The following is a 56,721-nucleotide window of genomic DNA, read 5'->3' on the forward strand; positions in this document are numbered from 1 at the left end:
CCCCAAATCCAAGGTCTTGGAGGGGAATCGACTGGCCTGATTCTTAGCGCTCTTTTGGCAGGAAACCGGCCGCTAACTTGGCAGGATTCCAACGCTGAAACGGCCTACAAAGAGTTGATCACACACATGTAGCCGCGGGCATCCCCCAGGGGACGTGCGTTCCCGTACTGGGGCTTGCCTGCCCGCACTCGATCCGGGATGCTGGGCCCGGGGGATGTGCACGGCGCGCTTCTTTGTGAACCGAGGAGGAGCATCCGCATGTCGCAGGAGTTCGAACAGAGCGGGCAGACTCGGGAGCGGGTGGGCGTCTACTTCGACTTCGACAACATCGTGATCTCACGGTACAACCAGCTGCATGGCGAGGGCGCGTTCGCCAGGGACAAGGTTCGCAATTGGGTGACCTACAACCCCACGGCCGAACTGACTGCGCGCATCCATCACGCCATGGTCGACGTGGACGCCATTCTCGACTACGCGGCGACGCTCGGGCCGATCGTGGTCAGTCGCGCCTACGCCGATTGGTCGACGGCGGTCAACGCGCGCCACCAGCGGCAGCTCGTGGATCGCGCCGTCGACCTCGTTCAGCTCTTCCCGGTGGTGGCGGCGCTGAAGAACGGTGCGGACATCCGGCTCGCGATCGACGTGATGGAGGACCTCTTCAGACTCGACGATCTCACCCACATCGTCATTGTGGCCGGCGACTCCGACTACATTCCGCTGGCGCAACGCTGCCGGCGGCTCGGCCGACTCGTGGTCGGGATCGGCGTATCGGGATCGACCAGCAGTGCGCTCGCCTCGGCCTGCGACGTGTTCGCCGACTACGACTCGATTCCCGGGACAGTGCGGGGCACGCCGATCGCTCCCACGGCGGCGGGGTCGATCTCCGCCGTTGCGGGGGCCACTAAGGTCGCTGCGAAGACGGCCACGAAGACCGTTCCGAAGGCGGCTGCCGTCAAGACGGGCGCCGTGGCGAAGACGGTGATGAAAGCTCCCCCTGCGAGGGCCGTGACGAAAGCAGGGACGAAGGCGCCAGCTGCGAAGGCCGTGACGAAAGCAGGGACGAAGGCGCCAGCTGCGAAGACCACCTCCACGAAGCCCGCGGCCACGCCCGTGCCCGCGGGGGTCAAGGCTGCGGCGGTCAAGGCTGCGGGCACGATCGCGCCCACGGCCGCGCCCCCGGCGGCCAAGCCTGCGGGCACGACCAAGGCAAAAACGGCCGCGACCGCGCTGGTCCAGCCGACCATGAAAGGTTCCGGTCCGGTCACGACCGAGAAACCCGCTGCGAGCCCGAAGGCGCGGAAGGCCGCGACCGCGCTCCTCCTCCGCGCGATGGAGCACCTCGCACCGAACAACCTGGAATGGCAGCACGCATCCACTCTGAAGAGCACCATGCGGCAGCTGGACCCGACCTTCCAGGAAAACTCGCTCGGATTCAGCCAGTTCGGCGAATTTCTCAAGTCCCGACACCAGACGGTCGAGATCCAGGAGCGAACGGGCGCCGACCCCATTCTGCTCAAACTGCGTTCGTAGACCACCGCCCCCGCACCCGCACCTCACCCGCACCCGCACCCGCACCCGCACCTCACCCGCACCCGCACCCGCACCCGCACCCGCATATATGCAGGATGCCGCGGGGGCGCGAGGCGCCGGAGCGCCCCTACCTGCCGCTCATCCTGCATTCGGGCCTAGCGGCAGCGCGGATGCCCGGCTCGGGGGCGTCACCGAGCCGGCGCACGGCATCCGTCGTCACCGGGGCGGAACGGCTCAGTGTGGTGGCTAACTCCTGCAATTTGCCCGGAATCGGGCCAAAACAGGCCGAAAACGGGCATTCTGCGAGAAATTGCAGGAGTTAGCCACGGGGCGAGTGCGGAAACTGGCCGCTGGCCGAGACCGGATGCGGTGGGGAAGACCATAGATCAGCAAAGCAGCAGGACAGAGAAGCACTAGACCGCGGGACTGAGGCGGACGAGCGGGCGACCCGTCATGCCTCGCACCAGACGCCGGCCTGAAGGGTCGCGGTCACCTGGAGCCCGGCGTCGAGCACGATCAGGTCGGCGCGGTGGCCACGCGCGAGACGGCCGCGGTCGGCGAGGCCGATCATGTCGGCGGGATTCTGGGTGGCGGCACGCACCGCGACCTCGACCGGGATGCCCGCCGTGTGCACGGCGTAGCGCACGGCCTGGCTCAGGGTGAGCACGCTGCCGGCGATGGTGCCGTCGGCCAGGCGCGCCTGCCCGTCGGAGACGCTCACATCGAGGGCGCCGAGCTTGTACTCGCCCTCGTCCGCGCCGGCGGCGGCCATGGCATCCGTCACGAAGACGGGCCTGGAGGGGCTGCCGATGATGAGGCGCACCATGGCCGGGTGCAGGTGCACCCCGTCGGCGATCAGCTCGGCGAAGATCGAGGGGTCCTCGAGCAGGGCGAGCGCGGGGCCCGGCTCGCGGTGGTGGATCTGCCGCATCGCGTTGAACACGTGCGTTCCGGCCGTCGCCCCCGCCGCGATCGCCTGCCGGGTGGTCTCGTAGTCCGCGTCGGAATGCCCGACCGCGGCCACGGCCCGGTAGCCCACGATCTGCCGCACGGCGGCGAGGCCGCCCTCCAGCTCGGGCGCGATGGTGACCATTCGCACGGCGCCGCGGCCGGCGCGCATGAGCCGGTCGACGGTCTCGGTGTCCGGGTCGCGCAGGAGTGTCACGTCGTGCGCGCCGCGGTGCGCCGGGCTCAGCCAGGGCCCCTCGAGGTGGATGCCGGCCAGCGCTCCCTGCTCGACCAGCCCGGCCAGGGCCGACACCGTGCGCTCGAACTCGTCGAGCGGAACCGTGACCAGGCTGGCCATCATCGTGGTCGTGCCGTGCGCCAGGTGGGTCGCGGTGATCCGCGCCACGGCCGCGTCGGTGTCGGCGTCGTTGAAGCTGCTGCCGCCCCCGCCATGGGTGTGAATGTCGACGTAGCCCGCGGCCAGGGTGCTCTGCGGAAAGCTGTAGTCCGCTTTTCGGGGCGGCTCCCCCGCACCGCAGCCGACGATCCGTCCGTCACGGATGTCCACCCAACCCGGCGAATACACGGCGTCGGGCGCGATCACGGTGCCGCCGGAGATCAGCATCGGCAGGTTCAGCGCCGGAGCGCCCGGCCTCGGCGCGGCCGAGTCCTCGCCGAGCGCGATCGGCGCGGTGGCATGCTCGGCCGGGACCAGATCGGCCGGAGGGGAGGTGAGCGGGGTCATGACGGTTGCTCCAAGGATTCAGGTGCGGAATTCAGACAGATAGGGTGAGGCCCTCGACCCGGACGCGGATCCCGATCACGGGTTCCAGACACGGGGCTGGGGCGAGCGGAACTCCGGTGCGGCCTAGATTCCCGGCCAGGGCTTGTTCGCCCAGGCGTACCGGTAGTAGTCGAGGTTCTCGAGCTTCGAGGCGGCGGCCTCGTCGACGATCACGGTCACGTGCGGGTGCAGCTGGATGACCGAACCCGGCTTGCTCGAGGTGACCGGTCCCTCGACGGCGGCGGCGATGGCATCCGCCTTCTCGGCCCCGAAGGCCAGCAGGATGAGGTGCCGCGCCCGGAGGATGGTGCCGAGCCCCTGGGTCATGCAGTGGATGGGCACGTCGTCGATCGAGGGGAAGAAACGGGCGTTGTCGATGCGGGTCTTCTCGGTGAGGGTCTTGATGCGCGTGACGGAGGCGAAGGATGAGCCGGGTTCGTTGAACCCGACGTGCCCGGTGCGGCCGATGCCGAGGATCTGCACGTCGACACCGCCCGCGGCGAGGATGGCGGCCTCGTAGTCGAGCCCGGCGGTGCGAACGGTGGCCGGGTCGCCGCCCGGCACCCGGATGTTTGCGGGGTTGAGCCCGAGCGGCACGACGGCGTCGCGGGTGATCACCGAGCGGTAGCTCTCGGGATGGTCGGCCGGCAGGCCCACGTACTCGTCGAGGGCGAAACCGCGCACCCGGGAGACGTCGATCGGGTCGGCTTTCAGCGACGCGGCCAGGGCCGCGTAGACCGAGAGCGGCGTGGATCCGGTCGCGAGGCCGAGCACGGCATCCGGCTTGCGCAGGATCAGTGCACGAATGGATGCCGCCGCGAGCGTTCCCGCTGCGGCCTCACTGTCGACAAAAACTACTTCGGCCATCGTGTACTCCAGATTCGAATTTCGGGTGTTTCGGGCGGTGCGGGCGGTGCGGGTGGTGCCGGGCGGTGCGGGTAGTACCGGTGGTGCCGGGGGTCGCGAGTGGTTGCCCGCGACCCCGGCACCCGGTACCTGGTGGTGCCGAGCCGGACCGGTGCCGGTCCGGCCCGGTGCGCTAGACGGTCGTTCCCGTGGAATCCGCGCGCGCGGGGTCCTCGATCTCGTCGTCGCCGCGGCCGGGCGTCTTCAGGTTCCACTTGCGGATGACGAAGCGGAAGAGGAAGTAGTAGATCGCCCCGTAGGCCAGCCCGATCGGGATCAGCAGGAGCGGTTTCTCGGCGAGGCCGAAGTTCAGCACGTAGTCGAAGGCTCCGGCGCTGAAGCTGAAGCCGTCTCGGATACCGAGGGCGTTGACCAGGGCGAGCGAGGATCCGGTGAGCAGTGCGTGGATGATGAACAGCGGGAACGCGACGAACATGAAGGAGAATTCGAGCGGCTCGGTGACGCCGGTGAGCATGGCGGTGAGGGCGCCGGAGAGCATGATGCCACCGACGATCTTCTTCTGCGACGGCTTGGCCTCGTGCCAGATGGCCAGCGCGCCGGCCGGGAGAGCGAACATCATGATCGGGAAGAACCCGGTCATGAAGGAGCCCGCGGTGGGGTCGCCGGCGAAGAAGCGGCCGATGTCACCGGTCGCCCCGTTATAGTCGCCGATGACGAACCAGACCATGGAGTTGAGGATGTGGTGCAGGCCGACGGGGATGAGCAGTCGGTTGGTCGTGCCGTAGAGGAAGCCACCCCAGATGTTGTTGGAGGTGACCACCTCACCGAAACCGGTCAGCCCGTTCGCGAATGCGGGATAAACGAAGCTGAGCAGAACGCCCAGAACCAGCGCCACGATGGCGGTGACGATGGGAACGAACCGTCGCCCACCGAAGAAGGCGAGATAGCTGGGCAACGAGATGCGGTGGTACTTCTGCCAGAGCAGCGCGGAGACGATACCCATCAGGATGCCGCCGAGCACGCTGTAATTGACGAGATCCTGCGTTCCGCCCTTGGCCGGTAGCCCCAGGACCAGCGGCGACATTGCCTCGCCGACCTTGGAGAAGACGAGGTAGCCGACCACTGCGGCCAGGGCCGTCGAACCGTCGGCCTTCTTGGCGAAGCCGATCGCGACGCCGACCGCGAAGAGCAACGGGAGCGCCCCGAAGAGCGCGCCGCCGGCCGATGCGATGACGGCGCCGCCGGTCTCGAAGCCGGGGATCCCGCCGAGCAGGTCGGGCTGGCCGAGGCGCAGGAGCAGGCCTGCGGCGGGGAGTGCGGCGATCGGGAGCATAAGGCTGCGGCCGACTCGTTGAGCCTGGCCGAGGCCGGGAAACTTTCGTTTCGTGCCCGCGTCTGCGGTGATGCTGGACATTGATTTCCTCCTGGTGATGGGTTGGGGTTTGTGGGGGCCGGTTAGGGCTGGTGTTGCAGATTGAGGGTCATGTGCACCTGGTAGCGGTCGCCGCGGTACCACGAGGTGACGTACTCGACGGATGCCGAACCCGCCGACGAGGTGCGGCGGAACACCATCAAGGGCGCGCCCTCGGCGATGCCCAGGACCTCGGCGGCGCCGGCATCCGCGGTCTCGGCCCAGACGGTCTGTTCCGCATTGTCGATCCGCAGCCCGTATTCGGTGGCGAAGGTCGCGTAGAGCGAACGGGTCAGGTCCTTGCTCTCGAGGTCGGGAAGCAGCTCGGCCTTGTAGTAGCCGCGCTCGAACGCCATCGGGATGCCGCCGGCGAGCCGGAGGCGGTCGACCTCGTAGACCTGGGCATTCGCACCCAGGCCGAGTGCGGCCCGCACCTCGAGCAGGGCATCGACCAGGGTGAAGGAGCTCACGATCGTCGCCGGGATGAGTCCGCGCCGACGCATGTCCTCGGTGAAGGAGGCCAGGTGCAGGTCGCTCTGCACGCGCTCGCCGGCCACGAAAGTGCCCTTGCCCTGCACGCCGTAGAGGCGTCCCTCTTCGACCAGCTGGCGGATGGCCTCGCGCACGGTGGACCGGCTGACGCCGTACTGGGTCATCAGCTTCCGCTCGGCGGGGATCGCCGCGTGCGGAGCCAGGGTGTTCTCGATGCGCTCCAACAGGATCGCCCGCAGCTGCGCATGCTTGGACACCGGGCCAGCTTCGAGGGCCGGGCCCTCGTCTAGAAATTTCGTCATCTCGTCGCCTTCGCTCGTCGGTCGTTCTCCAGCATAGGACCACTTTCGGTTTGTGGTCCGTACTGGTACGATCCAATAGTTCGATGATGAAGCCGCGGCACCCTGCTTGTCAAGACCCCCAGCCGCCCGGGTTCTCGTTGGACACTAGAATCCGGACCAGCAGCACCCACCACAGGAGGAAAAGAAGATGAGCAACAAAGCGGAACAGATCCTGGCCGGCCTCGGCGGATCAGGCAACATTGTCGAGATCGAGGCCTGCATCACCCGGCTGCGCACCGAGGTCACCGACCCGGAGCTCGTGAACGAAGCGGCGCTCAAGGCGGCGGGCGCACATGGGGTGTTCCGTTCGGGCACGATCATCCAGGTCATCGTCGGCCCCGAGGCGGACAACCTCGCTGAAGACATCGAGGACATTCTGTGAGCTCGCCCTCGCCCGTGGTCGTCCTCGCCCCCGTTCCCGGTCGGGCCGTCGCCATCGAGCAGGTGCCGGACCCGACCTTCGCCCAGTCGATCGTCGGGCCGGGCGCGGCGATTGACCCGCCGCGCGGCGTCGTCGACGCAATCGCGCCGATCGGCGGCAAGCTACTCAAAGTATTCCCGCACGCGTATGTAATTCTCTCCCCCGACGGGCTCGGCGTGCTGGTGCATCTCGGCATCGATACCGTGCAGCTCAAGGGCGAAGGGTTCACGCTCCGCGCCACCCAGGGAGACACCGTCTCGGCGGGCGACGTGATCGTCAGCTACGACGTGGTCGCGGTCGAGGCGACCGGGCGCAACCCGATCGTGCCGGTGATCATCCTGGAGAAGACGGCCGAAAACATCACGCTGGCGGACGCCGTCGTCGCCGGGGCGCAGCTCGCGGCCGGCGACGACTTCCTCACCGTCAACGCCTGACCCGCCCGCGGAACAGGTCCGCTTGCACTGTGGCCCGCCAGCCGCCATCGTTGACCTACCGGCCGCTTCACCGCCACCCGACGATGATCGAACCACTCGAAACTATTCCATCGCACCCATCGACGGGAATGACTCTCGCCGAGCACGAACCAGGAGGAACCATGTCCGAACGCACTGCCACCATCGCGAGCCGAGTCGGCCTGCATGCCCGCCCCGCCTCGATCTTTGCGGCGGCCGTCGGCGCGCTGTCGGTCGAGGTCACGATCGGCCTCGAGAGCGACCCGGTCGAGGACGCGATGGATGCCTCGAGCATCCTGAGCCTGATGAGTCTGGGTGCCGCGAATGGCGACGTCGTCGTTCTCCGCGCCGAGGGAGAAGGGGCCGAGGAGGCCCTCGAATCCCTCGTCGTGATCCTCGAGACGGACCACGACGCCGAGTAGCCAGCTACCCCCGGGCTCTCGGGGCCGCGTCAGCCGCCGGTCGTCAGCCCGATCAAGACGTCCGTGAGCGATGGTGCGGCCAGGAGCAGGCCTCCGGCCAGGACCGCGATGCCCGCCAGTTTCCAGGCGGTGCGCCGCACCAGCGCTGCCCGCACCTCCGCGTCCAGGGCAGCGAAGAGCCGTGGCGCGTTCTCGGTCGGTGGGAAGAGCGGCGCCGGCCAGGTCGCCGGGTCGTCGATGATCTGTTGCAGCCGGGCGAGCTCGGCCGGACCGAGCCGGACCGGCCGGGTCAGGATCCAGCGTCGCAGGCCGGTCGCGGCCAGGACCGCCACGAGATCCGGCTTCTTCTTGATCGTGAGCGACTTCGGGTTGACCACCGCGACCACGGGGTGTGCGGCCGCGAGGTGCGGCATCCGTTGCCTGAGCAGTTTGGTCACCCGGTCGGCCTCGTACTCGGCGCTGCGGATATGCGACACCCTGTGCCCGGAGACCATCACGGTCTGCCCGGCAACCCAGACACCCTTCCCGGCGTGGTTCTTCGTATTGATCGTGAACACGCCGCCGGGGCCGATGAGGAGGTGGTCGATGTCGGCGCCCTTCTTGCCGATCGGCAGCGCGTGGAAGACCGTCCAGCCGGCGGGCAGCGTGGCGAGGACGCGCGCGACGGCGATCTCGCCCTTAGCCCCGAGGTACCAGCTCACGCTCTCGGCGCCGAGCGGGGAATAGCCGAAGACCCGGCCGAACCGGGTCCTTGCCGGGGTTTCGTCCTGGTGCCGCAGCAGCACCTCGATCACGGCCTGGCCGGCGGGCCGCGCGCTCATCGGTGTCTGCGGGGCTGGTTCCTGCTGGGCCGCTGCCTGCTGACCTGCTTCTTGCTGAATCATCATTGACTCCTGTCCCCAGTCGAAATCTGCGGATGCGGCGCGCGGCATCCGGTGCGGATGCCGCGACTCACCCGACGTCGACGGTCACCACCTGGTCGCGGCCGCGGCTCTTCGCGTCGTAGAGGGCGGTGTCGGCGCGTTCCAGCCAGTGAGCCACCCGCTCAGCGGGTTCGAGGGCGGCCAGGCCGGCACTCACCGTGCAGGTCAGACCGGCGGCCACGTCGCCCCAGGCGTAGTCGCGCACCGAGGTCAGCAACCGCTCGCAGGCCAGCGTGGCCTGATCGAGTTCGGTATTCCCGAAGACGAGGAGGAACTCTTCCCCGCCGACCCGCACGGCGAGGTCGGTCTCCCGCGTGACGGCACGGAGCATCTGGGCCATCGTGGTGAGAACCAGGTCGCCGGTGGCGTGCCCATACTCGTCGTTGACGAGCTTGAAATTGTCGAAGTCGATCATGGCGGCGCACAGCGGCTGGGACAGGTCGCGGGCACGGTCCATCAGCCGGGGCAGCTCCCGGTCGAGCGCTCGCCGGTTCGGCAGGAGAGTGAGCGGGTCGGTGTGTGCCTGATCGTCCAGTTCCTCCGCCCGAATCCGCTGAACCTCGGCCTCAAGCTGGGAGCGTTCGATCTCGTGGCGGGCCTGCTCGACCTCGAGGGTATTGATCAGCAGCTGGGACTGGAGTCCTGCCGTCTGTACCGTTCGCTGCAAGGTCAGCTTGTTCAGTTTTTCGCAATGGCCGAGGGCCTGCTCGAACCGACGCCGCTGCTTGTGCATCTCGTACAGAGCCTGGTGCAGCCTGATCTGCAGGGCCAGGTCCTCGTCGATGGACGGGCAGGCGAGCTGGGCATCCATCATCGCGGTGGCCTCCTCCAGGTTGCCTTCTGCGCGCACCACCTCGGCCAGTTGAGCGTCGACGTTCACCTCGAGATTACGAAAACCGTTCGCGTGCGCGAGGTCCTTGCAACGGTGGGCTTTCTCCCTGGCCTCATCGTGCTCGTTCAGCTCGATCAGAATGCTGACCAGGTTGGTCAGCGCGATCGTCTCGATGAAGTTGTTGCCCTGGGCGTTGGCCAATGCGACGGCCTCACGGAACAGCACCAGGCCCTCCTGCAGCGCCAGCGACGCGTCGAGTTCCGCCGCTCGCTGGGCGAGCGCGGTCTCGAGGCAGCTGTCGCCCAGGTTGTTGACGGCGACGAGCCGGGAGTCAGTGTCGTCCAGCGTCTCGGACAGGGCGAGCGCCTGTCGTCCGAGGTCGACCCCCCGCTCGGTGTCGCCCATTGCGCCGTGAACGGTCGACGCCCGGGTGAGGGCCCAGAACTCGGCCAGCCGGCTGCCGCACGCCCGCGCCGTCTCGAGTGCGGGAACCGCGTGACTGAGCGCCTGCTCGGTCAGGGACGTGTCGGTGTAGGCCAGGGCCAGGGTGCAATGCACCCTCGACTGCCGCAGGAGGTCACCGGTGGCCGTGTGAAATTCCAAGGCCTGCAGGCCATTCCGCACGGCGGCCTGGTAATCACCGAGTCGGAGACGGTGCAGCGCGAGCATCTCACGGGCGCGTGCCTGTTGGGAGGGAGTGACTCCGGGCGTCGCCAGAACTTGCTCGCCCGAGGCCGCACCCTCGAGGTGACGCCCGGCCGCGGAGAATCGTTCGCTCTCCTGGAGCAGGCCCTCGATCGTGGACGCGGTGAGAGCATCCTGCGGCGGGCCTCGCCGTTCGGAAACCGTGTGATTCGAGTTCATGGCTCAGTCCCCCCGACTGCTCTTGCCTCATTTTGAACCTACCAGCGTTGTCGCAGGTCCGGGGTCAAATTCAGGGCTGAAAACTCCCCCATTTGTGGAGTCAAGTCGGCGTTTTCGCGGGCACCCATCCGGGGCGCGAGCGGGGGCGGCGGCTCGGACAGGGGCACGGGGCTAACGTGAAGGCATGGATAACTCTCCGAACCCGATCACGTTCATTCCCGATGTGCGCGCCGACGCCGTCGTGGCCCCGGGCGGGCTCGGTCATTCCACCGTGTTCAACTCCCCGGGGGCGCGGGTGGTCGTGCTCACCTTTGCCGCGGGACACGTGCTCAAGGAACACCGCGCACCGAAGACCCTGCTCATGCAGGCCCTCGACGGATGCCTGCGGGTCACCGCCGGCGGACAGGTCACCGAACTCGTCCCCGGCGCGCTGCTCTGCCTCGACGTTTCACTCGTGCACGAGGTCGAGGCGCTCGAGGAGTCCCGGCTCATGCTGACCCTGATCGGCTAGCGCGGGCATCCGTCGCGCGGCGGGTTCGGTGGCGCACCGTCGCGGCCCGCGTTTCGGAAGCGGGCGCGCGCTAGAACGCGGGCCCGCTTCCCTAGCGCGGGCCGGGAGGCCGCGCGACCCAGGCGAGCGCCCCACCCGGGCGACAACACGCGGCACCCAGACAACGGCCAGCCAGGCACACCTAGGCTGGCCGGATGACCGACGTCGCCACTCCCGCAGCCCCTGAATCACGCATCACGATGTTCGGCGCGCAGTGGTGCGGCGACTGCCGCCGCTCGAAGAAGCTGCTCGATGTGCTGAACATCGACTACGACTACGTCGACCTCGAGAGCGTTGACGATGGCGCCGACCGCGCCCACGCGATCAGCGGCCGCACGCAGATCCCCGTCATCGCCTTCCCCGACGGCACGCACGTCGTCGAGCCCAGCGATTCGACCCTGCACGCGAAGCTCACCGCGCTCGGCCGGATCGGCTAGGGCAGGTACGCTCCCAGCACCTGCACGGTCGTGATCGACAGGGTGCGCTGGGTTCGCTCGTAGACCGGCATCAGCTCGGTCGACCCGCGAACGGTGTGGATCACGCCCGCCGCGTCGAAGATCGCGACCGGGTCCAGGTCGCGCAGCAGCACCCAGAACGGCTGGAAGAAGAACACGCTGCGAATGCCGGCGTCGAACTCCTCGAGGGTCATCTCCACGTAGCGCGCGCGAGCGTCGATGGTCGACGGGAAGCCGCGAAAGTAGTCACAGCCCGGTCGCGCCGGGTCTTCCCGGTGCAGCATCGGCGCCGGCACGGCATACCAGCCCTGCCGGTCGTTGGTGGCCGTTGCCAGCGCGCTGGCGATCACACGGTAGGTCAGGGCACGCTTCGTCGTGACCGGCATGGTCCTGGGGATTCCGAGACCGGTCGCCACCTCGATCCGCCGCACGCTGTCGTGCGGGCTCAAGGCGGCCATCATCTCGATCCAACTGATCTTGTTCACGATCCCGTTGACCAGGAACTTGCAGCCGTCCACCAGATCCCACTGGATGCTCATCGCGTTCTGTTCGTCGTGGACGATCAGCAGGCGGGTTCCCTCGTCGACCTCCACCCCGGAGATGCGCAGGTGCGGATGCCGGCGCACCAGCTCGCTGGCGATCCACCACATCTGCGCGGTCAGGAAACGGTCGGCCGGCGGATTGTAGACCTCGTAGCCCTCGGCACGCCCGGCAGCCGCGTCGCCGTGCTGTCCGGAGCTCTCGCCGGAGTCGTTCGACGCTGCATCAGTCATCTCACCAACCTCCTGCCTGATCAGCGACGGATTCCCATCCTGCTCCGATTCGGTCGGGAGCGAAATGCCCAATTCGGGTGAGAGCCGGCCGGGGCCGGCCGCAGATCCGTGGGAATGAATTGGCAGACTCATGCGTTTGCATGGAAGTCAACGTCACCACCAGAAAGGGACCCATGCACACCTCAGGACTGCACCACGTCACCGCCATCGCCGGTGCGCCGCAGCGCAATATCGATTTCTACGTACAGGGTCTCGGCCTTCGCCTGGTCAAGAAGACCGTCAACTTCGACGACCCGGGCACGTACCACCTGTACTACGGCGACGACGCCGGCCGGCCCGGTTCACTGCTCACCTTCTTCCCGTGGACCGGAATCTCCAGCGGGCGACCCGGTTCTGGCCAGTCCACCTCGACCGCATTCTCGGTTCCGGCCGGCAGCCTCGGCTGGTGGGCCGATCACTTCCGGGCCCTCGGCGTTGATTCGACGCTGGTCGCAAGATCCTCGGACGAGGAGCGTCTGTCGCTGCGCGACCCCGACGGCCTGCAGCTCGACCTCGTGGCGTCGTCGACGTTGGATCCGCGCAACCCGTGGGATTCGGCATCCGTGCCCGCCGAGTACGCGGTGCGCGGCCAGCACTCCTCCGTGCTCACCGTGGCCGACCCGACCGGCACGGTCGAGGTGCTCACCCGTGACCTCGGGATGCGCGTGCTCTCCGAAACCGGGGACCGCATCCGGGTGGGTGCCGGCGACGGCGCCGCGGGAAACATCGTGGACATCATCGCCGACCCGAAGGGCCAGGTGGGGCTGACCGCCGGCGGATCCGTGCACCACATCGCGTTCCGGGTGCCGGACAAGACCACCCAGGAGAAGTGGCGGGCGGAGCTCGTCGATCGCGGCTACGGCGTCACGGCCATCCTCGATCGGCAGTACTTCACGTCGATCTACTTCCGCGAACCGGGCGGGGTGCTCTTCGAGATCGCCACGGACACCCCCGGTTTCGACATCGACGAGCCGCTGCTCGAACTCGGTCGCTCGCTGAAGCTCCCGCCGTGGCTCGAGCCCAGCCGTGAGCAGATCGAGCACGCCGTCGCGCCGATCACCCTGCCCGCCGAGAACAACCCGGCACTCGTGACGAGCACCCGCCCGGCCGAGTAAGGGCGACGCAGACCGCCGGATGCCGCGGCCCCGCAGCAGACCGCGGCCCCGACAACGACAACGACATAGCAATGCGACGAACGCGCACCATGCAGGGAGAAACGATGAACACCAACACCACCCATGGTCGGAACGCTCCGGCCGAGCAGGCGGACCACTCCGGGCCACCGGTCCACGCCGACCGCCCCGGCCCCGACTGGCCGCACGTCTACCGCGCCGGCGTCCCGGTCTCGGTCGACGCCCCCGTGCTGCTGCTTCTACACGGCACCGGCGGCAACGAGGAGGAGATCCTCACCCTCGCCGACGCCCTCGACCCGGCCGCCACCGTGCTCTCCCCGCGCGGGCGGGCCACCGAGGGCGGCATGAACCGATGGTTCCTCCGGTTGTCGGAGGGCGTCTTCGACGTCGACGACGTCGTGAGGCGGGCCGGGGAGCTGGCCGGGTTCCTGGCCTGGGCACGGGCGCACTACGAGCTCGGCAACCGCCCGATCGTCGCGATCGGTTTCTCCAACGGTGCCAATATCGCCCTCGCCACCGCACTGCTGCACCCGGACGCCCTGCGCCGCGTGGTCGCGTTCTCTGGCATGTTCCCGCTCGACGGGCGTGGCCTCACGACCGACCTCACCGACATCGAGGTGCTGCTGCTCAACGGCCGCAGCGACCCGATGGCCCCGCTGCATAGTGTGGGCACGGTCGAGGCTGCGTTCACCGCACGCGGCGCGCGGGTCGAGCTGGAACTCCGTGACGGCGGGCACGGCATCGCCGCGACGGACGTCGCAGCCGCCCGGATCTGGCTGGACCGCCACGCGCGGACCGCCGGCTGATGCCCTCGCCCGGCGCGCCCGACCGGCCATTCGACTTCGAAGACCGCGCCCGCGGGCAGCGGGTGATCTTCGGCACCGGCCGGGCCGGAGTGCTTCTCCCGGATGTGCTCGCGACGTTGGGCGCCCGGGCGGTGATGGTGATCGGCACCCGGCGCGAACTGGAGCGGTCCGCGAGCGTGCTCGACGGCATCCGCCCGGCCCTCGTCTGGGACGAGGTCGAGCAGCACGTGCCGGTCGAGCTGGCCGGGCGCGCCACCCGGGCCGCGCAGGGCGCCGGCGTCGACGCGCTCGTGGCGATCGGCGGCGGCTCGGCGATCGGCCTGGCGAAGGCGATCGCGCTCCGGCCGCGCCCTCGGTCACTGCCGATCGTGGCCGTGCCGACGACCTACTCCGGCTCGGAGGCAACCTCCACCTGGGGCCTCGTCGAGCGCGGAGTGAAGACCACCGGGGTCGATCCGCGGGTTTTGCCCGCCGTGATCGTCTACGACGCCGAGCTGACCCGGTCACTCCCCCGCGGCCTCAGCGTCAGCAGCGGGCTGAATGCCCTTGCCCATGCGGTCGATGCGTTCTGGGCACCCAACGCGAGCCCGTCCACTGACCTCGCCGCGGTGGCGGCGATCCGGATGCTCGCTGCCGCGCTGCCGCTCGTCGCCTGCGACCCCGATTCACTCACTGGGCGTGAGGACGCGCTCAGGGGCGCCAATCTGGCAGCGAGCGTATTCTCCGCGGCCGGTTCCGGCCTGCACCACAGAATCAGCCATGTGCTCGGCGGCACGTTCGGACTGCCCCACTCGGAAACGCATGCCGTGGTACTCGCGCACGTCGTCGCGTTCAATGCCCCGGCCGCTCCCGGTGCCGAGGTGCAGATCGCCGCGGCGCTCGGCGCCCCGACTGCCGTTGGCGGGCTGATCGCGCTGCGCGACCGGCTCCACGCCCCGACGGCCCTGCGCGAGCTCGGTCTTCGCGAAAGCGATATCCCGGCCGCGGTGGAGCAGATCCTCGCCGTGGTTCCCGCGTCGAACCCGCGACTCGTCACCCGAGGCGACCTCACGGCGTTGCTGCGGGCCGCGTGGGCCGGTCAAGCTCCGGATTCGCCGGCCTGACGGGCCCGGAGGCTGCATCAACCGGGCCTTTTGGCCTATTCCGGCCGGCCGCCCACGCGCTAGGCTGCCACCGAACGGGGAGGCATCATGACCAACGCAGGGCACGCCAACGGGACCGACAAAGACCACGTCGAGAAGGCCATCGAGGCCAGGGACAGGGCGACCGGGCTCACACCGAAACAGCTGGCCAGAGACGCACGGGTGCGCTTGCTCCGCAGTAAGGCCGCGGTGCTGCGCTCCGAGGTTGATGCCATCGCGGCCACTCATGTCGACCCCGACACCCTGGAGGAGATGCTCTCGAACGCGAGCCCGGAGGAGGTTCTACGCATCGAGAAGGCCGAGCACGCGATCAGCGCCCGGGTTGCCGAGGCCCGGACCGCCGCAGAGGCTGCCGAGGCAGATTACGAGCAGGCCGTGCTCGATCAGAACGACGACGCCTGACCTGCCCCGTCCTGCTCGCCGTCCTGACCCGCCGAACTGTGACTTGTGCACCGGATTCGCCGCCCGAAGAGGTGCTTAACTCACAGTTCGGCGACCTGGCGGGGCGGGGGGTCAGGCGGGGTCCTGGTGGTGCTCGGCGGCCGAGATGTGGGACACCGTCTTGAGGAAGCTGTCGGGGTTGAGTGAGATGGAATCGATGCCCTGTTCGACCAGGAAAGCGGCGAAGTCGGGGTAGTTGCTCGGCCCCTGGCCACAGATGCCGATCTTGATCCCGGCCGCGTGTGCCTTGGCGATTGCCTGGCTGATCATGCTCTTGACCGCCTCGTCACGCTCGTCGAAGAGGGCCGCGAGATCCTCGGCGTCACGGTCGACGCCCAGCACCAGCTGGGTCAGGTCGTTCGAGCCGATTGAGAAGCCATCGAACCGGGTGGCGAATTGCTCGGCCAGAATGACGTTGGCGGGGATCTCGCACATCATGTAGACCTGCAGCCCCTTGTCACCGCGCGACAGACCGTTTTCGGCCATCACGGCGAGCACCTTGTCCGCCTCGGTCGTGGTGCGGCAGAACGGCACCATCACGATCACGTTGTCGAACCCGATCTGTTCGCGCACCCGCTTGATCGCCCGGCACTCGAGGGCGAACCCCTCCCGGTAGCGGTCGTCGTAGTAGCGAGAGGCGCCACGGAAGCCGAGCATCGGGTTCTCCTCCGAGTGTTCGAAGCCGGCACCGCCGATCAGGTGGGCGTATTCGTTGGTCTTGAAGTCGCTCATCCGCACAATCACCGGGTTCGGGTAGTACGGCGCGGTCAGTTTTGCGATGCCCAGGGACAGGGCCTGCACGAAGTACTCCTTAGGGTCCCCGTAGCCGCGGGTGAGTTCGGCGATCTTCCGCTGTGCGACGGGATCGGTGACCCGGTCGGGATGCACGAGCGCCATCGGGTGCACCTGGATCAGATTGTTGATGATGAATTCCATCCGGGCCAGGCCAACGCCGTCGGCGGGAAGCCGCCACCATTCGAAGGCCGCGGCCGGGCTGGCGATGTTGACCATCACTTTGGTGCGGGTCTCCGGAACGGTGCCCAGGTCGATCTCCTCGGTCTCGAAGGCGAGCTCGCCGGCGTAGACAAAGCCCTCGTCCCCCTCGGCGCAGGAGATGGTGATCACCTGGCCATCCTTGAGCACCTCGGTGGCCGTGCCGGTGCCGACCACGGCCGGGACACCCAGCTCCCGGCTGACGATGGCGGCGTGGCTGGTCGGGCCGCCATGGTCGGTCACGATGCCGGCTGCCCTGGTCATGATCGGCACCCAGTCGGGGTCGGTCATCTCGGTGACCAGGATGGCGCCGTCGACGAATTTCTCGATGTCGGCCGGGTCCTTGATCACGCAGGCCACCCCGCTGGCGATGCTGGCACCGATTGCCACGCCCTTGATCAGGAGCGGACCCTGCTCGGTGAGCCGGCTGACCGTGAACACGGTGCCGCTCGCCTGCGACTGCACGGTCTCGGGGCGGGCCTGCACCATGAACAGCTCGCGGGTGACGCCGTCCTTTGCCCACTCCATGTCCATCGGCCGGCCGTAGTGGTTCTCCACGATCACGGCCCAGCGGGCCAGCTTGACGATGTCGGCGTCGCCGAGCACGAAGGACTGGCGTTCCCGCTCCGGGGTGTCGATCATCCGGGTGCGGGCGCTGCCGCCCTTGGCGTAGACCATCTTGCGTGCCTTCGCGCCCAGGGTCTTCTCGATGATCGGGGTGCACCCCGGCCGTTCGAGCAGCGCCTTGAAGACCAGGTACTTGTCGGGGTCGACGGTGCCCTGCACGACGGTCTCGCCGAGGCCGAACGCCGCGCTGATCACGGCCGCGCCGGGGAAACCGCTGTCCGTGTCGATGGAGAACATCACTCCTGAGCCGCCGACATCGGAGCGGATCATCCGCTGGACTCCGATCGAGAGCGCCACCTCGAGGTGGTCGAATTTCTTGACCTCCCGGTAGCTGATCGCCCGGTCGGTGAAGAGCGAGGCGTAGCAGCGGCGGCAGGCGTCGAGCAGGTCGCGCTCGCCGGTCACGTTCAGAAACGTCTCCTGCTGGCCGGCGAAACTGGCGTCCGGGAGGTCCTCCGCGGTCGCGCTGCTGCGCACGGCAACGGCCAGGTTGGTCTGGCCGCTTTTCTCCGACAGCTCCCGATACGACGAGCGGATGCCGTCGGCGATGTCATCGGGGAACTCCCCGCCCAGGAACAGTTCGCGCAGGGCCTCACCGGTGACGCGCAACGACGCCTCGCCGGAGTGGAACAACTCGAGCTGGTGCCGGAGGACCGGCTCGATCCCGTTCGCAGCGACGAAGGCGCGGTAGGCGTCCGCGGTCGTCGCGAACCCGTCGGGCACGCGCACACCCTGGCTTGCCAGCGATCGCACCATCTCCCCGAGCGATGCATTCTTACCTCCGACCTGGGGGATGTCGGTCAGGCCGATCTCGTTGAACCACACCACGCTGCGCTCGGCCATGCCGACTCCAACCCTGCCGTGAGGTCGCTGGGTCGGCGCCGATGCGCCGGAAGGACCTCGTTAAGGCACCGTACTGCGGGGACCGGTGCGCGGCTAGGCCGGAGGTCCCGACGGGTCCGGGCGCAACCCTCGCCGTCACGGTCGCGTGGCGATCACCCGGTCGTGATCGACGCTACCGAACCGATGATGCCCGGGAGCGAGACGGCCACGAGGACGATCAGGACAATCCGTCCGGTCCGGATCAGTGCGCGGGAGGCCCACCAATCGGGCGCGGCCGGCACGAGCGCGGAGCCGATCAGGGTCAGTCCGGCCGCAGCGAGGAGCAGCAGCCCGAGAGGAAAGTAGACGACGGCCGCCAGGAGCGGCGTGTACGCAGGCCAGGACCGTCCCGTTGGCAGGGGGAGCCGTGCGCTGTACCAACCGGCGACGGCGGCCACGAGCATCCCGTTCAGAATCACAACGACCGAGAACAGCATGACCGACAACCAGCCCGGTCCGACGATGTCAAAGTCACTGTTGCCGGCTCGGAGCGGGTCGAGGGTCGCCCCGAACAGGGCAAGCAGGGCGAGACCGAAGATCACTCCCCCGAGCCGGCCGGGGGGAAGCCAGCGGTGGACCACGACGTAGAGGATCGCGGAGAGGAATGCCCCCGGCAGGGCGCCGAAAACGAGGTAGGCGAGGGTTCCGTCGACCGTGATGTCGCCCACGCGGGCGTGGGCCTCGGTGATCCTGCCCTCGGCCAGGGGCGAGGTCAGCGCGAGCACCCGCATGACGAGCCGTCCTCCGGCTCCGGCCATCAGCAGTCCGGAGACCGTGCCCGTCACCGTGACCAACGTCGCCCACCAGGCGTAGCGTCGGAGCGCGGCCGGCACTCGTGCGCTGCGCGCCACGGTCGGCGATGCCGAAACCCGCCGTTCCGTGGGGTCGGATGCGCGGCCGCCCGGCGTGCGCAGATCGATCCCGCCCCAGGCCGCCACCGCGCCGACCCCGGCCAGGGCCAGCATGCCGCATAGAACCAGCACGATCATGTGGCACATTATCCACCCGATGCCGTCGGCCGACCAGACCAGGGAGGCCCGGCGAATCGTTCGCCGGCGAACGGTGACGGCGCCGACGTCGGTGGCCCGCGAGACTCCGGGCGGCGGGACGTCGTCTGCCACGAAGTATTCATCAGATTGATACCGGGAATCCCCGATGGGTCCAAAAACCACCCCTAGTCTGGGGGTTAGACAGATTCGATTCGTTGGAACTGGTCCCGTGGGGCGTACGAAGTCGTACGTGGTGGACGCCTGTGTGCGTGGGACCTGGGGCCCCTTGGGGACGATACCGACGTCAGAAACCCGGTGTGCAGCATCGGGGACCGCACCACGGTGGCCCTGCCCGGATCCGCAGATCGCGGGTTCATCGAAGGGAAACCGCTATGAAGAAGTTCCAGAGTCTCTCCACCAGCCGTAAGGCACAGCTCGGTCTGCTGCTGGCCGTCGCCGTCGCCGGAGTCGGCAGCGCCGGGATCGCCGGGTCGGCCTCGGCGACCGGCCTGCCCCTGGCCCCCGTCGAGCTCGGCACCGCGGGCACGTTCGCGATCCTCTCGCAGACGGGCGTCACGGATGTCTACGCCTCGGCCGTCAACGGCAATGTCGGTGCCAGCCCGATCACCGGCGCGGCCATCCTCCTGACCTGCCCGGAGGTACAGACCGGCACCATTTATTCGGTCGACGCCGCCGGACCGGCCTGCCTGGTCACGGCGCCCTCCTTCCTGACCACGGTCGTCGGCGACATGGGCATCGCGTACACCGACGCGGCCGGCCGCACGAACCCCGACTTCATCGACCTCGGCGCCGGCGAGATCGGTGGGCTCACCCTCCTGCCCGGTCTGTACACCTGGAACAGCAACGTGACCATCTCCACCGATGTCACCCTCGCCGGAGGACCGGACGACGTCTTCATCTTCCAGATCTCCGGCAACCTCGACCAGGCCTCGGCGAAGAACGTCACCCTGGCCGGCGGCGTGCAGGCGAAGAACGTCTTCTGGCAGACCGCCGGGTCCACCTCGATCGGCACCACGGCGCACTTCGAGGGCACCATCCTCAGCAAGACGCTGATCGCGATGAAGACCGGTGCGTCGATCAACGGGCGTCTGCTCTCCCAGACCGCCGTCACCCTGCAGAGCAACACTGTGACCGAGCCGGCACTGTAGCCCGGTCGGTCCCGGTCCGGGATGGCGGCCTCCGCCACCCCGGACCGGGACCCGCTTCCGCCGGGGTCGGGGCGCGCTGCCTCAGCCGGCGAAGGACGGCACGGCTGAATCCACCGCGATCCGATTGCGGCCTGCGCCCTTCGCCGAATAGAGGAGGGTGTCCGCCCGGCCCACCAATTCCGTCACGCTGCCCACAGGCCCGAGGGCACAACCACCGCTCACGGTGACCGAGATCGCCACACCGTCGGCGTGCATCGGGGTCGCCTCGATCGCCAGCCTCAGGCGTTCAGCGAGGGCGAACGCACCCTCGCTGCCGGTGCGCGGGAGCACGACCAGGAATTCCTCGCCGCCCCAGCGACCGGCGACATCCCCCTCGCGCAGCTCTGCCCGTAATCGACTGGCGAACTCGGTGAGGACCACGTCGCCGGCCGGGTGCCCGAAACCGTCATTGACGCGTTTGAAGTGGTCGATGTCCAGCAGGAGCACGCTGAGCGGGTCATGGTGGCGCAGGGAATCGGCGTGATAGTGCGCCAGCACCCATTCGAGGTGGCGCCGGTTGTTCAACCCGGTGAGGACATCGGTGCGGCTGAGCAGATCGAGCTCGGAGTTCCGGAGGCGAAGTTGGTCCTGGAGCTTCTTGACGTGGGCCGCCGCGGCGACGCGCGCCACGAGTTCCGCGGGTTCGAACGGCTTCTTGAGGTAGTCGTGGGCGCCGCCGCGCAGCCCCCGCAGCACGTTGTCCATGTCGGTCAGGGTGGTGAGGAAGACGACGGGCAGGTCCGTCAGGAGCGGGTCGGCCTTGAGAACCGCCAACACCTCGTAGCCGTCGAGTCCGGGCATCTCGATGTCGAGCAGGATCACATCCGGCGGGGTCTGTTGGCAGTGTTCGATGGCCGCCCGGCCGTCGACGGCCTCGACCACGTTGTAGCCCGCCGTCTCGAGGTGGGAGCGCACGACGGCTCGGATGACCAGTGAGTCATCGGTGATCAGCACGGTGGTGGTGCCCGGTTCCGCAATCACAGCCGGGCCGCCAGTGCTTCGGGGTCGGCGACGAGCACGAGCTCGCCGTCCACGTCGACCAGTCCGCAGATGTAGGAGGGATCCTGCCCGGTCGGAGCCGGCCCGACCTCGTCGTCGGCGAACCGGTGCAGCCCGGAGACGACGTCGACGAGCAGGCCGAAGGGTTTGCCGCGCGACTCGACCACAATCACCTGGCTCCCGCCGCCGCCGAGGGCGGAGAGCACGGTCAGGGGCGGGTCGCCGGGAAGGACCCCGGCTATGTCCGCGGATGAGCCGGGCACGGGAATCAGTCCCTCCGCCGTGCGCACCGCCCGGGTCGCCTCGACGGGGAGGCAATAGGCCGCCCCGGCGGCGTGGAAACAGACCATGGTCGTCATCGGGTTGGCTCCTGCTGTTTGGCGTCGAGAAGTTTGTGGAGTTCAGCGATCGGGTACCCGTCGATGGCGCGTTCGACCTCGGCCGGCTCGGCCAGCTCCAGGGCCCGGCGAGCTGCGCTGAAGGCGCGCTGAGCGGCGGCGGGGTCCGCCGACGCCTCAAGGGCGAGCCCGAGGTGCAGATGGGCGAGCCCGTCCTGCGGAGCGAGATAAGCCCACTTGCGGAAGGTCACGACGGCCGCCGCGTGGTCGCCGGCATCCAGCGCCACCTGCCCGGTGCGGGCCAGGTCCGCGACCACGGCCGGCTCGTCGATGGAGCGCGCGGCCGGTGGTCTGATCGGCCGGGACCGCAACGGGGGCTGGACCGGCGGGGCGGGCGACGCCTCGCGCGGCGACACCGGCTTGGCCGCGATCGGCCGGTACGCATACGTGTCGCCGAATCGCACGGTGGTGTAGCCGTCACCGATCGCCCAGATCGTCTCGGAGGAGCCGAGGAACAACCACGCTGTGGGCATCGCCTCGGCGACCCGATTCAGAAAGATCCGGGCGTGCTCCGGCGAGAAATAGATCAGCACGTTGCGGCAGAAGACGATCTGGCACGACCGGACCTGGGCGGGTAGCGGGTCGATCAGGTTGTGGTGCATCGTGCTCACCCGGGTGCGGAGCGCGGTCGTGATCTCCCAGCCGTCGCCGACAGCGTTCAGGTGTCGTTCCCGCCGCTCGGGGGTCAGCCCGCTGATCTCCCGGGTCGAGTAGTGGCCGGCATCCGTTCGGGCAAGCGCCGACGTGGAGATGTCGGTGGCGATGACCGAGGCGGAGATGCGCTGTTCTTCGAGCAGCATGGCCAGACTGTACGCCTCCTGGCCGTTCGCGCAGCCGGCGCTCCAGATCGACAACGGTCGGTTCGTCGTGGGCAGAATCTCACTCTCCAGGAGCGCGAAGTGCTCCGGGTGGCGGAAGAAACCGGTTTCCTGAACCGTGATCCGATTGAGCAGGCTTTGCCGCAGCGCCGTCCCGGTCGACAGGGCCCGGAGGTAGGACTCCGCGTCCTGACCGTGGTCGCCGATTTCGTCCCGGATGCACCGGCGCAGCCGGGCGCGAAGGGTCGGCTCCGCACGCAATCCGACCGCCGCGCGCAGCATCTCGGCGACCCGGTCGATCACCGCGTCGGTCACGTCCGCCCCGGCACCGCCGGTCGGCACGCCGCTCACGTCGTCCCCCGTCCGGCGGATCGCAGCACAGCGGCGGCCAGCTGCTCGATCGGCAGCAAATCACTGACCGCACCCAGGCGGTAGGCCGCGCGCGGCATGCCGAAGACCGCGCAGGTCTCCTCATCCTGGCCGAAGGTCTGGCCGTTGGCGCGTTGGATATCCCGCAGCCCCTCGGCCCCGTCGTCGCCCATGCCGGTGAGGATCACGCCGATTCCGGCCGCGCCGGCGTGCCGGGCGACGGAACGGAAAAGTTCGTTGGCCGAAGGCTGGTGGATCGTGACCGGCGTCGCGGCGAGCTCGAGCCGCATGCCCCCGGCCAGGCGCAGGTGCAGGCCGCCCGGAGCCAGGTAGACCTGACCGGGGCGCGCCTCCTGACCGTGCTCGGCGACCTGCACCGGCAGGGCTGAGACCCGGCTCATCCAGTCGACGAGACCGCCGGTGAAATCCGGGTGCAGGTGCTGCACAACGAGCACGGGAACGGCCAGGCCGCCGAGCCCGGCCAGTACCGTGGCGAGGGCCTTCGGTCCGCCCGTCGAGGCCGCCAGGGCCACCACGGTCGGCCGGCTGCGGATGGGCGCGGTGGGCGCGGCCGCGGCCGATCGGACGAGCCCGCCACGGGGATGCCGGATGGTCTGCACGCGGCTGAGCTGACGGACCGTACGGCGAAGGGCTGCCTCCAGCTCCGGGGTCCACCGCTGCGGAACGGGAAGCACATCGAGGGCACCGGCCACGAGCGCCTCTACCGCTCTCGGCGACTGCCGGTCCTCGATCAGGGTGGAGAGCACGAGAACGGGCGTCGGAGTCTGCGCCATGACCTGCTCGATCACGCTCTGGGCGGTGCCATCCAGAGTGGAGACACCGAGGACGATGACGTCGGGATGCTCCCGCGCGACGAGGCCGATGGCGGCCGGCCCGGTCGGGACCTGGCCGAGGCTGACGATATCGCCGTCACTCTGCAGAATCCGGGCGAGCCGGGAGCGGTCCAGGGGCGCGTCGTCGATGAACAGCAGCCGGATGGGTCGCCCCGGGCGAGGACGGATAGCCGGCTCGGTCATCGGTGGGCCCCGATCAATCGGTTCACTGCGACGAGCAGGGCGCCCTCGTCGAAGCCGCTCTTGAGGATGAAGCCGTCGGCGCCGGCCTCCAGGCCGCGCTGCCGGTCGGCCTCGCTCGAGCGCGAACTCAGAATGAGAATCGGGATGTTGGTCAGGCCGGGGGCCGCGCGCACCGCTTCGGTCAACGCGAAACCGTCCATCAGCGGCATCTCGATGTCCGTGAGAATCAGCTCGCTGGGTTCTTCGGCGAGTTTGGCCAGGGCATCGAGGCCGTCGACGGCGAGGCGCACCTGGAATCCGGCGCGTTCCAGGATGCTCCGCTGCAGCTCCCGGATGGTGAGAGCGTCATCGACGACGAGGATCCGCTGCAGCGGAGCGCCCGATCCTTCAGTCGGGGGCGCATCGGCCGGAGTCGCGGCATGCCGGGCCTGGGACGTGGCCGGGGTCACCTGGACGGGAGCCGCGCCCCTGGCGCCCTGGCGTGCACGCTGGATCAGCCCGGGCGGGTCGAGCACGAGGAGGATCGAACCGTCGGGTTCCACGCTGGCCCCGGCGACGGCGGGAAGGTGAGGCAACAGCGAACTGAGACCCTTGATGACCACGTCACGCTGACCGACGAGCCGATCGACCCGGAAGCCGTGCCGGCGAGCGGTGTCGGCGAGCACCACGATCGGTCCGTCGGCCGGCCCACCGTCGATGCCGAGCGCGCCCGCGAGGTCCGAGACCGGAACGGGCTGTTCCTCAACCCAGATCACTGGAAGACCTTCCGCGCTGCTCTGCCCGGACTGGTCGAACCGCTGGGAGAGCACGACCCGGTGGAACGGTAGCGCAAAGCGCTGGCCGCCGGATTCGACCAACAGACAGCGCAGCACCGCCAGGGTGATCGGCACGATGACCCTGAACTCGGTGCCCCGACCGGTCTCCGAGCGCACCTCGACGCGCCCGTGCGCGGCCTCCACGCTGGTGCGCACGACATCGAGGCCCACGCCACGCCCGGACAGGTCGGTCACGAAGGTCGTCGTCGACAGTCCGGCCCGGAAGATCAATTGCAGGACGTCTTCGTCGCTCAGCCGGGACGTGTCGATGCCGTGCCCCTCGGCCTGCGCCCTGACCTGGGTGGTGTCGATCCCGTTTCCGTCGTCGGTGATCGCCACGATCACCTCGGATCCGAGCTGCATGGCGTGCAGGCGGATGGTTCCGCCCACCGGCTTGCCGGCCGCGACGCGAACCGCGTCGCTTTCGATTCCGTGGTCGACGGCGTTTCGGACCAGGTGCAGCAGGGAGTCGGAAAGCGCGACGAGAACGCCACGGTCCAATTCGGTGTCTGCCCCGCGCACGTCCCAGCGGATGGTCTTTCCCTGTTCCCGCGCCAGGTCGCGCACGGCCCGCTGGAGCCGGTCGGTGATGGTCGACAAGGGCACCATCCGGGTGCGCATGGCCCGTTCCTGCAGCTCGTTGAGGGTGCGGGAAAGCTCGTTGAATTCCGCGTTCAGGGTCGGGTCGACGCCGAATTTCTCCATCAGCATGCGGCCCATCCGCAGGTGGGCCGACGCCGACTCCCCGATCAGGCGCACCAGCTCGTCAAGCCGTTCCATCTGCACCATGACGACGCCGCCGGGTTCGGGTACCGGCGTCGACTGAACGTCGTGCGTGGGCGAGTCAGCCCCGGCTACGGCGCCGGCCTTGCCGTCGATGACCAGCTCCGCGACGGTCGGCTCTGCTCCGGCCGGGCTCGCGGCGGGCCCGCCGGCCGATTCACCGGAGATGGCCCGGCCCAGTTGGTCTGCCCCGGCCAGCAGGGTGTCGATGATTGCCGGCGAGACCGCCAGGGCACCGGAGCGAAGTTCCACGACGAGTTCCTCGAGCTCGTGCGCCAGCCGGCTCACATCGTCGAGCCCGGCAACGGCGGCGGAGCCTTTCAGGGTGTGCAGCTCACGAAAAATGGATCGGATCAGGGTCCCATCGTCACCGTGTTGCTCCAGCTGGAGCAGCAGCCGATCGAGGTCGGCCAGGCGCACCTCGGCTTCCTGAGCGAAGAGCGCGCGGATCTGGTCCATCCCGAGGATGCTCATCCGGCTGCCCCTCCCCTGGTGATCGCGCCCACGGCCTCGGTCGCTCCGACCGTTGGCGGGACCGACACGGTATTCTCACCGGCGCGCACCAGACGATCCCTGGCCAGGAGCAGGTCGGGATCGAGCCGCACGACGACACGATCCTTCACCCGGTACCTGCCGGCCGTGCCGGGCAGGTCGGACGGACCGACCTGGTCGCCGAGACCGACTCGGCTGGGGAAGGCGGTTGCCGCGATGGCGATCAGGCCGTGCCTGGACTGCAGCACGACCGCGAACGCCGTCGCCTGCCCGACCGGTAGGCCGAGTAGCGCGGCGGTATCGAGCAACGGCACGATCTGCCCGCGCAGGTTGAAAAGGCCGAGCACGTGGGAGGGTGCGGTGACCAGCCGGGTGAGCGGTGGTGCGACCACCACCTGACTTACCCGGCCGATCGACACGGCGAAGAGGTCCTCCCCCACGGGAACCAGAAGCGCGTCTGATGCGGTCATTGCTCCCCGTTGCCCGCCTCAGGGGAGGCTTCGAGGTGGTGGGCAAGGTCGGCCAGGTCGCCGGCAGAGGCCGCGATCTGCCGAGCCGTGATCGAGATCTGACGGCTCGCATCGGCGAGCTGTTCCATGGTCTCCACAACCTGCGCGGTCGCACTGCGCTGCTGCTGGGTGGTCAGGCTGACCTGGCCATTGGCATCCGTCACGGCTTCGAGCTGGAGCAGACCCTGTTGCATCTGCTTCGCACCCTTTTCCATCGCCATAACCGTGGCGTTGGTTTCGCGCTGAACGGCCGTGACGATCGCGGCGATGTCGCCGGCGCTCGACTTGGACCGCTCAGCCAGGCGGCGCACCTCGTCGGCGACGACCGCGAAACCGCGGCCGTGTTCGCCGGCCCTGGCCGCCTCGATCGCTGCGTTGAGGGCGAGCAGGTTGGTTTGGTCGGCGATGTCGTTGATGAGCACCAGCAGCGACTCGATGTCGTTGACCCGGCTGGCCAGCGCCAGGGTGCGCTCGCTCGAGACGAGGATGTCCGCCTCGGCCTGTTCGAGGTTGCGCCGCGTCTCGGCGGTCTGGCGGGCGACATCGTCGACGGTGTCGGCGATCGCCACCGATGACCGCGCCAGTTCCTCGGTGGTGGCGGTGGCCTGGGTGACTGCGGCGCTTTGCTGGGTGGTGATCGCGGCGAGCTCGTCGGAGGATGCCGACAGCTCGGTGGCCGCGGAATTCACCTCAACCCCGGCCCCCTCCAACCGGGCGATGAGCCCTTGACTGGTGTTGAGCATGGCGTTGAGCGAGTCGGCGAGCAGCACCATTTCGGTTGGTCCGGTGGGCACCGCGCGCGCCAGCAGATCGCCGCGGGTCACCCGTCGAGCGACCGCGGTCAGCTTGCGTACCGGCCGGGTGGCGCTCCAGGCCATCACGCTCGAGGCCAGGATGGCGATCAGCACACCGATGACCGCGAGCAGGAAGGACCGTTGCACCTGAGTCTCCACCGGGGCGAGCACGGTGCCGGCCTGCTGCTCCACGATGAGCACCCAGTCCAGGCCTTCGACGACATCGAAGCCGGCGATCAGGTCTCTGTCCTTGGAATCGATGAATCGGGCGGTGCCGGATGCGCCGGTGCGGGTCGCCTTCGCGGTGGCCTCATTGTTGACCGTGGTCGTGATCATTCCCCCGGCCAGCAACGCGGACTGCTCCGTCGCGCTGCCCATCGTCTCCGTGCTGTAGATCAGGCGGTTGAGCGAGTCGACCGCTACGACCGAGTCCCCTTTGCTCAGCTTGGGGTTGAGCAGGCCGCTCAGTGCGGTCGGATTCAGGTTGGCGATGATGACGGCGCGCACCGAACCATCGTCGGCCAGTAACGGCTGCGCGATGACCCAGTTCAGCCGATCGCCCTGAAGAGTCAGCGGGGTGAAGACCGACTCGCCGGCAACCGCCAAGCGAAACCAGTCCTGGCCGGTGGGATCGAGGGTGACACCGGGCTTGCTGGTGGACAGTACGGCGCCCGTGACATCCGTGATCTCGATCACCGTGTAGCTGCCGGAGGCCTGGTCGATCTTGGCCAGGCGGGTTGCGAGTATCGGGCTGTCGAGCTGGTCGCCGGCCGAGGCAGCCACAACCGACACGTCGCTCTTGCGCTCGACAATCCAGTCCTCCAGGCGAAGCGTGACCGTTCTGGCCAGCGTGACTCCCTTGTCTTTTGCCGCCGCGGTGAGGCTGGTCGCCGACTCAGAGGTCAGCACGACCGCCGAGATGATCACGAGCGGCACGGAGACGACGAGCATGGCCGCGGCCAGCTGCACCCCGAGGCGACGCGGTAGTTTGCGAAGGCGGCCGAATGGTTTCTTGGCCATGGTGTTGCTACCGGTCTTTCTAGTGCTGCGTTCGTGACAAACGGCAGTGGCGGACGTGCATGGCGAAGTGATTCGCCTGGCAGCTCCCCTGCCGTGCGGTGAATGCGATTGCCTTGCGGAAGTGCGATGGGGGACCGAACCCGAATCGGTCCCCGATCGCAATTCCGCGTCAGGGCGACCACCCGAAGGTCGACCTGACTTCCCTCAGTCCGTCGTCTGCTTACCCAAGTCGACGACGGATTGATGGAGTTTGAGGGGTGACGGCCGCCGCGACAACAGGGCTGTCGACCGGGGCGCGATCAGGGCGGCATTACGCTGCGTCACACCAGCGGACTCGACGCTTGCGTCGGTCTCCAGGAATGGAAAGCTCATCTGCTGCGGCCCTGTTCAATCGGTAGGCCGGCTGACCCGAAGGTCCCGTGCCTTTGCGACCCCGCCTTTCAACGGGTGTGCTTTTTGCGAAAGACGTATGAACCGTCTCACCGGCGATCGGATGACCACCTCAGCCAAATCTAGCAGTCAGGTGGCATTCTCGACCCGGGCGCCCGCGCGAACTATACCCCCAGTGTGGGGCGCAGGGAAGGGTGGAACGCGACCGCCTCGGCACCCCGCGGAGGGTCACCCCGGCCCGGTGGTCGAGCGGCCCGGTGGTCGAGCGGCCCGGTGGTCGAGCGGCCCGGTGGTCGAGCCCGTCGAGACCCCGCGGACGCTCAGCCCGGCCCGGTGGTCGAGCCCGTCGAGACCCCGCGGACGCTCAGCCCGGCCCGGTGGTCGAACTTGTCGAGACCCTCGCGGACGCTCAGCCCGGCCCGGTGGTCGAACTTGTCGAGACCCTCGCGGACGCTCAGCCCGGCCCGGTGGTCGAGCCCGTCGAGACCCTGAGGGTCAGCCTGGCCCGGTGGTCGAGCCCGTCGAGACCCTGAGGGTCAGCCTGGCCCGGTGGTCGAGCCTGTCGAGACCGGGGTGTGGGTGGGGTGTTGGGCGCGGTGGGTGGCGCCGGGGATCCAGGTGGTGGTGGTGCCGGCCCAGGTGGGGGCGGCGACCTGGGGTTTGCCGCGGATCATCCGGATTCGCCAGCCTGAGGTGTCGATGCTGTGGTGGTGGTACCAACACAACAGGACACCGTTGTCGATGTCGGTTGTGCCGTGTTTTTGCCAGGGGATGACGTGGTGGACTTCGCACCACCGGGCGGCGATGGGGCAGCCGGGGATGATGCAGCCGCCGTCGCGGGCGGTGATGGCGCGGCGTTGGGCGGTGCTGAAGAAGCGTTCTTTGGTGCCGAGGTAGAGCACGTCCCCGTTCTCACCGAAGAGGATCTTCTGGTAGCCGCCGGTGCAGATGAGTTGTTTCACGGTGCGGAGGGACACGGGCGCCTCGACCCCGTCGATCCAGCCGACGCCGGTCTCGGCCAGGAGGTCGGTTGCGTTGATGTGGACCATCACGGTGGGGGCGGCACCGCCCATTTTCGGGGTGTCGGGGTGGCGGGCGGCGGCGGTGAACACGCCGCGGAGGATGTCCGCTCGTTTCTCCCCGCCGGTGCGGTCATCGGTGCAGGCCGCGTGGTCGGCGCCGGGGATGAGTTCCCCGGCCTGGATCAGGGCCTGTTCGTCCTCGGTCGGGAACGCGGGGGTGGCTCGGGCGGAGAGGTAGGTGTCGAAGACCCCGTTGAGGATCCCGCGGAGGTCTGCGGTGACCGCTCCCCGCAACGGGTACACCCCGCGGGTGAGGCGGCCGAACCCGACGGTGCTGCGCGGCTCGAGGAGGGATTCGCTCGGGGCGGCCCCGTCGGGGTCGAGGCGGGCCTGCCACTGGGCGGCCAAACCCCGGACGAGGTCTGCGGGGAACGCGAAGCCCGCCCCGGGCAAACCACGGGTTTCGTCGGTGATCGCCCCGGACGCGGAGGCGACCAGGGCGCGCTCGGCGGCGGAGAGATCATCGGGCGCGACCCGCGGGCTGACCTGGTCGAGGGCGGCCACGATCGTCTCGGCCGCGTCGACGCCGAGCGCGCCCGCGGCCAGGCCTGCGGCCACGGCTGGGAAGTACGGGGGCAGTATCGTGCCCACGCTCACCCGCTCGGCCACATTCCCACCCAGGCGAAGCCGGCGGGTGGCTTCCCGGCCGGAGACCCGGGTCACCCGGGTGATCAGATCGACCTGACCCTGACAGCCCAGTTTCCACGCCAACGAGTCATGGCCCAGGCCGTTCCGGGCCCGGGCGCCGACCTCTGCGGCGGCGCCGACCCGGGCCGCGTCGACCCGGCGGCCGAGGTCTTCGACCGCGCCGAGGACCGCGACCGCATCCGTGTCGCTGAGGACACCGAACACGATCGGGTCCAGCGCGGCCGCGATCAGGTCGCGTGCCCGGGCGATCAACTGCGCCGGGCCAGACGTGTCCGGGCCGGACGCTTCAGGGTCGAATGACTGGGGGCCGCCGAACGCGGGCGGGATTGCCGCTCCGGCCGGGGCGGCTGGTGACTGCGGGGCTGAGGCTGCTGCCATGCCCCCATTGTACCGTAAATCGAACAGGAAAGCGAGAGTTGCTCAGGTAATATTGGACTGGATATCGTCGCTGTGTTCGAGGTCGTGTCGCGGGGTCTCGACGGGCTCGACCACCGGGGCGCGGGTCTCGACGGGCTCGACCACCGGTGGCGGGGTCTCGACGGGGTCGACCACCGGTGGGGGCGGGGGCTCGACGGGCTCGACTACCGGGGCGCGGGTCTCGACGGGGTCGACCACCGGAGGCGGCGGGGTCTCGACGGGGTCGACCACCGGCGGCGGGGTCTCGACTGGCTCGACCACCGGTGGCGGGGTCTCGACGGGCTCGACCACCGGTGGGGCTCAGTCTGTTTGGGCGCGGTCCACGGTGATCGAGCCGGTGTCGGTGTGGTTTTCCGGCAGCGGTCTGGCATGGGGAATCTTGCTGCCGAGGACCATCGCGACCACGTCGCGGGCGATGTGCTGCGGGGTGAGGCCCACCTGCTCGAAGATCTCGGCCCTGGTGCCGTGGTCGAGGAACTGGTCAGGAAGGCCCAGCTCGGTCACCGCCGTGTCGACGCCGGCCTCGCGCATGTCCTGGCGGATCCGGGTCCCGATGCCGCCGACCCGGATGCCGTCCTCGATCGTGACGACAATCCGGTGCTCGGCCGCGAGGGCGACAATGCTCGCCGGCACGGGTACAACCCAGCGCGGATCGACGACTGTCGCACCGATCCCCTGCGCCGCGAGACGCTGCGCCACCTCGAGGCCCATCCCGGCCATCGGCCCGACGGTCACGATGAGCACATCCTTCTGGCTGGATTCCAGAAGCACGTCCACGCCGTCGTCGAGACGACGGATGGCGTCGTAATCGACGCCGGTGCTCCCCTTCGGGAAGCGCAGCACGGTTGGTCCGTCGTCGACCGTGACGGCCTCGTCGAGTTCCTCGCGCAGTCGCTCGGAGTCCCGGGGCGCAGCCAGACGGATGCCTGGCACGACCTGCAGGATCGCCAGGTCCCAGATGCCATGATGGCTCGGGCCATCGGGGCCGGTGACGCCCGCACGGTCGAGAACGAACGTGACGCCGGCCTTGTGCAGCGCGACATCCATCAGCACCTGGTCGAATGCCCGGTTGACGAACGTGGCGTAGAGCGCGACGACCGGGTGCAGTCCGCCGAAGGCCAGGCCGGCGGCGCTGGTCACGGCGTGCTGCTCGGCGATTCCCACGTCGTGAACGCGGTCCGGGAACTTCTCGGCCATCTTGTGCAGGCCGGTCGGACGCAGCATCGCGGCGGTAATGGCCACGATCCGCTCGTCGAGGGTCGCCAGACGCAGGAGTTCGTCGGCGAAGACCGAGGTCCAGGATGGTTTTCCGGCCGACTCGGTCGATTCCCCGGTTTCCGGGTCGATCTGCCCGACGGCGTGGAACTGGTCGGCGACGTCGCGCATGGCGGGGTCGTAACCCTTGCCCTTCTGCGTGATCGTGTGCACGATCACCGGAGCGCCGTATCCCTTGGCCTGCCGCAGCGCCTGAAGCATGGCATCCATGTCGTGGCCGTCGACCGGACCGATGTACTTGATGTCCAGGTTCGAGTAGAGCGCCTCGTTGTTGGAGAACCGGGCGAGGAAGCCGTGCATCCCACCGCGCACGCCGCGGAAGAATGCCCGTGCCGGGGCCCCCAGATGGTCGAAGGCCTGACGACTGGTCAAATACGCGTCCCGATAGCTCTTCCGGGTGCGCACGGTATTGAGGAACCGCGCCATGCCGCCGATGGTAGGGGCGTAGGAGCGGCCGTTGTCGTTGACGACGATGATCAGGCGACGGGTGTTGTCGTCGCTGATGTTATTGAGGGCCTCCCAGGTCATGCCACCGGTGAGGGATCCGTCTCCCACGACGGCGATCACGTGCCGGTCGCTCTGCCCGGTCATCTCGAAGGCGCGGGAGATGCCGTCGGCCCAGGAGAGCGAGCTGGAGGCGTGTGAACTCTCGACGATGTCGTGCACGGACTCTGAACGCTGCGGGTAGCCGGCGAGGCCGCCACGCTGACGGAGCTTGCTGAAATCCTGCCGCCCGGTGAGCATCTTGTGCACGTAGGTTTGGTGGCCGGTGTCGAAGACGATCGCGTCCCGCGGGGATTCAAAGACCCGGTGGATGGCGATGGTCATCTCGACCACGCCCAGGTTGGGACCCAGGTGCCCGCCCGTCTTCGCCACCTCGCTGACCAGGAAGTGCCGCACCTCGGCGGCCAGCTCGATGAGCTGCTGGTTGGAGAGACCATCGAGATCGCGGGGACCGGAAATTGTCTCCAGAAGACCCATCTAGAACACCTTTCACGTTGGCCCGGCGTCGAATGACACCGGCGCGCAGAGTCGATCAGATCGATTCTACGCGCCGGTTGGGGAGCTGGCCGGGAGTTGGCCCGGCCGGGGCTGCTAGGAGACGAGCGACCGCAGCACGTACTGCAGGATGCCGCCGTTGCGGTAGTAGTCCGCCTCGCCCGGTGTGTCAATGCGCACGACCGCGTCGAACTCCACGGTGGCCTTGCCGGCTGCCGAGTCGGCACTCGGCGCGGCGGTCACGTGGACCGTCTTCGGCGTGGCTCCGTTGTTGAGCTCCTCGATGCCGGAGATCGAGACGACCTCTGTGCCGTCAAGGCCCAGGGACGCCCAGCTCTCGCCGGCGGGGAACTGCAGCGGAACGACACCCATCCCGATCAGGTTCGAGCGGTGGATCCGCTCGAAGCTCTCGGTGATGACGGCCTTCACGCCCAGCAGGCTGGTTCCCTTGGCTGCCCAGTCACGGGACGAGCCGGAGCCGTATTCCTTGCCACCGAAGATGACGAGCGGCGTGCCGGCGGCCTGGTAGTTCTGGCTCGCGTCGTAGATGAACGACTGCGGCCCGCCGTCGACGGTGAAGTCGCGGGTGTAACCGCCCTCGACGCCGTCCAGGAGCTGGTTGCGCAGACGGATGTTCGCGAACGTGCCACGGATCATGACCTCGTGGTTGCCGCGACGCGATCCGTAGGAGTTGAAGTCGCCACGGGCAACGCCGTGCTCCATCAGGTAGGCGCCGGCGGGGCTGTCTGCCTTGATGTTGCCGGCCGGGCTGATGTGGTCGGTCGTGACGGAGTCGCCGAGCTTGGCCAGCACGCGGGCTCCCGAGATGTCGGTGACCGGGCTGGTCTCCAGCGTCATCCCGTCGAAGTACGGGGGCTTCCGCACATAGGTCGACTCGGGATCCCATTCGAAGACCTCGCTGTCGGGCGTGGGCAGGGCGCGCCAGCGCTCGTCGCCCTCGAAGACCTCACCGTATTCCTTGGTGAACATCGCGGTGTCGATCGAGCTGTCGATCGTGGACTGCACCTCGGCGGAGTCCGGCCAGATGTCCTTGAGGAAAACATCGTTACCGTCGTGGTCGGTGCCGAGGGAATCCGTCTCGAAGTCGAAGTTCATCGACCCGGCAAGGGCGTACGCGATGACCAGGGGCGGGCTGGCCAGGTAGTTCATCTTGACGTCGGGGCTGATCCGGCCCTCGAAGTTGCGGTTGCCCGAGAGCACGGCGGTGACGGCGAGGTCGTTTTCGTTGATCGCGGCGGAGACCTCGTCGATCAGCGGGCCGGTGTTGCCGATACAGACGGTGCAGCCGTAGCCGACGGTGTAGAAGCCGAGGGCCTCGAGGTCGTCGGTGAGGCCGGCCTTCGCGTAGTAGTCGGTGACGACCTTCGAGCCGGGCGCGAGGGTGGTCTTGACCCACGGCTTGCTCTTGAGGCCCTTCTTGACCGCGTTGCGGGCCAGCAGGCCCGCAGCGAGCATGACGCTGGGGTTGGAGGTGTTCGTGCACGACGTGATGGCGGCGACGGCGACGGCTCCGTGGTCGAGGGTGTAGCTCGCCCCGTCCGCCGTGGTGATCGGCACGGGGCTCGACACGGATGCCGGAGCGTGGCTCACGTGGCGGTGCGAGAGCTGGTGGGCGCTCGACTCGTCCTGGGCGGTGAACCCGATCGGATCGGATGCCGGGAAGGTCGCCTCGACGGCCGCATCGACCATCGACAAGTCCTGGCTGGCGTAGCTCTGGAGATCCAGCTCGAACTGCGTCTTCGCCCGGCTGAGCTCGACCCGGTCCTGCGGGCGCTTCGGCCCGGCGATCGAGGGGACGACGGTGCCGAGGTCGATTTCCAGGTACTCGCTGAAAACAGGCTCCTGGCTTGGGTCGTGCCAGAGGCCCTGCAGCTTCGCGTAGGCCTCGACCAGGGCGACCTGCTCCTCGCTGCGGCCGGTGAGGCGCAGGTAGCCGAGGGTGACGTCGTCGATGGGGAACATGGCGGCGGTCGAGCCGAATTCGGGGCTCATGTTGCCGATGGTCGCACGGTTGGCCAGCGGCACCTGGGCGACGCCCTCGCCGTAGAATTCGACGAACTTGCCGACCACACCGTGCTTACGGAGCATCTGGGTGATGGTGAGCACGACATCCGTGGCGGTGACCCCGGTCGGGATGGAACCGGTCAGTTTGAAACCGACGACCTTGGGAATGAGCATGGAGACGGGCTGGCCGAGCATGGCCGCCTCGGCCTCGATGCCGCCGACGCCCCAGCCGAGCACGCCGAGGCCGTTGACCATGGTGGTGTGCGAGTCGGTGCCGACGCAGGTGTCCGGGTAGGCCTGCAGTACTGTTGCTTGTCCTGAGCCTGTCGAAGGGACCTCGCGGGTCATCGTGACGCGGGCAAGGTATTCGATGTTGACCTGGTGCACGATGCCGGTTCCGGGTGGGACGACCTTGAAGTCGTCGAACGCGGTCTGGCCCCAGCGGAGGAACTGGTACCGCTCGCCGTTGCGCTGGTACTCGATCTCCACGTTGCGTTCGAGGGCGTCCTCGCTACCGAACAGGTCGGCGATGACGGAGTGGTCGATGACGAGCTCGGCCGGGGCGAGCGGGTTGATCTTGCTGGCGTCGCCACCGAGTTCGGCGACCGCCTCGCGCATGGTGGCGAGGTCGACGATGCAGGGCACGCCGGTGAAGTCCTGCATGATCACGCGGGCGGGCGTGAACTGGATCTCGGTGTCCGGCTCCGCGGTGGGGACCCAGGCGCCGAGGGCGCGAATGTGCTCCTCGGTGATGTTGGCGCCGTCCTCCGTGCGGAGAAGATTCTCCAGCAGCACCTTGAGACTGAACGGCAATTTGCGGGAACCCTCGACCGCATCGAGACGATAGACCTCATAGTCCGTCGAACCGACCCGCAGGGTGTCCTTTGCTCCAAAGCTGTTTACTGCAGACACGTGGCCCTCTCCTTCGTGGAAACCGACGGGAACCCGTCCGCGATCTCAATCCTGACGACCGGAGAGCTGTCCCTGCCAGCAAGGGTAACCTAACCAGCGGGCGCGGCACCCGGTCGATGCCGTTCGCCAAACTATCTTGACGTAGAGATAACTCTAGCGTGGCCTCGACGGCGAGACCGCATCCGGGACGGTATTTCGTGAACTAGACCCGGTCGAAGATGACTCCGCGGCGTCTGGCTGACCGATAGACCAGTTCGATGCCCGCCGCTCCGAGCAGTCCGACGCCGATCCCGAACGCGAGGGCGGGGTTCGGTTGTACCGAGATGGCGAAGAACATCCGGCCGAACGGCACCGAGCAGGCAAGGACCATGGCCACCGTCATGGTCACCACCAGGGCGAGCCGCGGCCCGGTCAGTGGGCGGGCCAGCGCCACCAGAATCGCCAGCGACACGACGAACAGAGCCACCGTGGTGACGCTCCTCGCCTCGCCCAGCGGCACCCGGTGGTAGAGCGGGAGGAACGCCGAGAGCGCTGTCGCGGCCGCGATGATCCCGGTCGGCACGGCGTAGCGCACGATCCGACGCAGCACCCCGGGCGTGTAGATGCGCTTGTTCGGGGCGAGGGCCAGCACGAAGGAGGGGATTCCGATCGCGAGGGCGGATACGAGGGTCAGCTGGCGCGGCAGGAAGGGGAACGGCAGGGCCAGGGCGGCCATGGTCAGGGCGATCAGGATCCCGTAGACCGTCTTCGACAGGAAGAGGTTCGCCACCCTCTCGACGTTCGCGATGACCCGACGGCCAAGATCGAGCACCTCCGGCAGCCGGTCGAACCGATTGTCGAGAAGCACCAGCCTGGACGCCGCCTTGGTCGCCGGGGTTGCCGCGCCCATGGCGATGCCCAGGTCGGCGTCCTTGATGGCCATGGCATCGTTGACTCCGTCGCCGGTCATCGCGACGGTGCGGCCCTGCGACTGGAGGATGGCGACGACCCGTCGTTTCTGGTCGGGGCTCACTCTCCCGAACAGGTTCGCCCTGCCCAGTGCGGCCGTCAGCGCGTCATCGTCGTCCAGGCTCGCCGCATTGACAGTCTCCCCCGGCAGCCCGAGCCGCCTGGCGAGGGCGGCGACGGTGAGGGGATTGTCGCCGCTCATCACGACCACGCGCACGCCCTGCCCTGCGAAGTACGCCAGGGTCTCGGTCGCCTGCGGGCGCACGGATTCGCGGAACACCACGAGCGCGGCGGGAGTCAGGTCCGCATCGGACGGGTCGGTGGCGGCATCCGGCGGCAGGTCCCCGTGCAGGCGCACCAGGGCGAGGGTGCGGTGCCCGGTCGCCGCGATGTCGTTCGCGGCGGCGAGGCGGTCCGGGTGATTGGCCAGGAGTCGTTCCGGTGCGCCGAACAGCCAGGCCGACGGTTCACCCTCGTGTTCCAGGGCCACACCGCTGTATTTCCGGACCGAGCCGAACGGCAGCCGTGTCGAAATGGTTGCGCCGTCGGTGGAGAAGTGGCCGCCGAGCACCCTCGCGGTGAGGTTGCCGGCGTCGTCCGCTCCGAACGCACCGAGGGCCCGGGCGGCCGCCGCGCCGAGGCCGGGATCGGCGTCGACCGCCGGATCGAACACGATCCGGTCGAACACGAGCTCACCGCTGGTGAGCGTGCCGGTCTTGTCGAGGCAGAGCACGTCGACCCTGGCGAGCACCTCGACGGCGGCGAGCTCCTCGATCAACACCTTGTGCCCGGCCAGCCGGATCGCGGCCACGCCGAAGGCGAGGCTGATCAGCAGCACGAGTCCCTCCGGGATCATGCCGACCACACTGGCCACGGCGTCCCGGAGGGCGGCGCGCCAGTCGCCGTCGCCGAGGTTCGCGATTTCGGCCACGCCGCCGTAGGTCGACACCCGGCCCAGCAGCGTGACCAGGATGACCGGGCCGAGGATCCAGGACAGGACCACGAGGATGCGGTTGGTGGCGGCCCGCAACTCGGAGTGCACGAGCGAGTGCCGTTTGATCTCGGTTGTCAGCCGGTTCGCGTAGGACGCGGCGCCGACCGCCGTGACCCGCGCGTAGCCGGATCCGCCGACGATATGGGAGCCGGAGAGCAGCGGATCGCCGACGACCTTGACGACCGGGTCCGATTCTCCGGTGAGCATGGCCTCGTCGACGACGAGGTCATCGCCGGCCAGCACCGTGGCGTCCGCGGGCACCTGGTCGCCGGGCCTCAAGACGAGGATGTCGTCCTGCACCACCCCGGCCAGGGGCACGATCTCCCGCAACCCGTCGCGTTTGACCGCGACCTCCGGGGTGGAGAGGAGCGCCAGCCTGTCGAGCACGAGCTTCGCGCGCACCTCCTGCACGATGCCGATCAGCGCATTCGCGACCACGACGCCGTAGAACAGTCCGTCGCGCAGGTCACCGAGCAGCAGCACAGCGGCGAAACAGACGGTGAGGATGGCATTGAAGAGGGTGAAGACGTTCTCCCGGAGGATGTCCGCCACGGTGCGGGACGTCGGCTGCGGCGCGTCATTGGCGCGCCCGTCGGCCAGTCGCTGCGCCACTTCCCCGGCCGTGAGGCCCGGGAGCTCGTCGCCGACGGCCATTGTGGTCAGTCCTCGCTCGCCCCGGCCGACGTCGTTCCCGCACTGCCCGGCGCCGGATAGATCGACCGCACCACCAACCAGGACACCACCAGAAGCGGGGCATAGAGGGGAATGCCCATGATCAGCTTGGCCGCGCCGAGCCACTCGACGTTGTCGGCGAAGTACAGCGGCAATTGCACGATCAGGCGGAGCGCGAAGAGCGCGGCCCAGCACAGCGTGAGCACGGTCAGGACCCGCCGCTTGGACGGGTCGTCGCGCCAGGTGATGCCGTCGTTCATCAGGAAGCCCACCGCGAGGCCGAGGACCGGCCAGCCGACCAACGCCGAGACCAGCAGTACCGCGCCGTAGACGCCGTTGGTCCAGAAACCCGGCAGGAAGGCATCCGCCGCATTGCCGGAGAACAGGGCGAGAACGGCGCTGAATCCCGCGCCGAACAGTCCGCCGATCGCCGGCGTCACGGTCTGCCGGACCGCACGCCGGAGGATCAGGAACACCACGCCGATGACCACCGGAGCGATCAGGGAGAGCACGAGCGACTGGTCGGGAATGGTGCGCCGGGTGAGGGTGTAGACGACGAGGAAGACGAGGCCGGGCAGCACAGCCTCGACCAGGCCGCGGATGCCGCCCATCGCCGCGAGCAGGGCATGGCCGTTGACCGGCTCTCCGTCGGCGGCGGGCGCGAAACCGGCGCGCCGGGCCGCAGCGGCCATTCCCTCGGCGAATGTCTCCGAGACGGCGGGACCGGTGCCGGTGCCGGCCGACGCCGCAGCAGCCTCACTCGGCTCGGGATCCGGTTTCGGCTCGGCCTCGGGCTCGTCGGGCGATTGCTGTGCGTCCGTCATTCGGGCGTTCTTCCTGCTGGAGTGGCCGGTCAGCCGTCGGTCGGCTCTGCGGCGCCGGACGGCGTGGCCGGCATCCGGAGCGGGATCAGGTCGCGGGGCGGCATCGGTGCCGAACCACGCACGACGACGATGCTGCGGAACAGGTCTTCGATCTGGGCGGCGGCGTCCGCGTTGACGGCGCCCTCACCGGCGATCACACCGCGGAGGAACCAGCGGGGGCCGTCGACGCCGATGAACCGGGCCAGACGGCTCGACTCGTCGCCGCCGGAGCCGGGCGCGACCGGAATTTCCGCGACGAGTTCGGGGCCGAACGGGCCCTCGCGCAGGGTCGTCGTTCCGCCCTGCTTTCCGATCTGGTCGGCGATCTGGTCGCGGATCTCGTGCCACAGTCCGCTTGACCGCGGCGCGGCGAACGGCTGGACCTGCAGCGTCGAGCCGGCGTAATCGAGACCGATCGCGACGACGCGCTTGCTGCCCTCCTCGATTTCAAGGCGCAGGTGGAGGCCCTCACGGGGCAGGATCTTGACGCCGCCGAGGTCGACGTACGGTCGAACCGGGTTCGCCTCGGCCTCGTCGAGCGGTCCGTCCGTCTCCCGGTCCTCCGGCGCCGACTTGGCCAATGTTTCCGGGAATTCTTCCGGGTTCACGATGTCGCTCACGGGGTGTCTCCTGATTCTGGGGTGCCGGCGGCCTGTGCGGCGTCGGCGGGTGTCCGGCCGAGCCCCGTCGAGCCGAATCCGCCTTCACCGCGCTGGCTGCCCGGCAGCCGTTCAACGGGGATGAAAGCGGCCCTGGCGACGGGCATGATGATGAGCTGGGCGATCCGGTCGCCCACGGCGATCGGGAAGGCCGCCGAGGAATCGGTGTTCAGCAGGGTGACCTTGATCTCGCCGCGATAGCCGGCGTCGACAGTGCCCGGCGCGTTGACGATGGTGATGCCGTGCTTCACGGCGAGCCCGCTCCGGGGCACCACGAACGCGGCGTATCCGTCGGGAAGAGCGATCGCGACTCCGGTCCCGACGAGGGCTCGCTCACCGGGGTTCAGCACGAGTGCCTCCGCGGAGTGCAGATCTGCCCCGGCATCGCCCGGATGCGCGTAATTCGGGAGGACGGACGCGGTAATCAGGACTTCGACGCTTTCTGCCACGTGTCGAGGCTAGTGCAGAAGTCTGATCGAATAGACCCATGCCTGAATATCGCGAAAAACTCTGGGCGTCTCCCGCGCCGTACGTCGCCACAGCACTCGTCATCCCCGCGAGCATCCTCGTCTTCGCGCCGATCTCGATGCCCGCCGGAATCATCATCGCCGCGGTCCTCTACGCCGCGTGCGTCCTGACCCTCGTGCTGACCGCACCCGTCGTGCGGGTGCGGGAGGGAACGCTGACGGCGGGGCGGGCCAGCATCGCGACCGTTCTGGTCGGTGATGTCGAGGCTTTCGAGGGCAGCGAGGCGACCCTGGAACGCGGTCGCCGGCTGGATGCCCGTGCGTGGCTGCTCATCCGCGGCTGGATCACCCCGGTTGTGCGCATCCCGATCGTGGATGCGACCGACCCGGCACCGTATTGGCTGGTGTCGACCCGCCACCCACAGAAATTGGCCGCCGCGATCAATGAATCGCGACGGCCAGCATCAACTAACTAAGCGCGCTTAGGCGTCGCACTCCAGGCAGACCGGACCGAGCTTGGTCTCGTGCGACACCTGCGAGCGGTGCTTCACAAGGAAGCACTCAACGCAAGTGAATTCGTCGGCCTGCGGAGGCAGGACGACGACGTCGAGGTCGAGATCGGACAGATCGGCGCCGGGAAGATCGAAACCACCGGGATTGTCTGAGTCGTCGACATCCACGACTCCAGACATCTTGTCGGGTACGCGCTCTTTGAGGGCCTCAATCGACTCGGAGTCGTCTTCGGTCTTTCGCGGTGCGTCGTAATCGGTTGCCATACCCATCCATTTCATTAACGCCGAATAACGGAATCGGCGGGCATAGTTTCCAACAATCCCGACGGAATAGCAAACTACGCACCGCCCTTGTTCGCCGGCACAGTGATCAACTTGCGGCACGCCCGGTGTATTCCCCGGAAAAGCGGTGATTGCATGGCAGTCTTGGCGACATCAGTGATCGCGAGAGGGCTTTCGAGATGCAGGAATTGAAAGTTATCGGAGTAGAGAACGGCGCGCTGCTTGCAGCCAGCGAGGATGGTGATCGTTTCCGGATCCCCATCGACGAGGTTCTCCAGTCCAGGCTTCGCCAATCCCAGACCGAATCGACGTCTGGGCCCAAGTTGTCCCCGCGCGAGGTGCAGGCGCACATCCGTGCCGGCATGTCCGCGGAGGATGTTGCTGCGGTGACCGGCGCCCCCATCGATTTTGTGCGCCGATTCGAGGGTCCTGTCGTCGCCGAACGCGAGTACATGGTGTCCTGCGCCCTGAGCGTGCCCGTGCACACGGCCATCGACCCCGACCCGATCGAGGGCGGCGCCACCTTTGGGAGCGTCATCCGCGAACGCCTCGCCTCGCTCGGCGCCACCAACGAGCGCTGGGCCAGCTGGAAAGAGCCGGGCGCCGGCTGGATCGTCAAGCTTGCCTTCACCGCCGACGAGATCGACCACGACGCCCGCTGGGGTTTCGAGCCGAAGAAGAACGCCCTGTCCCCGGTCGGCAGCGAGGCCATCGCGCTGTCCCAGCAGGGCGAGCTCAAGGGCGCGCTCATCCCCCGGCTTCGCGCCGTCGGCGCCGAGACCAGCCTGGCCGATGTGTCGCGTTTCGACAGCGGCGCCTTCACCTTCAAGGAATCCCTGGCCGACGATCTGCTCGGCGACACCGCACCGTTGCTGGAGCCGATCCCCTACTCCCGGCCGGCCGGCACGACGGATGCCGTTTCCAAGGCCGCGATCAAACGAGCCGTCGAACCGCCCCAGAGCCTGAGCGAGACGGCCGACCTGCTCGAATCCCTTCGGCGCCGACGCGGCGAGCGGGAGGCCGCCGTCTTCGAGCACGATGAGCACCCCGTCACCCCGGCGCCGGGCATGCGCCTGCTGGACGCCCCCGTGGAGGCTCCTGCCGCCGAGTCGGCCACCGAACCGTCCCGGAACGCCTGGTCGAACCAGGCCGCGACCGGGCAGCCCCGGAACACCGGCAACCACGGCAAACGCGGGCGGGCCTCGATGCCCAGCTGGGACGAGATCGTCTTCGGAGCCCGCACGGACGACGACCTCGCCTGATCGGTTCACGTGCAGCCGCCTCGAGGCGTTGAAATCGGGCGCGCACTGGCGCTGAACCGCACACCGGAGTTATAGTTTCCTATCGAACATACGTTCGATTGGGAATATTGATGAGGTGGTGCCCCGTGCCCAGGGTGGACGAACCGGTCAGAGTCTGGACCAGCGAGATCGGCGAGCCGCAGCGGATGGTCTGGCGGGCCCGCAGATACCGGGTGACCGACACCCCGACGGCCCTTGTGGGCACCTGCGACTGGTGGAAACCGTTGTCGCCGCACGGCTTCGGCATCGGGCATCCGCCGCTGCAGATTGCCGGCTGGCGGTTTCAGGCCACGTCCGACGACGGCGAGACCCACGTCTTCGATGTGGAGCACGGCGAGTCCGACGCGGATTGGCAGCTGCTGCGCACGTTCGACTAGTGTCCGGCATACTGATCCGATGGCACTGACCGCCTCCGCTCGTGACATCGTCCGGCTGCGCCTGGTCCGGCACGGCCTCGGCCCGGTCACCGGCGGCTCCCCGAACGGGCCTGTCGGGGTCGTCGAGCGACTCCTCGCCCTGCAAGCGCAGGATTTCACGGCCGCCCGGTGGGCCGTCGGCGTTCGGGCGCCCGGATCGTCCGCCGACGACGTGCGCCGGGCGATCGACGACGCAGAGATCGTGCGGTCCTGGCCGATGCGCGGCACTCTGCATTTCGTGCCGGCGGCAGACCTGGGCTGGATGCTCGGCGTGACGGCCCCGAGGGTGCTGGCCGGGATGAGGACCCGCCGTGGCCAACTCGACCTGGACGAGGCGACCCTCGAACAGGCGAGAGGCGCTGCCCTTTCCTCCCTCGCCGAGGGTCGACAGCTCTCCCGGGCCGGCTTCCTCGCCGCCCTCGAGGCGGCCGGGATCAGTACGGCGGGCCAGCGCGGCTACCACCTGATCGCCCACCTCGCCCTGACCGGCACGATCTGCTGGGGCAGGCAGGTCGGCTCGCAGCAGCAGCTGGTGCTGCTGGACGGGTGGGTGCGCGCGCCCCGACGACTGGAGCGCGAGGAGGCCCTGGGCGAGTTCGTGCTGCGCTATTTCTCCGGCCATGGGCCGGCCACCGTGCAGGACTTCGTCTGGTGGTCCCAGCTCACCGTCGCCGACGCCCGGGTCGGCCTCGATGTCGCTCGCGACCGGTTGATCGAGCTGCAGGTGGAGGGCATCGCGCACTACTGGGCCGCTGCGGCCGACACCGGCGAGACCGGGCGCCCACCGAAGCAACGCACGCCGGTGCTCGCGCTTCCCGGCTTCGACGAATACCTGCTCGGCTATCGCAACCGCGGATACGCGGTAGCCGACGCCGACTTCACGCGCGTCGTGCCCGGCAAGAACGGGATCTTCCTGCCCCTCGTGCTCGTGAACGGCCGGGTGGCCGGCACCTGGCGCCGGAAGCCCGGCCCGCCCGGAAGCCCGGGCTACGAGGCCATTGCGTTCACCGGCCTGACGGAGCGTCAGCGCACCGGGTTTGACCGGGCAGTCCGGGACTACACCCGCTTCTTCCAGCCTCACGGCGCCCCGGCAGCCGCCGGGCTGGGCGAACCTCGGGAACACGACGAACGGCCCGGACTGCCCGAGGGCCCGCTCGCGCTACCCTGAGCAAGTGAGACTAACGGCCCGCCTGCAATCCACGAGCCGGATCCCGCTCCTCCAGGCCGTGAAGACCTCCGTTGCCGTCGCTCTGGGCTGGCTGCTCTCGCAGTTCCTGCTCCAGACCGACCTGCCCATCTTCGCCGCCATCGCGGCGCTGCTGGTCGTGCAGCCCAACATCAACCAGACCCTGGGCCGGGCGGTCGAACGCAGCCTCGGGGTCATCGGCGGCGTGCTCATCGCCTATGCGGTCGGCATCGCCTTCGGTCAGTCCAGCTGGATCGTGCTGCTCGCCATTGTCTTCTGCATCATGCTGGCCTGGGCGCTGCGCCTCGCCCCCAGTTCGGCAAGCCAGATCCCGATCAGCGCGATGCTCGTGCTCTCGATCGGGGCAACGACCCCCGAGTACGCGCGTGACCGCATCCTGGAAACGATCATCGGGGCGGCCGTCGCCCTCGTCGTCAACGCGCTGATCGTGCCGCCCGTGCTGCTCGCGCCGGCCCACGACGCCGTGGTGCGGCTCGCCCTCGAGGTCGCCGATACCCTCGACCGCATTGTCGACGCCCTCCGTTTTCCGCAGCAGGCCGGCCAGATCGAAGAGATGATGATCAAGGCGCGGCTGCTTCGCCCGATGCTGAGCAAGGCCGAGAAGGCGATCAAGCAGGCCGAGGAGAGCCTCACGCTCAATCCCCGGCACGGGATGCACCGGCGCCTGCTGGACATCGACGAGGAGTTCTACAACCGACTGATCTCCCTGGTCACCCGCACCATCGGCATGACCAGGTCGCTCAGGGACCACTATGACCACTCGCTCCACCTCGAGCCGACAGTGCTGGCGATCACGGTGGAGCTCAGCCGGGCCGCCCATGACCTGAGGCTGCTCACGTCGGAGGTCGACCATCCCGACCGCGAGAAGGTGTCCCTGCCCGTGGAGCCGCCGACCCTGACTGCTCCTCTGATCATCGCGACGCCGCATCCGCAGCACTGGATTCTGATCGGCTCACTGATGGAAGACCTCCGCCGGGTGCGCGAGGAGATCAAGGGCGACTAGGTTCGAGGCTGCGGTGGGGGCTCGGCTGCGTTCCGAATTCAGGAGAACCCACCCCTCATACGGCGCCGGCGGGCATCCGTCGCACTGTTCCGGGCTATACGCCTGAACTCGGGACAGGACGTGCGGATGGAACCGGCGGCCGGGCGGGGGCGAGTGCGGGGGCGGGGGCGAGTGCGGTGGCGACAGGGGCACAACGAAGGGCCCCACCGTAGCGGAGCCCCTGTCGATAATGCCTGTTACGCCTGGTTCAGCGCGGCCTGCAGTTCAAGGGTGATGGTGACCTTCTCGCCGAGGAGGACGCCGCCGGTTTCGAGGGCAGCGTTGTAGGCGAGGCCGAAGTCCGCACGGGTGACCTCGGTCTTCGCTGTTGCGCCGGCCTTGTAGTTGCCGTAAGGGTCCGTGCCGAAGCCGCCGAACTCGAAGTCGAAGGTGACCGGCTTGGTGACGCCTTTGATGGTGAGGTCTCCGTCGACGAGGAAGTCGCCCTTGACGGAGCGCACGCCGGTGGAGACGAAGTTGATGGTGGGGAACGTTTCGGCGTCGAAGAAGTCGCCGGTGCGCAGGTGGCCGTCGCGGTTGGCCTCGTTGGTGTTGATCGAGGCGACCTCGGCCGTGGCGGTGACGGTGCTGTCGAGCGGGTTCTCCGCGGTGATGAAGGTCGCGTCGAAGTTTTCGAACTTGCCCTTGACCTTGCTGATCATCAGGTGGCGAATGCTGAAGCCGACTTCGCTGTGGGTGGGGTCGATGGTCCAGGTGCCGGCCTTGTAGCCGGGGATGTTCGTGATGGTGTCAGTCATGGGTTCTCCTCGAGTCTCGGGCGGTGGATTCTCGCCGTCAATTACATGCAATTGCATAGGAACCTGGATTATTCCGAGTCCGGACTTATTTTTTCACGGCATACCCGCTCGCTAGCGGAGCAGCCGTCGGCACTCGACCCCGCACGGGTCGACCGCGGAAGATCGCACGGCGAGCTCACGACGGAGCACGAGCAGCCGGAAGACATCGTCGTCGATCATGGCTGGGTCAATTCGTCCACCCTCGACGGCCGCGGCGATACCGGCCACCAGGGCGGGCACGTCGATACCCACTTTCCGGGGATCCGCCGGCAGCACGTAGAGGAGCATGGTGTTGCCTGCGGCGAGGGCCGCGATCGCGTTCTCGGTGGGGTCGGCGTACTCGGGCAGCCCGGTGCCCTGGAGCATCAGCATGTCGTCCGTGATCGCGATCCCCGTGAAGCCGAGGGACCCGCGCAGGATCTTGTGCCAGGCCGGGGACAGGCTGGCGGGTCTGGCGTCCACGGCGGGGAACGCCAGGTGTCCGAACATGACCATCTCGGCGCCGGCCGCGATGCCGGCCTGGAACGGCGGCGCGACGTCGGCCAGCCAGTCCTGATAGCCCAGCGCGGTCGACGGGATGCTCCGGTGCGAGTCCCCCGGCGCGGCGCCGTGACCGGGGAAGTGCTTGAGAGTGCTGAGCACCCGTCCACGTTCACCGTCGACGGCAGCGGTCACGCGCAGCGAGGCCGCGGCAGGGTCGAGGCCGAGCACCCGGCCGTAGAGGAACGAGCCGGGGTCGGCGGTCACGTCGGCCACGATGCCGAAGTTCACGCTGACCCCCGCGGACCGGAGCAGGGCGCCTCGACTGCGGAAGGCATCCTCCGTCGCCTGTACGGGTTGGGCGCGCAGCACCTCCGCCCCCGGTGCCGGGTCGTTCGTCAACCGGGCGACCTCCCCGCCCTCCTGGTCGATTCCGATCACGAGGGGAAGCGCCGCATCGGTGCTCAGCCCCGCGGTCATGGCGCCCAGGGCCTCCGGAGTGTCCGGCACGTTGTCGCCCATCAGGATCAGCCCGCCGAGACCGTTGTCGGCGGCGAAGGAACCGAGGCGGGCAGCATCCGTACCCGGCTGGTGCAGCATCAGCAGGCTGGAAATCTTCTCGGTGAGGGTCATCGCGGCGAGCCGCCGACCGGCATCGGCCGCGAAGGGGTCGACCGGGGCGCCGGTCCGGGCGGACGAGGCCGTACCGGCGCCGTCGGCGGCGCCGGGAGCACGAACCGGGGAGCAGCCGCCCACGAGCAGGGAAAGTGTCAGAGCGGCCGCCAGCGCCGCAACGGTGGCCGTGTATCGACGCGGCAGCCCCGCCCGTGCTCGCCCGTTTTCCATCCGTCAAGGTTAACCCCTGATGGGGGGAGGAGCCCCTCCGCCCGAATCCGGGAAGTCGCACTACACTCGTCATTCACTACGACACCCGGCGGGAGGAACCGATGAGACGAACCGACCTGGGGGTGCGCGATATCGCCGGTGAGGCCGTGCTCATCGGCGCCGGCGGGCGATCCATCCTGCTGCAGATCGCCAACCCGGCCGTCGGTCACGGAGTCGCCGATCACAGTGACTTCGTCTCCCGACCGCTCGACCGGCTGCGCGGGACACTCAGCTACGTCTACACGGTGGTGTTCGGCACGCCGACCGAGGTCGCGAGGGCAGTCGCACGCGTCAACCGGGCGCACGGCCCCGTCGTCGGCGCGACGACCGAGGGCGCTCCGGCCTACAGCGCATTCGCCCCCGACCTCCAGCTCTGGGTCGCCGCGACCCTGTACGACTCGGCGATGACCATCCGTGAACTCGTGTTCGGCCCGCTCGACGATGGCCTCGCCGAGGCCGTCTACCGGGACTACGCCGCGCTCGGCACGGCCCTCCAGGTTCCGGAGGGCCGGTGGCCGGTCGACCGTGCGACGTTCGCCGTGTACTTCGCCGAGCAACTGGCCGGGCTCCGAACGGACGCCACCACCAGGGCAGTGGCACGCCAACTTCTGTATCCGCGGGCCGGCCCGGCGTGGCTCCGCCTCGCCATGCCCCTGGGCCGCCTCCTCACCGTCGGACTGCTTCCGCCCAGGGTCCGGGAGATCTTCGAACTCGAGTGGTCGCCGCGCTCCCAACGCCGGTTCGACCGACTCTTCGCGGTCACCGCCGTGGTCTACCCGATATTGCCGTTGCGGCTGCGGCACTGGCCCAAGAACCACTACCTGCGCGTCGCGCGCCAGGCGCTGGAGCCGGCGGTAGTCTGAAGCCTCCCGACACTGAGGACCTCGATGACGCAGCAACCGGTATGAGCGGGCAGCCCAGCACGCCGCCGCCCGCCGGACTCGACCCGATCGACCGGCGGATCGTCGCCGAACTCAGTCGGGACGCACGCCTGTCCATGCGCCAGATCGCCACCCTCGTGCACATCTCCCGCACGGCGGCGCACACGCGGGTGCAGAACCTCGTGCGCCATGGGGTGATCACCGGCTTCGGGGCCCAGATCGATCCCCGTGCCCTGGGCCTGCACGTGTCCGCCCTGGTCGTCGTCAAGATCGGCGACGTCTCCTGGTCCGACATCGCAGCCCGGCTCAGCGAGCTGCCGTTCGTCGAGAAGGCGCAGGCCGTCAGCGGGGACATCGACATCATCCTCACGGTGAGCGCACCGGACCACGAGCAGCTCAGCCAGGCCATCCTGCGGGACATCCACAGCATGCCCGGTGTCATCTCCACCCGGTCGCACCTGATTCTCGAGGAAATCGCGGGCCACGCGCCCGCCGAGGCTCCGGACATCTGGCGCTGAACCTCGCCTGAATGCGGGACGTTTGGTGCGGCTGGGGGTGGGTTCGAGCCAATCGTTCACATCCGTTCGCCGGGTGTCGTGGCCGGCCCACGGATGCCGCACGATTGCGTCATGAGCCTCAATGTCGAGACCCCGATCGTGTCCACCGCGTCGGCGCCGCAACCCCTCCGACTGATCGACGACACCGGTCATGCCGTCACCGACGATGCCGGCGGATTCACGCTCCCCGACGCCGACACGCTACTCGGCCTGTACCGGCAGATGGTCGTCGCCCGCCGGTTCGATGTGCAGGTCACGGCGCTGACCCGGCAGGGGCGACTGGCGACCTACCCCTCCGCCCTCGGCCAGGAGGCCTGCGAGATCGCCGCCGTGGCGTCGCTCGCACCCGGAGACTGGCTCTTCCCGACCTATCGGGACAGCATCGCCCTGCTCACCCGCGGCGTGAAGCCCGAAGACATCCTCGCCTCGTTCCGCGGCGAATGGCACAGCGGCTACGACCAGTATGAGCACCGGATCGCGCCGCAGGCCACCCCCCTCGCCACCCAGGCGTTGCACGCCGTCGGCCTGGCCACGGCATCCAAGCTCAAGCGGGACAGCACGGTCGCGCTGGCCCTGCTCGGCGACGGCGCCACCAGCGAGGGCGACGCGCACGAGGCGTTCAACTTCGCCGCCGTCTGGCAGGCTCCCGTCGTGTTCGTGGTGCAGAACAACCAGTTCGCGATCAGCGTGCCCCTCGACAAGCAGATGCACTGCCGCACCATCGCCGACAAGGCGATCGGCTACGGTATGCCCGGTTTCTACGTCGACGGCAACGATGTCGCCGCGATGTACGCGGTCACCTCCGCGGCCGTCGAGCGCGCGCGCACCGGCGGCGGGCCGACCCTGGTCGAGGGGCTGACCTACCGGATGGAGGCGCACACCAACTCCGACGACCCGAGCCGCTACCGCACGGCAGGCGACGTCGAGGTCTGGCGACGCCGTGATCCGATCGAACGCCTGGAGACCTATCTGGTCTCGATCGGTGCCCTGGACGACCGGGTGCAGGCAAGCATCCGGGAGGAGGCCGAGGACCTCGCCGCGGCGACCAGGGAATGCATGACCCGGCCGGTGCAGGTGGACCCGCTGGAACTGTTCGACCACGTCTACGCCTCCCCGCGGCCAGCGCTCGCCGAACAGCGAGCCTTCCTCTCCGCCGAGCTGGCCGAACACGCCGCCCTCGCCGATCAGGCGTCCGCGACCCCCTCGTCGTCCACCACCCCGCCGTCGTCCACCACCCATTCGTCGTCCACCACCCACTCGTCGTCCACCACCCACTCAGGAGCGCACGCATGACGCTGCAGAGCATGGCCCCGCCCGTCGGCGCCCGCCCGCCCGCCGCCCTCACCATGGCGGCCGCCCTCAACGCGGCCATCCAGGACTCGATGCGGGACGACCCGACCGTCGTGTTGTTCGGGGAGGACGTCGGCCCCCTCGGCGGCGTCTTCCGGGTCACCGACGGTCTCTACGCCGAGTTCGGCGAGACCAGGGTCAGTGACTCTCCCCTGGCCGAGTCCGGCATCGTCGGCACCGCCATCGGCATGGCCATCTATGGCCTGCGCCCCGTCGTGGAGATGCAGTTCGACGCGTTCAGCTACCCGGCGTTCGAGCAGATCGTGTCCCATCTCGCCAAGATGCGCAATCGCACCCGCGGCCGGATCTCCCTGCCCATCGTCATCCGCATCCCCTACGCCGGAGACATCGGTGGGGTCGAACACCACTCCGACTCCTCGGAGGCATACTGGACGGCCACCCCCGGCCTCACGGTCGTGTCCCCGTCGAATCCGGCCGACGCCTATTCGATGCTGCGTGAGGCGATCGCCAGCGACGACCCGGTGATCTTCATGGAACCGAAGAGCCGGTACTGGATGAAGGCAGAGCTCGCCCTGCCCGTTCAGACCGCTCCGATGAACACCGCCGTGGTGCTCAGGGAGGGCACCGACGTCACCCTCATCGCCTACGGCCCCACGGTGAAAACCGCTCTGGCCACCGCGGAGCTCGCCACGGCGGAGGGACTGTCGATCGAGGTGATCGACCTGCGCAGCCTGTCACCATTCGACGACGCCACCGTCGGCGCGTCGCTGCGCAAGACGAGCAGGGCAGCCGTCGTGCACGAGGCGGCGCAGTTCGGCGGGTACGGCGCCGAGGTCGCGGCGCGGCTCACCGAACGCAACTTCTTCCACCTCGCCGCGCCCATCCTGCGGATCACCGGCTTCGACATCCCCTACCCGTCCCCCAAGCTCGAGGAATACTTCTTGCCGACCCCGGACCGGATCCTCGCCGCGCTCGGCACCTGGGAGTGGTCATGATGACGCACGACTTCATCCTTCCCGACCTCGGCGAGGGTCTGACCGAGGCGGAGATCGTCTCCTGGCTGGTCAAGGTCGGTGACACCATCACGATCGACCAGCCCGTGGTCGAGGTCGAGTCGGCGAAGTCGGTCGTGGAGCTGCCGTCACCGTTCGGCGGCGTGGTCCAGTCGCTCTTCGGCGAGGCGGGCCAGGTGATCCACGCCGGCCAGGTGCTGCTGAGCGTGGCCGACGCCGCGCACTCGGCCCTCGAGCCCACGGCCGAGGACGAGGTTGCCGTGCCGGCCAGGTCGGAAACGCCGACCGAGCCTGCCGCCCCTGACGCGCCGCCCACCGCCCCGAGCGGGGCATCCGGCGCCGTCCTCGTCGGCTACGGCACGAGCGAGAACACCCGGCCGCTGCGACGACCGTCGACCGCGCGCTTCGGCGCCAGGGACGCGTCCCCTGAGGTTTCCGTTCCCCCGCCCGCTCCGGAGCCGGCCGCCGTCCAGCCGGCCGCCGTCGCGCCCTCCGTTCTTCTCGACCGCCCCTCCCCTGTCGTCTCGCCGATCGTGCGGATGCTGGCCAGGGAAAACGGTTTCGACGCCAGCGCCCTGCGCGGCAGCGGACCGAACGACCTGGTGCTGCGCCGCGACGTCGAGGCGCGGATCCGGGCCAATGTCACCGCAGCCACCACTGCCACACCGGCACCGGCCGCGTCGGCACCGGCCACCGCCCCCACCGCCGTCCCTGCAACCGCCACTGCAACCGCCACTGCAACCGCCGCTGCAACCGCCGCCGCGGCTGCAGCGTCGGCGCCGCCACCTTCGGACACCCGAATTCCGATCACCGGCCCGCGCAAGGTCGTGGCCGAGCGCCTGGCCCAGTCCCGGCGGGAGATCCCGGAGGCGACAATCTGGCTCGACGTCGACGCCACCGAGCTCTTCATCGCCCGCGACCGGCTCCTCGAGGCAACCGGCGAGCGGTTCAGCGTCACCGCGCTGATCGCGCGCTTCGTCGTCGCCGGACTGCGTCGCTACCCGCTCCTCAACGCCTCGGTCGACACGGCCAGCCAGGAGATCCTGGTTCGCGGTGAGATCAACCTCGGCATCGCGGCGCAGACGCCGCGGGGACTGATGGTCCCGGTCGTGCACGGCGCCCATGCCCTGACCACCCGGCAGCTGCGGGATTCCATCGCCGGGCTGGTCTCCCAGGCCGGCGACGGGGCCTTCTCCCCCGGAGCCCTGTCCGGCGGCACGTTCACCCTCAACAACTTCGGCTCCCTCGGCGTCGACGGGTCGGCGGCGATCATCAACCACCCGGAGGCCGCCATCCTCGGCATCGGCCGGATGATCGAACGCCCGTGGGTGGTCGAGCACGAACTCGCGGTGCGCACCGTTGTCGAGCTGTCGATGGTGTTCGACCACCGCGTCTGCGACGGCGACACCGCGGCGGGTTTCCTCACCTACGTGGCACGCTGCATCGAGTCGCCGGTCGCCCTGCTCGCCGACCTCTGAGTCCCGGCTACCCACCGCATCCCCGGTCCGTGGACCGGGGATGCGGCGGCGTCCCGACTATTGTCGGCTGCTGGTTCGTGCGGACCGCTAGTTCTTGCTGACCAGGGTGAGCACGTCGTAGCTGGCGACGACCTCGTCGTTCTGGTTGTGCAGCACGGCGTCCCAGCAGACTTCGCCGTAGTCCTCCGTCTCACGCGGGGTGATCCGTTTGGCGGTCAGGGTGACCCTGATGCTGTCGCCCGGGGAGACCGGGGTGACGAACCGCAGCCGTTCCAGACCGGAGTTTGCGAGCACGGGGCCAGGTGCGGCATCCACGAAGAGTCCGGCCGCCCAGGAGACGAGCAGGTAGCCGTGCGCGACGATCCCGGGGAAGAACGGGTTCGCCGCGGCGGCTTCCGCGTCGGTGTGTGCGTAGAACTTGTCGCCGGTCGCCTCCGCGAACGCGGTGATGTCCTCGAGGGTCACCGTACGCGGTCCTCCCTGAACCTGGTCGCCCACCCGGAGCACCGCGAGCGACTTGCGGAACGGGTGGATCCCGTGTCGTACCGCGGCGCCGGTGTGCCACTGGCCGGTGATGGCGGTGAGCATATCGGGCGAACCCTGGATGGCGGTGCGCTGCATGTGGTGCAGCACCGAGCGGATGCCGCCCAGTTCCTCGCTGCCGCCGGCGCGGCCGGGTCCGCCGTGCACCAGGTGCGGCACGGGCGCGCCATGGCCGGTGCTGCTGCGGGCGTCAACCCGGTCGAGCATCAGGACGCGACCATGGTGGGCCGCAATCCCGAGAACCAGCGCGCGGGCGACGTTCGGGTCATGGGTGGCGACCGTCGCGACGAGCGAGCCGCCGCCGAGGGCGGCCAGCGCAACGGCGTGGTCGAGGTCGGTGTACTCGATGATCGACGCGACCGGACCGAAGGCCTCGATCTCATGCACGGCGGGACTGTCGGCATCGTCGAAGGCCAGCAGCAGCGGCCCGACGAAGGCGCCGTCCGGGTCGGTTCCGACCGGAGCATCCGTCGACCCCATCACGATGTGGCCGCCGCCCTCGACCAGGCGGGCGACGCTGGAGAGCACCTCGCGGCGCTGGTCGAGACTGGCGAGGGGGCCCATGGTGACGCCGTCGGCGCGCGGGTCGCCGATCGAGACCCGGCGCTCCACCCGCTCGGTCACGGCGGCGACGATCTCGTCCCGTTGACCGGCCGGCACGATCAGCCGGCGGATGCTCGTGCACTTCTGGCCTGCCTTGCTGGTCATCTCGGTGACGGCGGAGGCGATGAAGGCGTCGAACTCTGCCGTACCCTTGGTGGCATCCGGGCCCAGAATCGCCGCGTTGAGGGAGTCGGTCTCGCTGGTGAAGCGCACCCCACCCTCGACGACGTTCTTGTGCGCCTTGAGGCTGCGTGCGGTTCCGGCCGAGCCGGTGAAGGCGATCAGGTCCCGGTAATCGAGGTGGTCGATCAGGTCCCGGGCGCTGCCGGAGACCAGCTGCAGGGTGCCGGCCGGCAGGATCCCGGATGCGACGATGTGGCGCACGACCGCCTCGGCGAGGTAGCCGGTGGGTGAGGCCGGCTTCACGATCGTCGGCACCCCGGCGATGAATGCGGGGGCGAACTTCTCGAGCATGCCCCAGACCGGGAAGTTGAAGGCGTTGATCTGGCAGGCCACCCCGGGGATCCGGGTGTAGATGTGCTGGCCGCTGAACGAGCCGTCCCGCGACAGTGTCTCGACGTCGCCGTCGACGTAGACCTGGCTGTTGGGCATCTCCCGCCGGCCCTTCGACGACAGGGTGAAGAGCACGCCGATACCACCGTCGATGTCGACCATGGAGTCGTAGCGGGTGGCGCCGGTGCGCGCGGAGAGGGCGTAGAGCTCCTCCTTCACGCCGCTGAGGTACTGGGCAAGCTGCTTGAGCAGGATCGCGCGCTCGTGGAACGTGAGCCGACCGAGCGAGGCCTGGCCGACCCTGCGCGCGTGCTCGACGACGTCGGCGAGATCGAGCCCCTCACTGCTGACGGCGGCGACATCCTCGCCGGTGCTCGCGTCGAGCACCGGCTGGCCCGCGACCCCGTCTGCGGGGGTCCACCAGGAATCCAGGACGTAGCTGGGCACGATCGTGCCGGTACTGAGGAGTGTCATGATGCGTCCTTCCAATCGAAGAATCCCTGGCCGCTCTTGCGTCCGAGGTCGCCGCGCGCGACGAGGTCGCGCAGCAGTTGCGGCGGAGCGAACCTCTCGCCGAGGGTGGAATACAGGTGTTCGGCGATGCCCAGGCGCACATCGAGCCCGACCAGGTCCGTGGTGCGGAGAGGTCCGACCGGATGCTTGTAGCCGAGCACCATCGCCGCGTCGATGTCGGCGGCGCTGGCGACGCCCTCCTCGACCATCCGGATGGCCTCGAGGGCGATCGCGACGCCGAGCCGGGAACTGGCGAAACCGGGCGAGTCCCGCACCAGGATCGGAGTCTTGCCGAGGGCGGAGACCCAGCCGGTGGCCAGCTCGACCAGCTCGGGAAGGGTGGACTCCCCCGTCACCACCTCGATCAGGGTCGAGACCGGAACCGGGTTGAAGAAGTGCAGCCCGATGAACCGGTCCGGGCGATCAAGCGATGCGGCGAGGTCGGTGATCGAGAGTGACGAGGTGTTCGAGGCCAGCCAGGCGTCGGGGGCCAGGTGGGCCTCCACGCTGCGGAGCGCCGCGGTCTTCAGCGCCACGACCTCCGGCACGGCCTCGACGACGAGCCCGGAATCGACGAACGCCACGGCATCCGTCGCCACGCTGAGCCGGTCGGCGTATGAGGCTCGGTCGCCTCCGATTGCACCGAGGCGGAGGGCGGTGTCGACGGCGGCGAGCACGCGCTCGCGGGCCGCGGCGGCCGCTTCCGGGTCGCGTTCGACGACGGTGACGTGTGCGCCGGCGACGAGGAAGGCGTGGGCGATGCCGGCGCCCATCCGTCCGCCACCGAGCACGCCGACCCGGCTGGGAACGGAGATGGGCGTCGCGGCGGCCGCGGCGGCCGTGGTGTCTGGGGCAAGCGTCATCGCTTTTTCCTCTCCAGGAATGCAGTCATTCTGGCGAACTTCTCCTCGGATTCGAACAATACGGCCTGGGCCTCGTTGTCGGCTATGGGATGCCTGGCCCGCGGCACGTGGAAGACCTCCTTGGCGAGCTGGGTGGCCAGGGGGTCCTGGGCGGCGATCCGGTCGGCCAGGGCGTGGGCGGCGGCGAGCAGGCTATCCGCCGGGTGAACCTCGGTGACCAGGCGCACGGCCAGCGCCTCCTCGGCGTTGAGGATGCGGCCGGCCAGGATGATCTCCTTCGCGACGGGTTCTCCGACGAGCTCGGCCAGGCGCCAGAGCGCGCCCGCGGCGGGAATGATCCCGAGGGAGGTCTCCGGGTTGCCCAGCCTGGCCGTCTCGGAGGCGATCCGGAAGTCGGCGGCGTAGGCAAGTTCGGCCCCGCCGCCGAGTGCCCAACCGTCGATCGCGGCGATGACCGGCAGCGGCAGGCGCGCGATCCGCTCGAACAGCTCCGAGTTGATCCCCTTCAGGGCGTCGTCACGGCGGCGTTCCCGAAGCTGGGCGATGTCGGCGCCGGACGCGAAGACCCCGGCGGAGCCACACAGGATCAGGATCCTCGGGCCGCGTTCCAGTTCGCCGCAGAGCAGGTGCAGTTCGTCGACCATGGTCTGGTCGATGGCGTTGCGCACCTCGGGCCGGTTCAGCTGGACCTGGACCCGGTCCGGGCCGCGTTCGACCAGCAGGGTGGAGAACTCCCGCGACATCTAGACGCTCTCCACGATGAGGGCCGAGCCCTGACCCACGCCGACGCACATGGTGGCGAGGCCGCGCTTGG

At 68.9% G+C, this 56,721-nt stretch carries 52 protein-coding genes, 1 pseudogene and 1 riboswitch (1 of these 54 only partly in view); of the genes and pseudogenes, 22 read left to right on the top strand and 31 right to left on the bottom strand.

From position 1 onward, the window contains the following. Positions 1–258 precede the first annotated feature (258 nt). Positions 259–1,530 carry an NYN domain-containing protein gene (locus tag QMG61_RS17450; protein ID WP_349358492.1) on the top strand — a complete coding sequence of 424 codons (1,272 nt, stop codon included), beginning with the start codon at positions 259–261 and terminating at the stop codon, positions 1,528–1,530. A 451-nt stretch (positions 1,531–1,981) separates the two neighbouring features. On the opposite strand, the gene nagA is transcribed toward QMG61_RS17450, so the two are convergent. From nagA to QMG61_RS13505, 4 genes are all read right to left on the bottom strand, one after another. Next, complete coding sequence (gene nagA / locus QMG61_RS13490) at positions 1,982–3,223, bottom strand: N-acetylglucosamine-6-phosphate deacetylase (protein WP_283494845.1); 1,242 nt, start codon at positions 3,221–3,223, stop codon at positions 1,982–1,984. Between the two features lie 123 nt (positions 3,224–3,346). Next, positions 3,347–4,129 carry a glucosamine-6-phosphate deaminase gene (locus tag QMG61_RS13495; RefSeq protein ID WP_283494846.1) on the bottom strand — a complete coding sequence of 261 codons (783 nt, stop codon included), beginning with the start codon at positions 4,127–4,129 and terminating at the stop codon, positions 3,347–3,349. A gap of 172 nt (positions 4,130–4,301) precedes the next feature. Continuing rightward, positions 4,302–5,543, bottom strand: a complete 1,242-nt coding sequence (locus QMG61_RS13500; protein ID WP_283494847.1) for a PTS transporter subunit EIIC — start codon at positions 5,541–5,543, stop codon at positions 4,302–4,304. Positions 5,544–5,584: 41 nt separating this feature from the next. Continuing rightward, a complete protein-coding gene (locus tag QMG61_RS13505) occupies positions 5,585–6,334 on the bottom strand; it encodes a GntR family transcriptional regulator (RefSeq protein WP_283494848.1) in 750 nt (249 codons plus the stop codon). Positions 6,335–6,512: 178 nt separating this feature from the next. On the opposite strand from QMG61_RS13505, the pseudogene QMG61_RS13510 reads away from it, so the two are divergent. The 3 genes and pseudogenes from QMG61_RS13510 to QMG61_RS13520 all read left to right on the top strand — a co-directional run. Further along, positions 6,513–6,755 (top strand): annotated as a pseudogene (locus QMG61_RS13510) (PTS sugar transporter subunit IIB); the annotation flags it as partial. Further along, positions 6,752–7,228, top strand: coding sequence for a PTS sugar transporter subunit IIA (locus QMG61_RS13515; protein ID WP_283494849.1), 477 nt, complete (start codon positions 6,752–6,754; stop codon positions 7,226–7,228). The pseudogene QMG61_RS13510 and the gene QMG61_RS13515, both read left to right, overlap by 4 nt. Before the next feature lie 161 nt (positions 7,229–7,389). Further along, positions 7,390–7,668 (top strand): HPr family phosphocarrier protein, encoded by a 279-nt coding sequence (locus QMG61_RS13520; RefSeq protein WP_283494850.1) that lies wholly within the window; start codon positions 7,390–7,392, stop codon positions 7,666–7,668. 29 nt (positions 7,669–7,697) lie between these two features. On the opposite strand, the gene QMG61_RS13525 is transcribed toward QMG61_RS13520, so the two are convergent. Then, the gene (locus QMG61_RS13525) at positions 7,698–8,552 is read right to left on the bottom strand and encodes a nuclease-related domain-containing protein (RefSeq protein ID WP_283494851.1); all 855 of its coding nucleotides are present in this window, start codon (positions 8,550–8,552) and stop codon (positions 7,698–7,700) included. Between the two features lie 67 nt (positions 8,553–8,619). Next, positions 8,620–10,287 carry a tetratricopeptide repeat-containing diguanylate cyclase gene (locus QMG61_RS13530; protein ID WP_283494852.1) on the bottom strand — a complete coding sequence of 556 codons (1,668 nt, stop codon included), beginning with the start codon at positions 10,285–10,287 and terminating at the stop codon, positions 8,620–8,622. A gap of 184 nt (positions 10,288–10,471) precedes the next feature. Between QMG61_RS13530 and QMG61_RS13535 the strand changes: the two genes are divergently transcribed. Beyond that, on the top strand, positions 10,472–10,798 hold the full coding sequence (locus QMG61_RS13535; protein ID WP_283494853.1) for a cupin domain-containing protein: 327 nt from the start codon (positions 10,472–10,474) through the stop codon (positions 10,796–10,798). A 194-nt stretch (positions 10,799–10,992) separates the two neighbouring features. Next, the gene (locus QMG61_RS13540; protein ID WP_283494854.1) at positions 10,993–11,274 is read left to right on the top strand and encodes a glutaredoxin family protein; all 282 of its coding nucleotides are present in this window, start codon (positions 10,993–10,995) and stop codon (positions 11,272–11,274) included. Here the strand turns inward: QMG61_RS13540 and QMG61_RS13545 are convergent. Next, a complete protein-coding gene (locus QMG61_RS13545) occupies positions 11,271–12,065 on the bottom strand; it encodes a TY-Chap2 family putative peptide chaperone (protein WP_283494855.1) in 795 nt (264 codons plus the stop codon). The two genes, QMG61_RS13540 and QMG61_RS13545, sit on opposite strands and share 4 nt — an antisense overlap. A 173-nt stretch (positions 12,066–12,238) precedes the next feature. Between QMG61_RS13545 and QMG61_RS13550 the strand changes: the two genes are divergently transcribed. The 4 genes from QMG61_RS13550 (at position 12,239) to QMG61_RS13565 (ending at position 15,587) form a co-directional block, all read left to right on the top strand. Then, positions 12,239–13,219, top strand: coding sequence for a ring-cleaving dioxygenase (locus tag QMG61_RS13550; RefSeq protein WP_283494856.1), 981 nt, complete (start codon positions 12,239–12,241; stop codon positions 13,217–13,219). A 104-nt stretch (positions 13,220–13,323) separates the two neighbouring features. Next, positions 13,324–14,043 (top strand): alpha/beta hydrolase, encoded by a 720-nt coding sequence (locus QMG61_RS13555; protein WP_283494857.1) that lies wholly within the window; start codon positions 13,324–13,326, stop codon positions 14,041–14,043. Then, positions 14,043–15,146 carry a maleylacetate reductase gene (locus QMG61_RS13560; protein WP_283494858.1) on the top strand — a complete coding sequence of 368 codons (1,104 nt, stop codon included), beginning with the start codon at positions 14,043–14,045 and terminating at the stop codon, positions 15,144–15,146. Before QMG61_RS13555 ends, QMG61_RS13560 begins: the two co-directional genes overlap by 1 nt. 87 nt (positions 15,147–15,233) lie before the next feature. Then, positions 15,234–15,587, top strand: coding sequence for a hypothetical protein (locus tag QMG61_RS13565; RefSeq protein WP_283494859.1), 354 nt, complete (start codon positions 15,234–15,236; stop codon positions 15,585–15,587). Between the two features lie 111 nt (positions 15,588–15,698). On the opposite strand, the gene ppsA is transcribed toward QMG61_RS13565, so the two are convergent. Further along, entirely contained in the window at positions 15,699–18,089 is a 2,391-nt protein-coding gene (gene ppsA / locus QMG61_RS13570) for a phosphoenolpyruvate synthase (RefSeq protein WP_283494860.1), read from the bottom strand. A gap of 152 nt (positions 18,090–18,241) precedes the next feature. Continuing rightward, positions 18,242–19,249 (bottom strand): hypothetical protein, encoded by a 1,008-nt coding sequence (locus tag QMG61_RS13575; RefSeq protein ID WP_283494861.1) that lies wholly within the window; start codon positions 19,247–19,249, stop codon positions 18,242–18,244. A 260-nt stretch (positions 19,250–19,509) separates the two neighbouring features. Here QMG61_RS13575 and QMG61_RS13580 point away from each other — a divergent pair, with 260 nt between their 5' ends. Next, positions 19,510–20,286: an ice-binding family protein gene (locus QMG61_RS13580; RefSeq protein ID WP_283494862.1), complete on the top strand. Its 777-nt coding sequence runs from the start codon at positions 19,510–19,512 to the stop codon at positions 20,284–20,286. An 81-nt stretch (positions 20,287–20,367) separates the two neighbouring features. On the opposite strand, the gene QMG61_RS13585 is transcribed toward QMG61_RS13580, so the two are convergent. From QMG61_RS13585 to QMG61_RS13615, 7 genes are read right to left on the bottom strand one after another with little or no spacing between them, the layout of a single operon-like run. Beyond that, complete coding sequence (locus QMG61_RS13585) at positions 20,368–21,306, bottom strand: diguanylate cyclase (protein ID WP_283494863.1); 939 nt, start codon at positions 21,304–21,306, stop codon at positions 20,368–20,370. After that, positions 21,303–21,683 (bottom strand): chemotaxis protein CheW, encoded by a 381-nt coding sequence (locus QMG61_RS13590; protein WP_283494864.1) that lies wholly within the window; start codon positions 21,681–21,683, stop codon positions 21,303–21,305. Before QMG61_RS13590 ends, QMG61_RS13585 begins: the two co-directional genes overlap by 4 nt. Next, entirely contained in the window at positions 21,680–22,891 is a 1,212-nt protein-coding gene (locus tag QMG61_RS13595) for a CheR family methyltransferase (RefSeq protein ID WP_283494865.1), read from the bottom strand. The genes QMG61_RS13590 and QMG61_RS13595 overlap by 4 nt, the downstream gene beginning before the upstream one ends. Continuing rightward, positions 22,888–23,946: a chemotaxis protein CheB gene (locus tag QMG61_RS13600; RefSeq protein WP_283494866.1), complete on the bottom strand. Its 1,059-nt coding sequence runs from the start codon at positions 23,944–23,946 to the stop codon at positions 22,888–22,890. The genes QMG61_RS13595 and QMG61_RS13600 overlap by 4 nt, the downstream gene beginning before the upstream one ends. After that, positions 23,943–26,018 (bottom strand): hybrid sensor histidine kinase/response regulator, encoded by a 2,076-nt coding sequence (locus tag QMG61_RS13605; RefSeq protein ID WP_283494867.1) that lies wholly within the window; start codon positions 26,016–26,018, stop codon positions 23,943–23,945. The genes QMG61_RS13600 and QMG61_RS13605 overlap by 4 nt, the downstream gene beginning before the upstream one ends. Next, the gene (locus QMG61_RS13610; RefSeq protein ID WP_283494868.1) at positions 26,015–26,506 is read right to left on the bottom strand and encodes a chemotaxis protein CheW; all 492 of its coding nucleotides are present in this window, start codon (positions 26,504–26,506) and stop codon (positions 26,015–26,017) included. Before QMG61_RS13610 ends, QMG61_RS13605 begins: the two co-directional genes overlap by 4 nt. Then, positions 26,503–28,359: a methyl-accepting chemotaxis protein gene (locus QMG61_RS13615; protein ID WP_283494869.1), complete on the bottom strand. Its 1,857-nt coding sequence runs from the start codon at positions 28,357–28,359 to the stop codon at positions 26,503–26,505. Before QMG61_RS13615 ends, QMG61_RS13610 begins: the two co-directional genes overlap by 4 nt. 390 nt (positions 28,360–28,749) lie before the next feature. Further along, positions 28,750–28,823: riboswitch (cyclic di-GMP riboswitch) on the bottom strand. 303 nt (positions 28,824–29,126) lie between these two features. Between QMG61_RS13615 and QMG61_RS13620 the strand changes: the two genes are divergently transcribed. Further along, complete coding sequence (locus QMG61_RS13620) at positions 29,127–29,282, top strand: hypothetical protein (protein WP_283494870.1); 156 nt, start codon at positions 29,127–29,129, stop codon at positions 29,280–29,282. Between the two features lie 3 nt (positions 29,283–29,285). On the opposite strand, the gene QMG61_RS13625 is transcribed toward QMG61_RS13620, so the two are convergent. The 8 genes from QMG61_RS13625 to dut all read right to left on the bottom strand — a co-directional run bounded on the left by QMG61_RS13625 (position 29,286) and on the right by dut (position 40,692). Next, a complete protein-coding gene (locus QMG61_RS13625) occupies positions 29,286–30,857 on the bottom strand; it encodes an HNH endonuclease signature motif containing protein (RefSeq protein ID WP_283494871.1) in 1,572 nt (523 codons plus the stop codon). A 42-nt stretch (positions 30,858–30,899) separates the two neighbouring features. Further along, positions 30,900–31,187, bottom strand: a complete 288-nt coding sequence (locus QMG61_RS13630; RefSeq protein ID WP_283494872.1) for a hypothetical protein — start codon at positions 31,185–31,187, stop codon at positions 30,900–30,902. A gap of 9 nt (positions 31,188–31,196) precedes the next feature. Then, positions 31,197–33,152: a 1-deoxy-D-xylulose-5-phosphate synthase gene (gene dxs, locus QMG61_RS13635; RefSeq protein WP_283494873.1), complete on the bottom strand. Its 1,956-nt coding sequence runs from the start codon at positions 33,150–33,152 to the stop codon at positions 31,197–31,199. A 114-nt stretch (positions 33,153–33,266) separates the two neighbouring features. Then, entirely contained in the window at positions 33,267–36,107 is a 2,841-nt protein-coding gene (gene acnA, locus QMG61_RS13640) for an aconitate hydratase AcnA (protein WP_283494874.1), read from the bottom strand. A gap of 202 nt (positions 36,108–36,309) precedes the next feature. Then, positions 36,310–38,703, bottom strand: a complete 2,394-nt coding sequence (locus QMG61_RS13645; protein WP_283494875.1) for an HAD-IC family P-type ATPase — start codon at positions 38,701–38,703, stop codon at positions 36,310–36,312. A 5-nt stretch (positions 38,704–38,708) separates the two neighbouring features. Next, positions 38,709–39,545, bottom strand: coding sequence for a DUF3159 domain-containing protein (locus QMG61_RS13650; RefSeq protein ID WP_283494876.1), 837 nt, complete (start codon positions 39,543–39,545; stop codon positions 38,709–38,711). Positions 39,546–39,574: 29 nt separating this feature from the next. Continuing rightward, entirely contained in the window at positions 39,575–40,204 is a 630-nt protein-coding gene (locus tag QMG61_RS13655; protein ID WP_283494877.1) for a DUF3710 domain-containing protein, read from the bottom strand. Then, on the bottom strand, positions 40,201–40,692 hold the full coding sequence (gene dut, locus QMG61_RS13660; protein WP_283494878.1) for a dUTP diphosphatase: 492 nt from the start codon (positions 40,690–40,692) through the stop codon (positions 40,201–40,203). Before dut ends, QMG61_RS13655 begins: the two co-directional genes overlap by 4 nt. Positions 40,693–40,730: 38 nt before the next feature. On the opposite strand from dut, the gene QMG61_RS13665 reads away from it, so the two are divergent. Then, positions 40,731–41,186 carry a DUF3093 domain-containing protein gene (locus QMG61_RS13665; RefSeq protein ID WP_283494879.1) on the top strand — a complete coding sequence of 152 codons (456 nt, stop codon included), beginning with the start codon at positions 40,731–40,733 and terminating at the stop codon, positions 41,184–41,186. Positions 41,187–41,192: 6 nt separating this feature from the next. Here QMG61_RS13665 and QMG61_RS13670 read toward each other — a convergent pair whose 3' ends face one another. After that, the gene (locus QMG61_RS13670) at positions 41,193–41,486 is read right to left on the bottom strand and encodes a DUF4193 domain-containing protein (RefSeq protein WP_283494880.1); all 294 of its coding nucleotides are present in this window, start codon (positions 41,484–41,486) and stop codon (positions 41,193–41,195) included. 197 nt (positions 41,487–41,683) lie between these two features. On the opposite strand from QMG61_RS13670, the gene sepH reads away from it, so the two are divergent. From sepH to QMG61_RS13690, 4 genes are all read left to right on the top strand, one after another. Then, positions 41,684–42,766 (top strand): septation protein SepH, encoded by a 1,083-nt coding sequence (gene sepH / locus QMG61_RS13675; protein ID WP_283494881.1) that lies wholly within the window; start codon positions 41,684–41,686, stop codon positions 42,764–42,766. A 125-nt stretch (positions 42,767–42,891) separates the two neighbouring features. After that, positions 42,892–43,182 carry a hypothetical protein gene (locus QMG61_RS13680; protein ID WP_283494882.1) on the top strand — a complete coding sequence of 97 codons (291 nt, stop codon included), beginning with the start codon at positions 42,892–42,894 and terminating at the stop codon, positions 43,180–43,182. 19 nt (positions 43,183–43,201) lie between these two features. Next, on the top strand, positions 43,202–44,389 hold the full coding sequence (locus QMG61_RS13685; RefSeq protein WP_283494883.1) for a winged helix DNA-binding domain-containing protein: 1,188 nt from the start codon (positions 43,202–43,204) through the stop codon (positions 44,387–44,389). Positions 44,390–44,393: 4 nt separating this feature from the next. Next, on the top strand, positions 44,394–45,431 hold the full coding sequence (locus QMG61_RS13690) for an FUSC family protein (RefSeq protein ID WP_283494884.1): 1,038 nt from the start codon (positions 44,394–44,396) through the stop codon (positions 45,429–45,431). Positions 45,432–45,667: 236 nt separating this feature from the next. Here the strand turns inward: QMG61_RS13690 and QMG61_RS13695 are convergent, their stop codons facing one another. Together QMG61_RS13695 and QMG61_RS13700 are read right to left on the bottom strand one after the other, a co-directional pair. Then, positions 45,668–46,228, bottom strand: coding sequence for a YceI family protein (locus QMG61_RS13695; RefSeq protein WP_283494885.1), 561 nt, complete (start codon positions 46,226–46,228; stop codon positions 45,668–45,670). 111 nt (positions 46,229–46,339) lie between these two features. Next, positions 46,340–47,593 carry a glycoside hydrolase family 3 N-terminal domain-containing protein gene (locus tag QMG61_RS13700; protein ID WP_283494886.1) on the bottom strand — a complete coding sequence of 418 codons (1,254 nt, stop codon included), beginning with the start codon at positions 47,591–47,593 and terminating at the stop codon, positions 46,340–46,342. 101 nt (positions 47,594–47,694) lie between these two features. Here QMG61_RS13700 and QMG61_RS13705 point away from each other — a divergent pair, with 101 nt between their 5' ends. From QMG61_RS13705 to QMG61_RS13725, 5 genes are all read left to right on the top strand, one after another. After that, positions 47,695–48,495, top strand: coding sequence for an oxygenase MpaB family protein (locus QMG61_RS13705; protein WP_283494887.1), 801 nt, complete (start codon positions 47,695–47,697; stop codon positions 48,493–48,495). Between the two features lie 41 nt (positions 48,496–48,536). Further along, entirely contained in the window at positions 48,537–49,031 is a 495-nt protein-coding gene (locus QMG61_RS13710; protein WP_283494888.1) for an Lrp/AsnC family transcriptional regulator, read from the top strand. A 111-nt stretch (positions 49,032–49,142) separates the two neighbouring features. Next, the gene (gene pdhA / locus QMG61_RS13715) at positions 49,143–50,363 is read left to right on the top strand and encodes a pyruvate dehydrogenase (acetyl-transferring) E1 component subunit alpha (protein WP_283494889.1); all 1,221 of its coding nucleotides are present in this window, start codon (positions 49,143–49,145) and stop codon (positions 50,361–50,363) included. After that, positions 50,360–51,376, top strand: coding sequence for an alpha-ketoacid dehydrogenase subunit beta (locus QMG61_RS13720; RefSeq protein WP_283494890.1), 1,017 nt, complete (start codon positions 50,360–50,362; stop codon positions 51,374–51,376). The genes pdhA and QMG61_RS13720 overlap by 4 nt, the downstream gene beginning before the upstream one ends. After that, a complete protein-coding gene (locus QMG61_RS13725) occupies positions 51,373–52,872 on the top strand; it encodes a dihydrolipoamide acetyltransferase family protein (RefSeq protein ID WP_283494891.1) in 1,500 nt (499 codons plus the stop codon). Before QMG61_RS13720 ends, QMG61_RS13725 begins: the two co-directional genes overlap by 4 nt. 87 nt (positions 52,873–52,959) lie before the next feature. Here the strand turns inward: QMG61_RS13725 and paaZ are convergent, their stop codons facing one another. The 4 genes in view from paaZ to QMG61_RS13745 are tightly spaced (each overlapping or abutting the next) and all read right to left on the bottom strand, a layout consistent with a single transcriptional unit that may run on beyond the window. Next, on the bottom strand, positions 52,960–55,005 hold the full coding sequence (gene paaZ / locus QMG61_RS13730) for a phenylacetic acid degradation bifunctional protein PaaZ (protein ID WP_283494892.1): 2,046 nt from the start codon (positions 55,003–55,005) through the stop codon (positions 52,960–52,962). Beyond that, positions 55,002–55,907: a 3-hydroxyacyl-CoA dehydrogenase family protein gene (locus tag QMG61_RS13735; protein ID WP_283494893.1), complete on the bottom strand. Its 906-nt coding sequence runs from the start codon at positions 55,905–55,907 to the stop codon at positions 55,002–55,004. Before QMG61_RS13735 ends, paaZ begins: the two co-directional genes overlap by 4 nt. Beyond that, entirely contained in the window at positions 55,904–56,650 is a 747-nt protein-coding gene (locus tag QMG61_RS13740; protein WP_283494894.1) for an enoyl-CoA hydratase/isomerase family protein, read from the bottom strand. Before QMG61_RS13740 ends, QMG61_RS13735 begins: the two co-directional genes overlap by 4 nt. Continuing rightward, on the bottom strand, positions 56,651–56,721 hold the end of the coding sequence (locus QMG61_RS13745) for a thiolase family protein (protein WP_283494895.1). Its footprint extends 1,114 nt past the window's final position; only the last 71 of its 1,185 coding nucleotides appear in the window; its start codon lies beyond the right edge, outside the window; its stop codon occupies positions 56,651–56,653.

Origin of the sequence: Cryobacterium sp. PH31-AA6 (assembly GCF_030063195.1) — a bacterium.
GTDB lineage: Bacteria > Actinomycetota > Actinomycetes > Actinomycetales > Microbacteriaceae > Cryobacterium.

Excerpts from the sequence above, each read along its gene's own strand:
- QMG61_RS17450 (WP_349358492.1), top strand. The coding sequence starts at position 259 with ATGTCGCAGGAGTTCGAACAGAGCGGGCAGACTCGGGAGCGGGTGGGC.
- nagA (WP_283494845.1), bottom strand. The coding sequence starts at position 3,223 with ATGACCCCGCTCACCTCCCCTCCGGCCGATCTGGTCCCGGCCGAGCAT.
- QMG61_RS13495 (WP_283494846.1), bottom strand. The coding sequence starts at position 4,129 with ATGGCCGAAGTAGTTTTTGTCGACAGTGAGGCCGCAGCGGGAACGCTC.
- QMG61_RS13500 (WP_283494847.1), bottom strand. The coding sequence starts at position 5,543 with ATGTCCAGCATCACCGCAGACGCGGGCACGAAACGAAAGTTTCCCGGC.
- QMG61_RS13505 (WP_283494848.1), bottom strand. The coding sequence starts at position 6,334 with ATGACGAAATTTCTAGACGAGGGCCCGGCCCTCGAAGCTGGCCCGGTG.
- QMG61_RS13520 (WP_283494850.1), top strand. The coding sequence starts at position 7,390 with ATGTCCGAACGCACTGCCACCATCGCGAGCCGAGTCGGCCTGCATGCC.
- QMG61_RS13525 (WP_283494851.1), bottom strand. The coding sequence starts at position 8,552 with ATGATTCAGCAAGAAGCAGGTCAGCAGGCAGCGGCCCAGCAGGAACCA.
- QMG61_RS13530 (WP_283494852.1), bottom strand. The coding sequence starts at position 10,287 with ATGAACTCGAATCACACGGTTTCCGAACGGCGAGGCCCGCCGCAGGAT.
- QMG61_RS13535 (WP_283494853.1), top strand. The coding sequence starts at position 10,472 with ATGGATAACTCTCCGAACCCGATCACGTTCATTCCCGATGTGCGCGCC.
- QMG61_RS13540 (WP_283494854.1), top strand. The coding sequence starts at position 10,993 with ATGACCGACGTCGCCACTCCCGCAGCCCCTGAATCACGCATCACGATG.
- QMG61_RS13545 (WP_283494855.1), bottom strand. The coding sequence starts at position 12,065 with ATGACTGATGCAGCGTCGAACGACTCCGGCGAGAGCTCCGGACAGCAC.
- QMG61_RS13550 (WP_283494856.1), top strand. The coding sequence starts at position 12,239 with ATGCACACCTCAGGACTGCACCACGTCACCGCCATCGCCGGTGCGCCG.
- QMG61_RS13555 (WP_283494857.1), top strand. The coding sequence starts at position 13,324 with ATGAACACCAACACCACCCATGGTCGGAACGCTCCGGCCGAGCAGGCG.
- QMG61_RS13560 (WP_283494858.1), top strand. The coding sequence starts at position 14,043 with ATGCCCTCGCCCGGCGCGCCCGACCGGCCATTCGACTTCGAAGACCGC.
- QMG61_RS13565 (WP_283494859.1), top strand. The coding sequence starts at position 15,234 with ATGACCAACGCAGGGCACGCCAACGGGACCGACAAAGACCACGTCGAG.
- ppsA (WP_283494860.1), bottom strand. The coding sequence starts at position 18,089 with ATGGCCGAGCGCAGCGTGGTGTGGTTCAACGAGATCGGCCTGACCGAC.
- QMG61_RS13580 (WP_283494862.1), top strand. The coding sequence starts at position 19,510 with ATGAAGAAGTTCCAGAGTCTCTCCACCAGCCGTAAGGCACAGCTCGGT.
- QMG61_RS13590 (WP_283494864.1), bottom strand. The coding sequence starts at position 21,683 with ATGACGACCATGGTCTGTTTCCACGCCGCCGGGGCGGCCTATTGCCTC.
- QMG61_RS13600 (WP_283494866.1), bottom strand. The coding sequence starts at position 23,946 with ATGACCGAGCCGGCTATCCGTCCTCGCCCGGGGCGACCCATCCGGCTG.
- QMG61_RS13605 (WP_283494867.1), bottom strand. The coding sequence starts at position 26,018 with ATGAGCATCCTCGGGATGGACCAGATCCGCGCGCTCTTCGCTCAGGAA.
- QMG61_RS13610 (WP_283494868.1), bottom strand. The coding sequence starts at position 26,506 with ATGACCGCATCAGACGCGCTTCTGGTTCCCGTGGGGGAGGACCTCTTC.
- QMG61_RS13615 (WP_283494869.1), bottom strand. The coding sequence starts at position 28,359 with ATGGCCAAGAAACCATTCGGCCGCCTTCGCAAACTACCGCGTCGCCTC.
- QMG61_RS13625 (WP_283494871.1), bottom strand. The coding sequence starts at position 30,857 with ATGGCAGCAGCCTCAGCCCCGCAGTCACCAGCCGCCCCGGCCGGAGCG.
- dxs (WP_283494873.1), bottom strand. The coding sequence starts at position 33,152 with ATGGGTCTTCTGGAGACAATTTCCGGTCCCCGCGATCTCGATGGTCTC.
- QMG61_RS13645 (WP_283494875.1), bottom strand. The coding sequence starts at position 38,703 with ATGGCCGTCGGCGACGAGCTCCCGGGCCTCACGGCCGGGGAAGTGGCG.
- QMG61_RS13650 (WP_283494876.1), bottom strand. The coding sequence starts at position 39,545 with ATGACGGACGCACAGCAATCGCCCGACGAGCCCGAGGCCGAGCCGAAA.
- QMG61_RS13665 (WP_283494879.1), top strand. The coding sequence starts at position 40,731 with ATGCCTGAATATCGCGAAAAACTCTGGGCGTCTCCCGCGCCGTACGTC.
- QMG61_RS13670 (WP_283494880.1), bottom strand. The coding sequence starts at position 41,486 with ATGGCAACCGATTACGACGCACCGCGAAAGACCGAAGACGACTCCGAG.
- sepH (WP_283494881.1), top strand. The coding sequence starts at position 41,684 with ATGCAGGAATTGAAAGTTATCGGAGTAGAGAACGGCGCGCTGCTTGCA.
- QMG61_RS13685 (WP_283494883.1), top strand. The coding sequence starts at position 43,202 with ATGGCACTGACCGCCTCCGCTCGTGACATCGTCCGGCTGCGCCTGGTC.
- QMG61_RS13695 (WP_283494885.1), bottom strand. The coding sequence starts at position 46,228 with ATGACTGACACCATCACGAACATCCCCGGCTACAAGGCCGGCACCTGG.
- QMG61_RS13700 (WP_283494886.1), bottom strand. The coding sequence starts at position 47,593 with ATGGAAAACGGGCGAGCACGGGCGGGGCTGCCGCGTCGATACACGGCC.
- QMG61_RS13705 (WP_283494887.1), top strand. The coding sequence starts at position 47,695 with ATGAGACGAACCGACCTGGGGGTGCGCGATATCGCCGGTGAGGCCGTG.
- QMG61_RS13710 (WP_283494888.1), top strand. The coding sequence starts at position 48,537 with ATGAGCGGGCAGCCCAGCACGCCGCCGCCCGCCGGACTCGACCCGATC.
- pdhA (WP_283494889.1), top strand. The coding sequence starts at position 49,143 with ATGAGCCTCAATGTCGAGACCCCGATCGTGTCCACCGCGTCGGCGCCG.
- QMG61_RS13720 (WP_283494890.1), top strand. The coding sequence starts at position 50,360 with ATGACGCTGCAGAGCATGGCCCCGCCCGTCGGCGCCCGCCCGCCCGCC.
- QMG61_RS13725 (WP_283494891.1), top strand. The coding sequence starts at position 51,373 with ATGATGACGCACGACTTCATCCTTCCCGACCTCGGCGAGGGTCTGACC.
- paaZ (WP_283494892.1), bottom strand. The coding sequence starts at position 55,005 with ATGACACTCCTCAGTACCGGCACGATCGTGCCCAGCTACGTCCTGGAT.
- QMG61_RS13735 (WP_283494893.1), bottom strand. The coding sequence starts at position 55,907 with ATGACGCTTGCCCCAGACACCACGGCCGCCGCGGCCGCCGCGACGCCC.
- QMG61_RS13740 (WP_283494894.1), bottom strand. The coding sequence starts at position 56,650 with ATGTCGCGGGAGTTCTCCACCCTGCTGGTCGAACGCGGCCCGGACCGG.